Origin of the sequence: Paraburkholderia dipogonis, assembly GCF_042680985.1 — a bacterium.
Taxonomy (GTDB): Bacteria; Pseudomonadota; Gammaproteobacteria; order Burkholderiales; family Burkholderiaceae; genus Paraburkholderia; species Paraburkholderia phytofirmans.
Genome location: NZ_JBHUFR010000050.1, coordinates 115344 through 173014, shown reverse-complemented (window position 1 = coordinate 173014; position 57671 = coordinate 115344). Strand labels below are relative to the sequence as shown.

Genomic DNA, 57671 nt, shown 5'->3' with positions numbered 1-57671 from the left:
TCGCGCCGCCGCCGCCGCCGTTCGTGCCGCCGCCGGAAGTGCAGGTGCAAACGCCCCCGCAGCCGACCATCACGCATCAGGCCGCTCCGGTCGTGTCGGCGCCTGCCGTGGCGCCGCCCGCACCGCCGGCGCCGCCCGCGCCCACGAAGCCTGTGAGTACCGAAGTCGGTGTGGTGTGTCCGAACTCGGATCAGATCCGTTCGTCGATCCGCTACCCGAAGGAAGCGCAGGAAAACAACGTGACAGGTGATGTTCTCATTGAATTCGTTGTCGACCCGCAAGGCCATATTACGAATGAACGCGTTGCCAAATCCTCGGACGACTCCTCACTGGATCGTGCGGCGTTCAACGCAGTCAAGCAGTTCACGTGCGTTTCCCAAGGCCAACCTGTCCGTGTGCAAGTTCCGTTCTCCTTTAACTTGAACTGAATTCACTGGCTGTTCGGTACCGGTAGCGATTTATCAGTCTTAGTTTAGAAGTTGTACTAATGAACATGGAGCAGGCATGAAGAAGCGTACTCTCGCCGCACTGGCGGCAAGCATGTTGATCGCCGTGACCACGGTGGATTTTGTTGCGCCGCAAATGGCCCATGCGCAGGCTAGCGAAGCCACGGCGTCGGCTGCCGCCGCGCCGGCTACTGCCGCGCCGCAAACCGCGAGCGCAGCCGCGGACGAAGCGGTGCCACCGCCGGCACCGGCTACGTCGGAAACGGTCACCAACCCCTACGGCCTCAGCGCCCTCTGGAACAACGGCGACTTCGTCGCCCGCTTCGTGCTGATTCTGCTGGTGCTCATGTCGATGGGCAGCTGGTACATCATGATCACCAAGTTCGTCGAACAGTTCCGCGCGAACCGCCGCGCGAAGAGCGCCGACGAGCAGTTGTGGACTGCGCCGTCGCTGGTCGAAGGCGCGAAGCTGCTCGACGAAACGTCGCCGTTCCGCTTCATCGCCGAAACGGCTATCGAAGCGGGCGAGCATCACGACGAAGCGCTGCTCGAAGCCGTGGACCGCAACACGTGGATCGACACCTCGGTCGAGCGTGCGATCACCAACGTGTCGAATCGTCTGCAAGACGGTTTGGCTTTCCTCGGTACGGTGGGTTCGACGGCGCCGTTCGTCGGCCTGTTCGGTACGGTGTGGGGGATTTATCACGCGCTGACGGCCATCGGCATTGCCGGCCAGGCGTCGATCGACAAGGTTGCGGGTCCGGTGGGCGAGGCGCTGATCATGACGGCGATCGGCCTCGCGGTGGCGGTGCCCGCTGTGCTCGGCTACAACTTCCTGGTTCGTCGCAACAAGTCGGTGATGGAGCGGGTTCGCGCATTCGGCGCGCAACTGCATACCGTGTTGCTGGCCGGCAGCCGCCGCCCGGCGCGCGCGGTGGCTCGCGAAGCGTCGCTGGTTCAATAAGCGGAGTCCGTCATGGCAATGAGCGTTGGGCAGGACGACAACGACGAGGTCATCTCCAGTATCAACACCACGCCGCTCGTCGACGTGATGCTGGTTCTGCTGATCATCTTTCTGATCACGATTCCGGTTGTGACGCATACGGTGCCGGTGCAATTGCCGAAGGAGACGATCCAGCCGCTGCAGACCACGCCCAAAAGCATCGTCATCGCGGTGAACCGCGACGGCGACTTCTTCTGGAACGAGAAGCAGGTCGATGCGCCGACGCTGTTGGCACGCCTGAAGACCGTGTCGGTCATGACGCCGCAACCGGAAGTGCATGTTCGCGGCGACCAGAGCGCGCGCTATGAGTTCATCGGCCGGGTCATTACCGAGTGCGAGCGCGCCGGTATTGCCAAGGTTTCGTTTATCACTGAGCCGCCCGCGCGCGGCGGCTGATTTTGCGATCGACAGGAGCCGAAAATGGGAATGAACGTATCGTCGGGCGGCGGCAGCGAACCGGATGTGATGGTCGACATCAACACCACGCCGCTGATCGACGTGATGCTGGTGTTGCTAATCATGCTGATCATCACGATCCCGATTCAGACGCACGCCATCAAGATGAATCTGCCGATCGGCAATCCACCGCCGCCGATCACGCAGCCTGAAGTAGTGCAGATCGATATCGACTTCGACGGCACCACGACCTGGAACGGCCAGCCGGTGCCGAACCGCGCGGCGCTCGAATCCAGGCTCGCGCAAGTGGCCGCCGAACCGGTTCAAGCCGAAATCCATCTGCGGCCGAACAAGCTGGTGCCGTACAAGGATGTCGCGGAGGTCATGGCGTCCGCGCAACGACTGGGCGCGACCAAGATCGGCCTGATCGGCAATGAGCAGTACATGCAATAGGGAAGGGCAATGCAAACGATTCATCACCGGTTCAAGCGCGCCGTTATCGCGGCCGCTCTCGTGCTGCCGCTCGCCGCTCATGCCGCCGACACATTGCGGCCGGACGTGGCGAAGCCGCTGAATGCCGCACAGGATCTGTATCGCGCGCACAAGTACAAGGACGCGCTGACGAAGATCGATCAGGCGTCGGCTGTGCCCGGCAAGACGCCGTACGAGAGCACCATGATCGAGCAGATGCGTGGCGCGGCAGCGGCGGCGGCGGGTGAAACCGGCGTAGCTGCTCAGGCCTACGAAACGTTGCTGAGTTCGGGCAAGTTGAGCGGCGCTGACGAGCAACGCACGTCGGCGGCATTGGCCGGCATCTACTTCCAGCAGAAGAGCTATGCGCAGGCGGCGAAGGTTGCGCAGCGTTATCTGAAGTCGGGTGGCAGCGATCCGGACATGCGCACGCTGCTGGTGCAGTCTTACTATCTGTCGAACGATTGCGTGAGCGTGGTGAGCCTGCTCAAGCCGGGCATCGACGCGCAGGTGCGTGGCGGTCACGCACCTGACGAATCGCAACTGCAATTGCTCGGCACGTGTGCGCAACGCGTCAAGGACGATGCCACGTATCGCAGCACGCTCGAGAAGCTGGTTGCCTATCATCCGAAGCAGTCGTACTGGGACGATCTGTTCTCGGCGATCCGCAACAAGCCGGGCTATTCGTCGAAGCTCGATATCGACACGTATCGCTTGCGTCGCGCGACCGGCTCGCTGTCGACCGCCGACGACTACATGGAAATGACCCAGCTGGCGATCGTGTCGGGCACCACCGCGGAAGGCAAGCAGGTCATCGATCAGGGCTTTACGTCGGGCGTTCTGGGACGCGACGCGCAGGCGGATCGCGAGAAACGCCTGCAGGCGCTCGCGGCCAAACGCGCACAAGCGCCCGCCGATCCGGCGAACCCCGTTGCCCCTGTCGATGTGGGTTTCAACCAGGTTTTCGCGGGGCAGGCGAAACAGGGTCTCGCGGCGATGGATGCCGCGATCACCAAGGGCGGACTCGACCATCCGGACCAGGCGCAACTGCATCTTGGTGAGGCGTACTACATCGCGGGCGACAAGGCTCGCGCGCTGCAAACCTTCCGTGCGGTGAAAGGCACCGACGGTTCAGCCGATCTCGCGCGTTTGTGGGTGCTGGTGGCGTCGAAATAAGAGCACTCCGCTTCCTTCGGGTTCTCTCAGGTGAGGCGCGTCCCCTCGCGGCGGACGCGAGGGAGTGCGCTCGTCCCAATGAATGCGGGTCCGTCCTTCATGTGGATATGCGGACGCGGTGGCAGCTATCAAAAAGGATATTGGGAATAGGCAAAGTCTTCTGGACAACAAATTGATGTGGTTGTCCACGTCGAACTATGAGCACGGATATCACGGACGTTTTAGGGAGAATGTTACGCTCGACGAAACATAATTTGCATATATCAAACTATTTTTGACTACGGGATTCTGTCTTGCTATGGTCTTGCCACTCAATAACAAGGCACATGTTGCAATCTCTATAGGAAGCAAAATCCGCGCGCTGCGCCAACGGCTCAGTCGCACGCTGGATGAAGTGGCAACGACCGCAGGCATTTCCAAGCCGTTTTTGTCGCAGGTGGAACGGGGTCATGCAACACCTTCGATCACATCGCTGGTCGGTATTGCGAGAGCCTTGGGTGTCACGGTGCAGTACTTCGTCGACACGCCGACCGAAGACAAGTCGGTGCGTAGAGGAAGCGAGTTGAAGTACTTCGGATTTGACGGAACCGCCAATCTGTTTGGCAGGCTGACGAACCTGTCGGTCGGCGGCAAGCTGGAAGTGATCCTCGTCAGGATGCCGGTGGGACAGAACCCGTCGGAAGTCACAACGCATGCCGGTGAAGAATTCTTGTATGTGATGAGCGGCCAGATCTCGCTCACGCTGGAAGGCACCACGTTCGTATTGCAGGCAGGCGACACCGCGCATTACGAGTCTACCGTGCCGCACTCCTGGTCCAATACCGCGCGTGAAGAGGCGGTGGTCGTGTGGGTCGGGACGCCAAGACTGTTTTAGTGCCGCAGGCTGTGCTTTAGAAGAAGGCACTCGCTCGATATTTTTAAGGATTACTTAGGTGTATACCCGCGATTAAAGAGACCGGACCAGCAGATGGCGGAGCCTGCTCACATGGCAGTAGAAATGGCATCGATTGGAAAGCGCTGCGCATTCCGATTGCAATAAATTAGTAGTCCGACGCTGACTTATTTGAAGTTGCTTTAACGGAACGCGGCGCAAGATCGCCGTATATCGAGTAGAGCGGTTCACGAGACCACTCTTCACATACTGCTGTGGCCTTACTGACGAGCGAGAAGGGGAAAAATGAAACAAAGGGCATTGGCGCTGGCCATTAGAAGAATAGTCTGGGCTGAACTGGCGTTATCGGCCGTGATCGCCGTACCGGCGTTTGCACAAAGCCAGCCGGCCACCACCGGCACCGCGGCAGGCGCGACGACGGCGGAAAGCACCCCGGCAACGGGCACGGCTGCCACACCGTCCGCGGATGGCAACACCGCGACGCCGACGGGAAAAGGGGTCCAGCAACTCAAGAAATTCGAGGTGACCGGGTCGCTGATCCGCACGTCGGACAAGGTCGGCAACACGGAAGTTCAGACCATCACGACCAAGGACATCCAGCAAAGCGGTTATACGACCGTGGCCGACTTCCTGCGCGGCACCTCCGCCAACTCGGGGAGCAGCTGGGGCCAAACTACGATGAATAGCTCCGCGCAAGGCGGCGGCGGTATTGCATTGCGCGGTCTGAGCGAGAAGTACACCCTGGTGCTGGTGGACGGGCAACGGGTGGCGAACTACGGCAAGGCGGTGAACTTCACCGACACGTTCTTCGACGTGAATTCGATCCCGCTCAACATGATCGACCACATCGACATCGTGAAGACCGGTGCGGTCTCGGTGTATGGTTCGGATGCCATTGCGGGCGTGGTCAACATCATCACCAAGAAAGACTTCCAGGGCTTGCAGATCGATGGCCAGCTCGGCAAGGCACAGCATCCGGGCGACGCGCAGGGCAATTTCAGCGTGCTCGGCGGTATCGGCGATCTGAATGGCGACCGCTTCAACGTGACGGCCGCCGCGAGCTATTACCGCGATACCGGCTCGTCGCTTGGCGATCGCGACATGACCGCGGGTCAGGACTTCAGTCAGTTCCCGGGTGGTCTCGCGGGCCCGCTCGGTCCGAACCAGCAATCGTACTGGACCACGGCTGACGGCACTAACACGGCACTCAGCCCCTGTCCTCCGGGCAGCGTGTCGGCGAACGGCGCATCCACGTGTAAATCGAATCCGGCCAGCACCACCTCGCTGGTGCCGGCCATCACGCGCCTGAACGCGAAAGTGCGCGGCACGTTCAAGATCAACGACGACGTGCAGGCTTACGCCGACTTCTGGGTGAGCCGCGACGAAACCGTGCAGAACGAAGGTCCGGCAGTGCTGAGCAGCCAGACCAACGCATTCAACCCGGCCACCGGTTCCGCGTTGCCGCTGTCGCGCACGGTCTCGGGCACCAACCCGTACAACCCTTTCGGCGTACCCACGCTGATCAACTATACGTTCCCGAATACCGTGTCGGCGGATACGGTGTCGACGTTCTGGCGTGCATTGACCGGTGTGAAAGGCTCGTTCACCACCGCCAGATTCGGCGATTGGGATTGGTCCGCGGATTACGGCCATTCGCAGAGCACGGTCGACACGACCTACGGCAATGCGCTGAATGTTGCGGGCCTCGAGAACATTCTGCAGAACGGCGTGTTCAACTTTTCGAATCCGTCGGCCACGCCGAACGGTTTGAACGGCGTCTTCCAGAACGACTATGAGCAGGCGATCTCGAAGCTCGACAGCGTCACGGCGAAGACCTCGACGAGCAACCTGTTCACTCTGCCGGGCGGTCCGGTCGGTGTCGGTTTCGGTACGGAATTCCGTCACGAAAGCAACATCATCAACTCGCGTACGTATAGCGCGCTCGGCATTACGGCGCCGGCCAACGTGCAAACGGTCGACGGTGAGCGCAATGTGGCCGCCGTCTACTATCAGGTGGATATTCCGATCATCCACAACCTGACGTTCACGCAGGCGGGCCGTTACGACCACTACAGCGATTTCGGTGGTGCGTTCTCGCCGAGCTTCGCGTTGCGCTTCCAGCCTGTGCGGGCTATCACGGCTTTCGCATCGTATAGCCGCGGCTTCCGTGCGCCGACGCTGGTCGAAAACTCGCAGGCAACCTATCTGGCTCACCAGAATCTGGTGGACCCGAACGACCCGAGCGGCACGCCGACCAAGCACTTCACGACGGAACAGGTCAACGGCAATCCGGCGCTGCAGCCTGAGCGCACCAAGAACTACAACATCGGCTTCCAGCTTTCGCCGGACTCGTCGACGGATATCGGTGCAGCGTTCTACAAGATCCACATTGACGGCGTGATCGGCACGGACGATCCGAACGCGGTGATGGATGCGAACAACCCGTCGAGCGTGATCCGCAATCCGGACGGCACGGTGGCCTACATCAAGGAACAGTTCGTCAACCTCGGTTCGCTCGACACCGACGGCTTCGACATGAACTTCCGCAAGTCGGTGGGCACGAAGTACGGCACGTTCACGCTGGCAGGCGATTGGGCCTATGTGTGGCACTTCAAGCTGAATAGCCCGGGTGCGCCGACGCAAGACTTCGCCGGCAATAACCTCGCGCTGTTGCAGCCGTTCGGTGCGTCCAATCCGCGCTGGAAGGGTAATACCAGCCTTTCCTGGGATTACCGCAAGCTGACCACCACGCTGACGTGGCAGTACACCGGCCCGTACACCAACGCGGTGGCGTCCGAGTTCGGCGACGGCGGTACGCTGTCGGTGGCGTCGTATAGCCAGTTCAATCTGATGGCCACGTATCGTGGCTTCAAGAACTGGACGATCTATGGCGGCATCAACAACATCTTCGATCGCAAGCCGCCGTTCGACGTTGAGTGGCAGGCCACGCCGGATATCACGGGCTACGACCAGTCGCTTTACACCAACATCGGCCGCTTCTTCCAGGTCGGCGCGTCGTATCGCTTCTGAAGTCCTCGATGTTTGTGATGCACCCGCAGTCTGTCTAGTCGGTCGGCCGCTCCGGCTTCCATCATCGGTACCGGAGCGGCGCAATTTTGTTAGCGATGTACGTTGGAGCGTCCGCGCGCACAATGCTTGTTCAGGGCCATGGCGAGCGAACTCGGCGAGTTAGCCGCAGCGCGGCGTTAGTGGGGAAAGCTACGGGAGCGACGCCGTCAGGCCGTCACTCGCACCGATTCGATTTACCGCGCGCCGGCCAGAAGCCGGCGCGCGTTCTCACGCATTCCGAAGATGAGACTTGTGAAGTTTCGCTGGCCGCGCTGCGTGCGGACTGCAGCGGCAACGCCCGCCGCTGCGGCAAAGCGGCGGCCCGGCAACGTCGCGCGAATCGCGCTGTGCGCAGGGGCGTGTCTCGCATTGAGCGCGATCTGCGCGCAGGCGCGGCCCTCGATTGCTCAGTACGACGAGCCGAAATATCCCGCCGGCTTCACGCACTTTGACTACGCGGACCCCACCGCGCCGAGCGACGGCAAGCTCAGCTTCCAGAACTTCGACGAACTCCAGACTTACGATTCGCTGAATCCGTTTCTGGTACGCGGTGCGCCCGCGCCGGACATTCTGCATCTGATGTTCGATACGCTGATGCAGCGCAGCTGGGACGAACTCGCCTCCGAGTATCCGCTCATCGCCGACGATGTCGAAGTCGCGCCGGACCTCGGTTCGGCCACCTTCCACATCAATCGTGCCGCGCGCTTTTCAAACGGCGATCCGATCACCGCGGCCGACGTCAAATACTCATTCGACACCTTGACGAGCCCGAAGGCCTCGCCGCTTTTCAACGCGCAGTTTTCGGTCATCAAGAGCGCGACCGTGATCGACAAAAACACGATTCGCTTCGACTTCAAGCACGCCGAACGCGACGCACCGCTGATCGCCGGCGATTTGCCGATCTTCTCGCCGAAGTGGGGCATGCGCGCGGACGGCACGCGCCTACCGTTCGACCAGATCGCGAACGAGACTCCGGTCGCGAGCGGTCCGTACCTGATCGAGTCGCGCAAGAACGACAAGCAGATCACCTATCGCCGCAACCCCGATTACTGGGCCGCGAATTTGCCATCGCGGCGCGGCATGTTCCGTTTCGCGAGCATCACCTTCAAACTGTATCGCGACCATTACACGCAACTGGAAGCGTTCAAGGCGGGCGACGCCGACGCGCTTGTCGAATACAGCGCAACGCAATGGGCGCGTAAATACGTCGGCAAGAACTTCGACAACGGCCTATTGAAGAAAGGCGAATTCGCCGACGGCCCCGCGCAAATGCAAGGCATGCTGATGAACCTGCGCAAGCCGATGTTTCAGGACCCGCGCGTGCGCCGCGCGCTGACGATGGCCTTCGACTACGACTGGATGAACCGCATGATGTTCTACGGTCAATACCGGCGCACCAGCAGCTATTTCGCAGCGAGTCCGTTCGGCGCGACCGGCATGCCCGGCCCGAAAGAACTGGCCTTGCTTGAACCGTTGAGAGCGAGCGTGCCGCCGGAAGTATTCGGCCCGATGCTCAAGCAACCCACGACGATCGCCCCGGAGTCCTTGCGCGGCAACTTGCGCGTGGCGCGCGATCTGTTGGCGCAAGCCGGCTGGCACTATCGCGACGGCGCCTTGCGCGATGCCAACGGCACGCCGATGACCATCGAGATCATGGACGATCAGCCCGGCATGGACCGCCTGATCCTGCCGTATATGCAGGCGCTCGGCATGCTCGGCATTCAGGCGCATATGCGCGAGATCGACAGTGCGTTGTACCAGAAGCGGCTGGATAACTTCGAGTACGACATGACCACGTTCATCTATCCGCCGGTGACGATTCCCGGCGCGGAATTGACGCGCCGTTTCGGCAGCGCGGCAGCCTCTGAAATCGGATCGGAAAACTATTCGGGCATCCGCTCCAAAGCGGTCGACTCGCTGATTCACTCGGCACTCTCCGCCGACAATCTCGACGACCTGGAAGCGGCGACCCGCGCGCTGGATCGCGTGCTGATCTACTCGTTCTACCTCGTGCCGGAGTACTACGCACCGGGCGCGCGGATCGGCTACAAGTCGACGCTCGGTCATCCGGACAAAGTGCCGATGTCGTATCAATACGAAGACTGGGTGATCGACTACTGGTACACGAAAGGGTACATGAAAGCGCTGGCCGCCCAGACCGCATCTTCCACCGCGGCTACGGCCGCTACGGCTCACTGAGGCACAGCATGCTTGCCTACATTCTCAGACGCTTGTTGTTGATGGTGCCGACGTTGCTTGGCGTGGTCACGCTGACCTTTGTCGTCACACAGTTCGTGCCGGGTGGGCCGGTCGAACAGGTGATGACGCAACTCCGCCACGGCGCTGGCCGTGGCGGAGAGGCGGGGGCGGGCGGCGGCGGTTATCACGGCAGCCAGGGCGTCGATCCGCAGCAGATCGAGCAGATCAAGAAACAGTTCGGCTTCGACAAGCCGCCGCTCGAACGCTATCTGCTGATGCTCAAGCACTACGCGACGTTCGATCTCGGCCAGTCCTACTATCAGCACGACAGCGTGTGGGACGTCATCAAATCGAAGCTTCCGGTGTCGATCACGCTCGGCTTATGGACAGTGCTGCTCACGTATCTGATATCGGTGCCGTTGGGGATCGCGAAAGCGGTGCGCAACGGCTCGCGTTTCGATACCGTCACGAGCGTGCTGGTGCTCGCCGGCTATGCCATTCCCGGTTTCGTGCTGGGCGTATTGCTGCTGATGTTATTCGGCGGCGGCACGTTCTGGCAGGTGTTTCCGATGCGCGGCCTCACATCGGATAACTTCAACGATCTCAGCGCGTTCGGCAAAGTGCTCGACTATCTATGGCACATCGTGCTGCCGGTCACGGCTTCGGTTGTCGGCAACTTCGCGATCGTCACCATTCTGACCAAGAACACGTTCCTCGAGGAAATCGGCCGGCAGTATGTGCTGACCGCGCGCGCCAAGGGCGCGCCGCAGCGCGACGTATTGTGGAAACACGTGCTGCGCAATGCGGCTATTCCTCTGCTGACGGGTTTGCCAGCCGCCTTTGTCGGCGCGTTTCTGAACGGCAATCTGCTGATCGAAACGCTGTTCTCGCTCGACGGCATGGGCCAACTGTCGTACGACTCCGTGATTCGCCGTGACTATCCGGTCGTACTCGGTTCGCTGTTTCTGTTCACGCTGATTGCCCTCGTAACCAAACTCATTGCTGACGTCTGCTATGTCCTCGTCGACCCCCGCATCCAATTCAACCGCCTGGACCGCTGACGCGCCCGGCGCGGCGCACGCGGCGTCGCCGTCTCCGTGGCGGCGTACGTGGCTGCGTTTCAGGCAGCAGCGTCTGGGCTACTGGAGCCTCGTGATCTTCGTGTCGCTGTTCGCCATCAGCCTGCTCGGCGAGGTGTTGTCCAACGACCGTCCGCTGCTCGTTCGTTACGACGGGCACTACTACTTCCCGATCGTGAAGGACTATCCGGAGACGCTATTCGGCGGCGATTTTCCGGCGCGTGCCAATTACCTCGATCCGTACATCCGCTCGCGGCTCGAATCGAACGGCAACTTCGCGATTTATCCGCCGAATCATTTTCACTACGACACCATCGACTATTTCGCCGCGCATCCGTATCCGGCGCCGCCCACCGCGAGCAACTGGCTCGGCACGGATCAGTTCGGGCGCGACGTGCTGGCGCGGCTGTTGTACGGCTTCCGCCTGTCGGTACTGATGGCGCTGGCGCTCACGGTGTCCGGTGTCGTGGTCGGCGTGCTGACGGGCGCGGTGCAGGGCTTTTACGGAGGACGAACCGATCTGATCGGCCAGCGCCTGATCGAAATCTGGAGTTCGATGCCCGACCTGTATTTGCTGATCATCTTCGCATCGATCTTCGAGCCCACGTTGTGGCTGCTCTTCATTTTGTTGTCGATGTTCGGCTGGCTCGTGCTGTCCGACTACGTGCGCGCCGAATTCCTGCGCAACCGTTCGCTCGATTACGTCAAGGCGGCTCGCACCATGGGCCTCACTAACTGGCAGATCATGTGGCGTCATGTTTTGCCGAATAGTTTGACGCCGGTGATTACCTTCCTGCCGTTCCGCATGAGCGCCGCGATTCTCTCGCTGACCAGCCTGGACTTTCTCGGCCTTGGCGTGCCGCCGCCCACGCCCAGCCTCGGCGAACTGCTGCAGGAAGGCAAGAACAATCTCGACGCGTGGTGGATCTCCATGTCGGCGTTTGCCGCGCTGGTGATCACGTTGCTGTTGCTAACCTTCATGGGCGACGCATTACGCAATGCGCTCGACACGCGTTCGCGCGGCTCCGCTTTTGGCGGAGGTCCGCGATGACCACCACTCAGGCGCCGATGGCCCGGCCGTTGCTGGAAATCGACCGTTTCTCCGTGCGTTTCGGCGACAAGGTCGCCGTGCACGAACTCAGCCTTTCCATTGCACGCGGTGAGCGCGTGGCGCTGGTCGGCGAATCGGGTTCGGGCAAGAGCGTCACCGCGCTGTCCATTCTGCGGCTTGTCGAGCATGCCGAATTGAGCGGCCGCATGCTGCTCGATGGTGAAGACCTGCTGCAGAAAACCGAGCAGCAGATGCGTGGCCTGCGCGGCGCCGACGTCGCGATGGTGTTTCAGGAACCGATGACTGCGCTCAATCCGCTCTTCACGATCGGCAAGCAGATCGCCGAGAGCCTGCGTCTGCACGAAGGTTTGCGGCCGAACGCGGCGCGCGAGCGCGGTATCGAGTTGCTCAGACGCACCGGCATTCCCGAGCCGGAACGGCGGATCGACAGTTTTCCGCACCAATTGTCCGGCGGCCAGCGGCAGCGCGCGATGATCGCCATGGCGCTCGCATGCCGTCCGCGTTTGCTGCTCGCCGACGAACCGACCACAGCGCTCGACGTGACCGTGCGCCAGCAGATCGTCGACCTGTTGATTTCGCTGCAGGAACAGGAAGCGGCCGAACGCGGCATGGCCGTGCTGTTGATCACGCACGACCTGAATCTGGTGAAGCGTTTTGCGCGGCGCGTCGCGGTCATGGAGAAGGGCGTGCTGGTCGAAACCAATACGACCGAGGCGCTATTCGCGAGTCCGCAGCATCCATACACGCGGCGGCTGCTCGACAGCGATCCGCAACGCGCGCTCGAGCCGGTCGAGGAGGGCGCGCGCCGGCTGCTCGAAGTACAAGGATTGGCCGTCGATTACCGCACGTCGGCGAAAGGCTGGCGGTCCATGTTCGGGCGCTCCACGTTTCGCGCGGTGCATGACGTCGATCTGAGCGTGCGGCGCGGTGAAACGCTCGGCATTGTCGGTGAATCGGGTTCGGGGAAATCGACCCTGGCGGCCACCGTGCTCGGCTTGCAACAACCGGCGGCGGGTCATATCCATATCGACGGCCTGCCGCTTTCCACGCTCAAGACGGCGAGTTCACGCCGCGCGCTGTATTCGCGCATGCAAGTCGTGTTTCAGGATCCGTTCGGCTCGCTGTCGCCACGCATGACGGTGGAGCAGATTATCGGCGAGGGTTTGGCCGTGCATCGGCCGGAAGTGGATGCGAAGGCACGGCGCGCGCGCGTCGGCAGCCTGCTCGAAGAGGTCGGCATGCCCGCCGACGCGATGCTGCGCTATCCGCATGAGTTCTCCGGCGGCCAGCGTCAACGTATTGCGATTGCGCGCGCGCTGGCCGTCCAGCCGGAATTGATCGTGCTCGATGAGCCGACCAGCGCGCTCGACGTGTCGATCCAGAAACAGGTGCTGAATCTGCTGACAAATCTGCAGAAAAAGTACAAGCTAAGCTATTTGTTCATTACGCACGATCTGGCGGTGATGCGAGCCATGGCGCATCGCGTGATCGTGATGAAGTCCGGACGCATCGTCGAAGCCGGCGACACACTCGCTGTGTTGCATGCGCCGACGCATCCTTATACCCAGTCGCTGCTGGCCTCGTCGCTCAATGTGCCGGAGTCGGGCGCCGGCACGACTCATACGGGACACGCCAATGATTGACGAACGTTGGGCACAGGCTGCCCAAACGCTGAAGAGCCGCGCGGCGTTCTGGTCGCTGCGCATTGTCGACGAACAGATCGACGACCACGAGATCCGCAACGACATTGCACAACCGCTGCGCACGGTGCGCGATCGCGGCGCGATGTTGATCGCGTGGGTGGGCGCCGGCGCGGGTTATGCCGCGACCGCGAATCTGTCGGCGGCCGGTTTGCAGGCGGCGCTCGATATGGCCACCGCACGCGCTGAGGCGAGCGCGGCCTTGTCGCTGATCGACCATCGCGAAGTCGCCCGTCCGGTCGCGAGCGGCCGCTACGTGTCGCCGAATGCGCAACGCGCGTTACCGAGCCGCGCCGAATGGCTCGAGCTTCTCAGCGCGGAATGCGCGGGCGCGAACCTCGACGCGAAGATTGTCGAACGTGTCGCGGCGGTGCAGATCACGCACACCGATCAGCTCTACATTACCGGTGATGGCGTGCGGATCGACCAGTGGTTCCGTTTCGTGATGCCGCAATTGAGCGTCGCCGCGCACGCAAACGGCGATACGCAAGTGCGCACGCTGGGCGGCAACTACGGCACGCTCGGCCAGGGCGGCATGGAAGTGCTGGCGCGCTTCGGCTTCGAAGGCTCGGGCGCGCGCGTCGCTAACGAAGCGCTGCAACTGCTGGCCGCGCCGAATTGCCCATCCGGCAAGCGCGATCTGTTGCTGATGCCCGACCAGATGATGCTGCAGATTCACGAATCGATCGGTCATCCGCTCGAACTGGATCGCATTCTCGGCGACGAACGCAACTTTGCGGGCTGGAGCTTCGTCAAGCAGGACATGTTCGGTTCGTATTGCTACGGCTCGGAATTGCTGAACGTCACCTTCGATCCGTCGCTGCGCGAAGAAGCGGCAGCCTACGCGTTCGACGACGACGGCACCGAAGCGCACAAGCAATATCTGATTCGCAACGGCGTGCTAGAACGTCCGCTCGGCGGCGCATTGTCACAGCAGCGTGCGCGCATGCCGGGTGTGGCGAATTCGCGCGCGTCGAACTGGAACCGGCCGCCGATCGACCGCATGGCGAATCTGAATATCGAGCCCGGCGAGAGTTCGCTGGAGGAGATGATCGGCAATATCGACCAAGGCATTCTGATGCGCACCAACACGTCCTGGTCGATCGACGACCATCGCAACAAATTCCAGTTCGGCTGCGAGTTCGGCCAGTTGATCGAAAACGGCAAGCTCACGCAGGTCGTCAAACAGCCGAATTACCGCGGTATCTCCGCGAATTTCTGGCGCAGCCTGAGCGCGGTGGGCAACGCGGCCACGCGCGAAGTGTATGGCACGTCCATGTGCGGCAAGGGCGAACCGGCGCAGATCATTCGCGTCGGCCATGCGTCGCCGGCTTGCGTGTTCAGCAACATCGACGTGTTCGGAGGCGCATGATGAGCCAGTTCATCTCTTCGCGCGCGGCTACCTCGGTGGATTGGGAGCGGCATTTCACTTTGCTCGCGGATGCGATCGAGCGCTTGCAGCAAGGCAGCGAAACCACGCTCAGTTCATTTGCCGGCGAGCAGTCCGACTTCATTCGTTTCAATTCCGGCAAGGTGCGGCAGACGGGCAGCGTGTCGCAAGGCAAGCTGACCTTGCGTCTGATCGACGGCGCACGTCAGGCCTATTCCACGCTGACTGTATGCGGCGATTTGCAGCAGGATCTCGATGAAGTGAGCGCCGCGCTCGCCACCTTGCGCGAAGGTCTGCGCGATGCGGCGGACGATCCGCATCTACTGTTCGATACGTCGAAATGGCAGCGCACCACGCAGCGCTCCGGCAAGCTGCCGAACCCCGATGGGCTCGCGCAGATCGTCGCGGAATGCGCGCAAGGACTCGACTTCGTGGGCTTCTATGCGGGCGGCACGATCGTGCGCGGCTTCGCATCGACGAGCGGCAGCCGCGGCTGGTATGAAGTGGACAACTTCAATTTCAGCTGGTCCTTGTACGACCCGAGCGGCCGTGCGATCAAAACCACCTACGCCGGCGACGACTGGAGCGATGCCGTGTTCGCCGGCAAAGTCAAGCAGGCCGCGACACGTCTTGCGGTGCTCGCGCGCACGCCGCGCACATTGGCGCCGGGGCGTTACCGTTCCTATCTCGCGCCCGCCGCGCTCGCGGAACTGCTCGGCGTCACCGCCTGGAGCGGCTTTTCCGCACGCGCTCAAGCGAGTTCGCGCAGCGAGCTGTACAAGTTACATGTGGGAGAAGTCGTAGTCGACCCGCGCGTGACGATCAGCGAAGATCTGAGTCTCGGCATCACGCCAGGCTTTAACGACGACGGCTATCTGCGTGACAGCGTGCCGTTGATCGAGGCCGGCCGCAGTGCCGAACGCCTGACCAACGCGCGCAGCGCACGCGAATACGGTTTGACGCCGAACGGCGCGCTGGCCAGCGAGTCACCGGCCGCGCTTTCGATGCAAGCGGGCGACCTGCCGGAAGACGAGGTGCTCGCAAAAATCGGCACTGGGCTCTACATCGGCAACCTCTGGTACGTGAACTTCTCGGACCGCATGAATTGCCGCCTTACCGGCATGACGCGCTTCGCGAGCTTCTGGGTCGAGAACGGAGAAATCGTCGCACCGCTCGAAGCCATGCGTTTCGACGACAGCCTGTACCGTTTGCTCGGCAGCGAACTCGAACAACTCGGCGCGCATGCTGAACTGTTATTGAGCGATTCGACGTGGGGCGAGCGCGCCACGGGCGGCATGCAATTGCCGGGCATTCTGGTGAGGTCATTCGAATTGACGTTATGAGCCTATGGATCAACACGAAAAAACAAAATCAAAACCTGAGAGCTTGCCTGAGGGCCTGACGCTGCGCGCGTTGCGCGTGGCCGACGCGGAACAATTTCACGCGATGCTGCAATTGCCCGTGGCGATGAACGGCAATCCGCAGATGCCGTTTCGGACCGTTGCCAGCACACGCGAGCACCTGGAAAGATTCGAGGCCCCTGGCATCGCGATCGCGGCGACGCTCGGCGACACGCTGGTCGGTCAGGCCAGCCTCAGCCCTTTCAAGGGACGCCGCGCGCATGCCGCCTCGCTCGGCATTGGCGTGCACGACGCATGGCAGCGGCGCGGCATCGGTCGTGCCTTGATGACCGAACTGCTCGATCTCGCCGACAACTGGCTCGGCCTGCGCCGCGTCGAGTTGCATGTCTACACCGATAACCACGCGGCACTCGCGCTCTACCGCAAGTTCGGCTTCGAAATCGAAGCGCATCAGCGCGGTGTCGTCTTGCGTCGCGGCGTGCTGATCGACTGTTACTTCATGGCGCGGCTCAGCGAGCCGGCGCCGTGGATATCGCCGCCTTCGGCCGCCCATCTCGCCGCGGAATAAGACCATGAAAGAAACAAGGTTGCCGGACGAAGCTGCACATTACAAATGTATTATGGTGCGCGCGCTCGAATCGTGGGACATGGATGCGTTCGCCGAGATCATGAGCTTGCCCGGTGTGCGGAGCGGCACGCTGTCGGTCGGCTATCGCAGTCCTGAGCAACTCGCGGCCTGGTACGAACGGCGCCTCAAAGGCGGCGTGAACGTGTGCGCGCTTATCGACGGACGTGTGGTCGGCCATGCCGGTCTCGAGGTCCATCTGTCGAGCCGCGCGCACAGCGCACACTTAGGGCTCGTCGTGCACGACGCGTATCATCGCCGCGGTGTCGGCGCCGCGCTTTTGCAAGGCTTGATCGATTGCGCGGACGCGTCGCTCGGTTTGCGCCGCATCGACCTCACGGTGTTTTCCGACAACGCGCCGGCCATCGCGCTGTATCGCAAGTTCGGCTTTGTCGAAGAAGGCCGTTCGCGCGGTTTCGCCATGCGTGACGGTGTGCTGGCCGACGTGCTGCATATGGCCCGCCTCGTCGACGCACCGCGCCTCCAGACAATCTGAACGGATTCATTGAGTGCCATTTTTCTTCATCGACCGCCCGGTCTTCGCATGGATCGTCGCGCTCGCCATTGTCGTGGCGGGCGCGCTGGCTATTCCGCAACTGCCGGTGGCGCAGTACCCGCGCCTCGCGCCGCCGCGCATCGTGATATCTGCCATGTATCCGGGGGCGTCGACTGAGGTCGTGGACGAGAGCGTCGGCAGCATCATCGAAGAGAGTCTCGATGGCGCCGACAATATGCTGTACTACCAAACGACCAGCGACAACCTGGGCGAACTCGAAATCGACGCGACCTTCGCGCCCGGCACCAATCCGGACCTCGCGCTGGTCGACATCCAAAACCGGCTCAAGCAGGTCGAGCCGCGTTTGCCGCAGCAGGTCGTCCAGCAGGGCATCAGCGTGTTCAAGGCGGCCAACACGTTCCTGATGCTCGTCGCGCTCACGTCCACCGACGGCACGCGCGACTCCGTGCAATTGAGCGACTATCTGAGCCGCTACGTACTGCGCGAGTTGAAGCGCGCGCCGGGTGTGGGCTCGGCTCAACTCTGGGACGCCGACGAAGCGCTGCGCATCTGGCTCGATCCCATGAAGCTGCGCGAATACGGCCTCGGCGCCGCCGAGGTGAACGCCGCCATCGCAGCACAGAACGCGACCGTGACGGCGGGCACGCTCGGCGACGCGCCGTTCGTGCCAGGCCAGCAATTGACAGCCTCGGTGAGCGTGAAGGGCCAGTTGATCTCGCCGGCCGAATTCGGCCAGATCGTGCTGAAGGCGCGGCCGGACGGCTCGGCTGTGCGCCTGCGCGACGTCGCGCGCGTCGAACTCGGGCGGGACAACTACTCGTACTATTCGCGCCTGAACGGCAAGGCTGCGGCGACGGTCGGGATTCAACTCGGGCCGCGCGGCAACGCGCTCGAAACGTCGAACGCGATTCGCGCGCGGCTCGCCGAGTTGGCGAAAGGATTGCCCTCGGGCGTCGCCATCGAAATCCCGTTCGACAACGCGCACTTCGTGAAGATCGCCATTCACGAGGTGCTCGTCACGCTCGCGGAAGCGGTGGTGCTGGTGTTCTTCGTGATGTGGCTGTTCCTGCGCGATCTGCGGTATACGCTGGTGCCCACCGTGGTGATTCCGGTCACGCTGATGGGCGCGTTTCTCGCCATGTATGCGTGCGGTCTGTCGATCAACGTGTTCACGATGTTCGGCCTCGTGCTTGCCATCGGCATTCTCGTCGACGACGCGATCGTGGTGGTGGAAAGCGTGCATCGCGTCATGGAAGACGAGGGCTTGCCGCCACGCGAGGCCACGCGCAAGGCGATGTCGCAAATCGGCGGCGCGATTGTCGGCGTGACGGCGGTGCTGACCGCGGTGTTCGTGCCGATGGCGTTTTTTCCCGGCGGCGTCGGCGGGATTTACCGGCAATTCGCGGTGGCGATGATCGCGTCGATGCTGGTGTCGTCGTTCATGGCCTTGTCGTTGACGCCCGCGTTGTGCGCGAATCTGCTGAAGGCGCACACGCAATCGGTGCGTCAACGCGATGCGCGCCGCGGCATTCTGGGTTTCGCGGCGCGTGCGGCGAGCCGCTTCACATCCGGCTTCGATCGCGCCGCGCGTGGTTATCGCGGCTTGACCGCGCGCACGTTGCGCCGCATTGGCCCGATGCTGGCCGTCTATGCGGTGCTGGTCGGCGCGTGCGGCGTGCTTTACTGGCAGATGCCCGGCGGTTTCCTGCCAAGCGAGGACGAAGGCCAGTTGCAGGTCATGGTGCAATTGCCCGCGGGCGCCACCCAGGCACGCACGCTGGCCGTGGTGCAACGCGCGGAGAAGATTCTCCATGCCGAGCCCGCCATCGCGAACGTCACGAGTGTGATCGGCTGGAGCTTTTCGGGCAGCGGTCAGAACGTGGCGATGGGATTCGTCGAACTCAAGGACTGGGGCAAGCGCGATATCGATGCACTGGCGCTGCGCGACCGGCTCAACGCAAAGTTCGACAAGATTCTGGACGGTAACGTCGAGGCGCAATTACCGCCTTCGGTGCCGGGGCTCGGACATTCCGACGGTTTCGTGTTCCGCCTCGAAGATCGCGGCGGAGTGGGGCTCGACGCGCTGAAGGCCGCGCGCGAGCAACTGTTCGCGCAAGCCAAGGCGAGTCCGGTGCTGGCCTCGGTGCATTCGGAAGATCTGCCGGACGCGCCGCGTGTCGAGCTTATCGTCGATCGCGCGAAGGCGTACGCGCTCGGTGTGTCGTTCGACCGCATCGCGGACGTACTGGGCAGCACCTTCGGCTCGACCTATATCGACGATTTCCCGGCCGGCGGCCGCATGCGCCGCGTGATGATCGCCGCCGACGCCGCCGCGCGCATGACAGAAGACGATCTGCTCGCGCTCTCCGTGCCCAACTCGACGGGCGGCATGGTGCCGCTCTCGGCCATCGCAACGCGTCAGTGGACGATCGGCCCGGTGATGCTGACGCGCTACAACGGCTATCCGTCGCTCGATGTGAGCGGCCACGCGGCGCCCGGCTACAGCTCCGGCGCGGCCATGGCGGAGCTTGAGCGGCTGGCGGCATCGTTGCCGGTCGGCGTGAGCTATGACTGGGTCGATGCGGCACGTGAGGAAACCGCGGCCGCGAAACTCACGCCGTTGTTGATCGGCCTCTCGTTGCTGGCGGTGTTCATGGCGCTGGCCGCGCTCTACGAAAGCTGGACCATTCCGCTTGCCGTGCTGATGGTCGTGCCGCTCGGCGTGATCGGCGCGGTTGCGGCGGTGCTGTTGCGTGGCATGCCTAACGATGTGTACTTCAAGGTCGGCATGATCACGGTGATCGGCCTCGCGGCGAAGAACGCGATTCTGATCGTGCAGTTCGCCCGCGATCTATACCAGCGCGGCATGCCGTTGACGCGTGCGGTGACCGAAGCCGCGGGCGCGCGCTTCCGGCCGATCGTGATGACCTCGGCGGCGTTTCTGCTGGGCGTCGTGCCGCTCGTGGTGTCGAGCGGCGCGGGTGCCGAAAGCCGCCGCTCGATCGGCACGGGCGTGTTCGGCGGCGTGCTGGCTGCCACGCTGTTCGGGCTGGTGTTCGCGCCGGTCGCGTTCCATGCGGTCGCATCGCTCACGCACGGAAGGCGGCGGTTGGCGGAACTGCATCGCAAGCGCGCGGAGCGGCGGACACGTGGGGCCGCGACCGCGATCGAACGCGAATCGTTCGACGAGTCGCCGACGGCCTGAGTGTGCAGATAGCTGTGCCGTGACCGGCGGCGTGCTGCGCTGCCCGGCACGGTCAGGCGCTCAGCAATGCGCACGGCAGGTCTTCAATCGTCCGACGTTTATCTCTATTGTGCACCGCACGCACGAATTGTTCATACGTATAAAACCGCCAATGTTTCAATATAGAAACATTTTTAGACGTTCGAAAAATGCGTTTAAAAATAACTAATGAAGACCGATTCGTTAAATGCACACCTATTGCATAGGGTGGCCAATAAATTCCCAATTTGCGAATAAACCGGCTATTGAATGGTCATTATCTGCGAGGTTTGCGATTCAAGTTTGAAACACTTTTGGATGCTGCTTTGCCATACGCAGGTCATAAACGGGAGGTGATCCGGCACACCAAGGCGGCTCCCATCAATGCCTGAAAAGCCGCTCTGGTAGCCATTCGGCGGCGAGATTCCGGAGTCGTCTATGTAGGCGTGACCGTGGCGCGCCGCTGTCCCATTGTTCTCATATCAAACGCAAGATAACGGTTTTCTTCATACATTCTGTTTCTCGCTAGTAATTTGTTTTTCAAATTTACTATAGCGATCCATTCCGTTACCATCACGCTTAATCCGTTAAGCGGCTTGCCGTGATTTGCGCCGGCAATAATCATTCCGCCCATACCGGCCGCTAACGGCGATCGGGGTCCACAATGTACGACAGCTTGGGGAAATATCATGCCGCACATGCACCTTGATACTGCGAGGATCACCTGGTTACATACGCCCACGCTGAACGTGCGCAGTGCAACGCGGCGAATTGGCGTGTTGCTGTTCGACGGCTTCTGGCTGCTCGGCCCAGGCACGGTGGTGGAAATGTTCCAGACCGCGAACGAACTCTCGGGTTCGCGTGCCGGTGAAGAGCAGCCTTACGAAGTGCAATTCCTTTCCATGGACGGCGGCAGCGTCGCCAGTTCTTCTTCCGCGCGCATCTGGACTGACCGTATCGACGCGCGCTTTGCCAGCGGTTTCGACGTGCTGTTCATCGCGGGCGGCTATGGCGCGCATGTGGCCGCGCGCGACGAGCGGGTGCTCGGCTGGCTGCGCTCGGTGCAATCGCGCACGCGTGCGATCGAAACGATCGGTGAAGGGCGGCTCGTGCTGGAAGCGGCCGGCCCGACGGATAGCGACGGACCGCAGGTGAACCGCTATCTCAGCAGCGTCACAGGCGAGTCCGCGCTCAATGCGTCGAACGACCGTAACGACTGCGCCCGCAGCGCGCTCATGTTTATCAAACGCGATCTCGGTGCCGAGCTTGCCCGCAGTGTCGCCGACCGTGTGATGCCCGGCATGGCCGCGACCTGGGTGCCGCTGCCGGCAGAAGGCGGCACGCTCAGCGTGGCCGAGAAGATCCGCGCTGCGGCGCGCTGGATGGAGGCCAATTGCGACCGTCCGGTTTCGGTGGCGGACGCCGCGCAGGTCGCGGCGATGAGCGAGCGCAATTTCCTGCGGCGTTTCAAGCATGAAATGCAGGTCACGCCGTCGGACTATCTGTTGCAGGTTCGCCTGCGCATTGCCTGCAACTTCCTCACCGAGACCGAACTGCCGGTCGACAAGATCGCCCGGCGCAGCGGTACGGGCAACGGCGATCGTCTCGCCAAGATTTTCCGCAAGCGCATGGCGCTGTCTCCAACCGAATATCGCGCGCGCAGCCGCGTGGCGAGCGAGGCATAACAATCATGCGGGCGCCCGAGCCGGCGGCGGGGCGCCTTACGACACGTGGACGCGTCAACCGTCGTGGTGGTCGCGTTTTCGCCGGTCAGGTTTCTTACGAGCGCAGCAGCAATGGGCAACAAGGTGATCGCGACGGCATTGCCGGAGGTGAAACTCATCGAGCCCGAGGTGTTTTGCGACGAGTTCGGCTTCTGCTTCGAGAGCTTTAGCGCGGACGAGTTTATCGACGACGTCTCGCAAGCTTTCCAATTGGTGCAGGACCGGCATTCGCGCGCGGTGCGTGGCGTGTTGCGCGGCTTGCACTATCAGGTGCAACGCCCTCAGGGCCGGCTCATGCGAGTCGTGGTGGGGGAAGTGTTCGCCGTCGCCGTCGACGTGCGGCTCAATTCGCCGAACTTCGGCAAGTGGTGCGGGGCGTATCTGAGCGCGGCCAATTACCGGCAGATCTGGGCGCCGCCGGGCTTCGCGCACGGTTTCGTGGTGCTGTCCAACTTCGCCGAGTGTCTGTGGAAAACCACCGAATACTGGTTTCCCGAACTGGAGCGCTGTATTCTGTGGCGCGATCCGGACATCGGCATCGAGTGGCCGATCGATTTCGAACCGACCCTTGGCGCGAAGGATGCCGCGGGCCGGCGTCTTTACGAAGCGGAGAACATCGCCTGAGCGAGGCGCACGGTCTTGCGCGCCGAGGTGCGCAAGACCGTGCCGCGGATTTTCAGCGCGCCACCATCACGGCGCCGACGCTTGCGGTCACCACCAGCAGCGTGCCCATGATTTGCAAGATCCCCATCGGCTGATGCAGTACGACGAAGCCGGCCAATGCGCCGATCGCCGGTTCGACGCTCATCAGGATTCCGAATGAGGCGGCCGGCATGTGCCGCAACGCTACCATTTCCAGCGCGTACGGCAGCAGCGGGACCAGCAGCGCGAGGCCCGCCGTCGCCGCGACCTGGCCCGCCGCGAGATGCAGACCGCTTTGCGCCAATCCGAATGGCGTGGCCACGAGCGCCGCCGCGATTAGCGAGACCGACAGTCCCTCGAGTCCCGCGAACAGGGTGCCGGTCTTCTTCATCAACACGATATAGGTGCCCCATCCGAGCGCCGCGCCGCAGGCGAGCAGCACGCCGAGCGGTTCACCGATCCAGCCGGCCCGATCGCGCGAGAGCAGGATCACGCCGGCGGTCGCCAGCACGGGCCAGAGCAATGCGCGGGCGCGACGCACTGCGAAGGTCGCCACGGCGAGCGGTCCGAGAAAGTCGATGGCGACGGCGAGTCCCAACGGAATGCGCTGAAGCGCCGCGAAAAAGCACAGTGTCATGCCCGCCATCGCGGCGCCGAGCACACCCGCTGCAGTCCAGTGAGCGCGCGAGTAGCTCAGAAGGCGCGGACGCACCAGCAAGGCGAGCACCAATGCAGCCCAGCACAGGCGCAGCCAGGTGGTGCTGAGTGAACCGTACGTGGCCATCGTCGGCGCGGACAGTGCGGCGCCGAACTGCACGCTCGACATCGACAGCACGCACAGCAACGCCGCCCCGGCCGTGCCGCAGGCGGGTTTCACGCTGGTTTGCGCCGGATTTAGCGCGGGTTGGAGAGTGGTGTCCTGCATGGTCGTCTGGTGAGTGGGCGTTCGATCGGAATTCGTCATCGCTATCTTATCGGTGCTGACGGTATTAAGATAAGTTGATATTTCTTATGCCAACTTCAAGAACCTTTATGACCCGAGATCTCGACAGCAGCCTGCTGCGCGCCTTTGTCACCGTGGCGGAGACGGGCGCGGTGGGCGTGGCGGCGACGCGCCTCGCGCGCACCCAGGCGGCGGTGAGCATGCAATTGCGCCGGCTCGAAGAGGAACTCGGGCAGCGTTTGCTCGACCGCTCGCCGCGCGGCGTGCAGCTCACCGAAGCGGGACATCTGCTACTGCCCTATGCCCACACGATACTCGGCGCGGGCGCCGATGCGCGCCGCGCGTTGAGCGCGGGGCAGGTGTCCGGCACCGTGCGGCTCGGCATGCTGGAGGACATTGCGGTCGGCCGGTTGCCGCGGGCGTTGCGGCGCTTTTCGATCGCTTATCCGCAAGTGGCGCTGGAGATCGTCGTCGACGGCAGTGCGGCGTTGTCGAACCGGCTCGCGGATGGCAGCCTCGACGTAGTGGTCGGCGACCCCGCGCTGGTCGACGCCGCACCGCATCTCACGTGGAAGCAGCCGCTCTTCTGGGTCGGCGCGCGCGGCTTCAGCCGCGACGCGCAGGCGGCGTTGCCGGTGGTGGCTTTCGGCGACGCGTGCCTGTGGCAGCAGCAGGTGTTGACGGCGTTGCGCCGCGCGGGGATTGCGTGGCGCATCGTGTGCACCAGCACCAGTCTGCCGGCCGTGCAATCCGCGGTTGAGGCGGGGCTCGGCGTGTCGGTGCTGCTCGACGGCAACATCCGTTCGGAGTCGATGCGCGTGCTCGGCCAGGCCGAGGGTTTGCCCGATGCGCCCACCGCGGACTTCGGTCTCTTCATGCGCGAGGTTTCAGGCGCGCAGGCGGCCGCCGTGCAAACCTTGCAAACGTTCCTCTGCGAGGAACTGCACCTCGGTCTGCGCGAAGGCGAGCCGCAGCTTGCGCCGGCCTTGGCCTAGTGCGCCGGCAGTCGCTCCCATGTGAGTTTTTACGACATTTTTTCTTGAGACGCGTCCACGCGAAATCTACACTTCGGGCATCTTGATACCGCCAGGTGCTCAACGTGAAGCGACGTGCAACGAAGCAACAACCCGTTCGTATCGATTATGCGTGTCACGGCGTGGGCCGTGTCGAATTGCGCCGCTTCGATCCGGCGCGCGATTCGTTCGTTGCACTGACGGCGTTGCTGCATCGGGCCTTCACGCCGCTCGGCGCGATGGGCCTCAATTGCACGTGCGTGGATCAGACCGTCGAGACCACACGCCTGCGCGCCACGCGCGGCGATTGCTATGTCGCGGTGTGCGACGGGCGCATCGTCGGTACGATGACCCTTTACGCGACGGATCGTGATTCGGCGTGTGAGCTATACCGGCGCGACGACATCGCCAGCTTGCGCCAGTTCGCGGTCGAGCCGGCGTGGCAGGCGCGCGGTATCGGTACGTTGCTGATTGCGTTCGCCGACCATTGGGCCGCGACGCGCGGTTATGCGGAACTGGCACTCGATACGCCGCAACCGGCCGCGCATCTGATCGCGTTTTATCGTGGGCAGGGGTTTCGTATCGTTGATTTCGTGCGCTTCGACGGCAAGCGCTATGACAGCGCGATCTTGAGCAAGCCGCCGGTGGCGACGCGTAAGCTCGCGAACTGGTTGCATCGGCTGAGTGTGCGTGCGCCTATTGCGCGCGCGGCGTGAGGACGAATGAGGCGGCAATGAGGCGGCAACGGTGCGATAACGAAGACAGAGAAGTGCTGCAGTGCAATGCGTGGCAGAGAACGTCTTGATGCAGGTCTAGCCTGAAGTGAAATCCCCGGCGCGGGTCAGCAACAATTGCAATACGGTACGGCAAGTATTGCAACAGGGTGCCGGTTTTCGCGCCGGGGCAGGAGTGATTCAACCTAAAACAATCGACGCGTTCATCAGCGTCGCATCACGCCCATCAGCAAGGTGACGAGGAAGATCACCACGAAGATGAAGAACAGGACCTTGGCGATTTCAGTCGCGCCTGCGGCAATGCCGCCAAAGCCGAATACCGCGGCGATGATCGCGATGATGAAGAAGATTGCAGCGTATCGAAGCATGGGGCCTCCCACCGATGGATTGCTGGATTAAATGGAAAACGGCGACTCGTTGTGGGCACTGCGTGCTTTGACGGGTTTTTTGCCGGCGAGCGGAATAGAGCAATAGGTGTGCCCAGACCTTGGCGCACCAAGGGGAGCCCCTGATCGGCCCGCTGCTTTTCTGCTGTTACCATCGCGGATCGTCGATTTCCGCACAGCCCGCCATGCAAGCCAATCCGCTCAGCGAGATTTCCCTGATCCGCAAGCTGAAGCTCAATCAGCTCATGATCTTCGAACGCGTACTGGAAACGCGCTCGGTGGTGCGCGCAGCCAACGAGATGCGCCTCACGCAGCCGGCCGTCACCAAGGTCATCCATGAACTCGAATCCTGCTTCGACGGCGCGTTGTTCGCGCGCTCGAATCGCGGCGTCGTGCCCACGGAACTAGGGCTGCTGCTCGGACGGCGCGTCAAATCGTTGATGGCCGAGCTGCGCTATATGACCGACGAACTCAACGATTTCAGGCTTGGCACCAGCGGACATGTGATCGTCGGCACGCTCATCTCGGCATCGGCGCGGCTGTTGCCTGCTGCGATTGCCATGCTGAAGGCGCGCACACCGAATGTCCTCGTGACCGTGCGCGAAGGCACCACGGCGCATCTGTTCCCGGCGCTCGCCACCGGCGACCTCGATATCGTCGTGGGACGGCTGCCAGAACGCGAGTTGCCGATTGCCAGTGCTTTTCCGCTGACGCACGAGGCGCTCTTCGACGAATCGCTGTGCGTGGTGGTCGGCAAGGGCTATGGCCCGGCGCCGGCGGGCGTGACGCATCTGGCGGAGCTGGTCGGCTCGCCGTGGATTCTGCCTACCCCTGACTCGCCCGCGCGGCTCTCGGCGGAACACCTGTTTCGCGCGGCGGGTTTGCCACTTCCCACGGATATCGTCGAGTCGCTCTCGCTGCTGACGAACATCGGCTTGCTGCTCGATACGCCGAGGATCGCGCTGATGCCGCGCGTCGCCGCGCAGCAGTTCGCCGAGGCGGGCTTGCTGCGCATTCTCGATTTGCCCGAGAGCGGCGCGTTCGGCACCGTCGGTTTTTCGGTGCGTTCGCACAAGGAGCAGAGCGCGGCGTGTCAGACGTTTGTCGAATGTCTGCGTGAGGCCGTCAAGGTCGCCACGCCTGAACTCGATGTGCCCGCATGAGGCGCTCTGGTATTCCGCTTTAGCATATCCAGCGCTCAATCTTTGATTACCGCCGCGTGAGGCCCCAACCGTAGACTCCTGCCAATACTTCAATCGAGCAGGAGACGTTGTGACCTTCACCCCGGCCGCCGCGCAGCGCGCTCAACCGTTACTTCGCCATTACGTCGACGGCGAATTCATCGCGACTGCGACCACGTTCCCCAATCTCAGCCCGGTCGACGGCAGCGTGCTCGCCCACGTTTGCGAGGCCGACGCCGCCACGGTCGACGCCGCCGTGCGCGCCGCAGCCGCCGCGCAGCGCGCCGGCTGGCGCAATACCACGCCGGCGCAACGCGCCGACTGGCTGCACAAGATCGCCGACGGCATTCAGGCGCGCTTCGACGAGTTCGTCGCCGCCGAAGTCGCCGATACCGGCCGTCCGCTCGAGCAGGCCCGCAAACTCGATATCGCGCGCGGCATCGCCAACTTCCGCACGTTTGGCGATCTGATCCGCACCGCGAATAGCGAGTTCTTCGAAACGCACGCCGCCGACGGCAGCGAGCTGATCAACTACGTGACGCGCAAGCCGCTCGGCGTGATCGGCATCATCTCGCCGTGGAATCTGCCCTTGCTGCTGTTCACGTGGAAGGTCGCGCCGGCGCTCGCCATGGGCAATTGCGTGGTCGCCAAACCTTCGGAAGAGACGCCTGGTTCGGCCACGCTGCTGGCCGAAGTCATGCACGACATCGGCTTGCCGCCCGGTGTGTTCAATCTTGTGCACGGTCACGGTCCGAATGCGGCCGGCGAGTTTCTCACGCGTCATCCGGACATCAGCGCGATTACATTCACCGGCGAATCGCGCACCGGCAGCACGATCATGAAGACCGTCGCCGATGGCGTAAAGGAAATCTCGTTCGAACTCGGCGGCAAGAATGCGGCGGTCGTATTCGCCGATGCGGACTTCGACGCGGCGGTGGCGGGGGTTCTGAAGTCGAGCTTCACGAATGCGGGGCAGGTGTGTCTGTGCAGCGAACGTGTGTATGTGGAGCGGCCGATCTTCGAGCGCTTCGTCGCCGCGTTGAAAGAGAAGACCGAAGCATTGCGCGTGGGCGCGCCGCACGATCCCGCGACGACGATGGGGCCGCTCATCTCGCGCGGACATCGCGAGAAGGTGCTGTCGTATTTCCGTCTCGCGGTCGAAGAGGGCGCCACTGTCGTGACAGGCGGCCACGTTCCGCAATTCGGCGACGAGCGCGACCAGGGGGCATTCGTGATGCCGACCATCTGGACCGGCCTCGCCGACGACGCCCGCTGCGTCAAGGAAGAAATCTTCGGACCTGTATGCCACATTGCGCCGTTCGATACGGAGGACGAAGTGATCGGCCGCGTGAACGACAGTGCTTACGGTCTGGCCGCGAGCATCTGGACCACGCAGCTCGCGCGCGGGCACCGGGTGGCGCGGCAGATCGAAACCGGCATCGTGTGGGTCAATGCGTGGTTCGTGCGCGATCTGCGCACGCCGTTCGGCGGCGCGAAGCTCTCGGGCATCGGCCGCGAAGGGGGACGTCACTCGCTCGACTTCTATTCGGAGCTGACCAACATTTGCGTGAGGATCGCATGAGCGGATTAGACCTGAACGCCGTGCGGCACGTCGCCGACGCGCTGTGGCGCGCGCAGCAAACCGGCGTGCCCGTCGCACCGGTTCGCAACGCGATCGCGGAACTCGGCGGCGATGCGCTCGACGCGGCCTACGCGGTGCAGCGCGTGAATACCGAGCGCCAGTTGGCCGCCGGCCGCCGCCTGGTGGGCCGCAAGATCGGCCTCACGTCGAAAGCCGTGCAGATGCAACTCGGCGTCGATCAGCCGGACTTCGGCATGCTGTTCGACGACATGTCGATTGCCGACGGCGAGGAGATCGCGCTGTCGCGCACGCAACAGCCCAAAGTGGAGGCGGAGATCGCGCTGGTGCTCGCGCGCGATTTGCCGCACGAACGTCACACGATCGCCGATCTGATCGGCGCGACGGCTTACGCGTTGCCCGCCATCGAAATCGTCGGCAGCCGCATCGCCAATTGGGATATCCGCCTGACCGACACGGTGGCCGATAACGCATCCAGTGGCCTCTTCGTGCTCGGCAACCGGCCCGTCAGGCTCGACGCGTTCGACATCGTCCACTGCGGCATGGCGATGGAGCGTCGCGGCGATCAGGTGAGCGTGGGCGTGGGCGCGGCATGCCTGGGCAATCCGCTGTACGCGGCAGTGTGGCTTGCCGACACGATGACGCGTGTCGGCGCGCCGCTCAAAGCGGGCGACATCGTGCTCACGGGCGCGCTCGGGCCGATGGCGGCCGTACAGGCAGGCGACGTCTTCACCGCCCATATCGAAGGACTCGGCTCCGTGAGCGCGAGCTTCGCTCATCACTCTGAATCCACGTCGTGAACGGGAGCGCCATGTACGACAAACAGGACAAGCAGGCCGTGGCCATCATCGGCTCCGGCAATATCGGCACCGATTTGATGATCAAGGTGTTGCGCAACGCAAAGCACCTCGAAATGGGCGCGATGGTCGGCATCGACCCGGCTTCGGACGGTCTCGCGCGCGCCAAACGGCTCGGTGTGGCGACGACCGCACACGGTATCGAAGGCCTCGTCGCCATGCCGAATTTCGGCGCGGTCCGCATCGCGTTCGATGCAACCTCGGCGGGCGCGCATCATCGGCATGCCGCGGTGCTGCGCGAACACGGCGTGACCGTGATCGATCTGACGCCGGCCGCGATCGGGCCGTTCGTCGTTCCGGTCGTGAATCTGTTCGCGCATCTCGACGCGCCGAACCTGAACATGGTGACGTGCGGCGGCCAGGCGACGATCCCGATCGTGCACGCGGTCTCGCGCATCGCGCCGGTACGGTACGCGGAAATCGTCGCCTCGATCGCGAGCCGTTCGGCGGGGCCGGGCACGCGCGCCAATATCGACGAGTTCACCGAAACGACCTCGAAGGCGATCGAAACCGTAGGCGGCGCGGCGCGCGGCAAGGCCATCATCGTGTTGAACCCGGCCGAGCCGCCGTTGATGATGCGCGACACCGTCTACTGTCTGACCGAAGAAGATGCGGACACCGACGAAATCGAAAGCTCCATTCACGCGATGGTCTCGGCTGTTGCCAGTTATGTGCCGGGCTACCGGTTGAAGCAAGCGGTGCAGTTCGACCGCTACACGGCCGCGAATCCGCTCGCATTGCATGCAAACGAGCGCCGCGCGGGTTTGAAAGTGAGCGTGTTTCTCGAAGTGGAAGGCGCCGCGCACTACCTGCCTTCGTATGCGGGAAATCTGGACATCATGACATCGGCCGCGCTGGCCGCCGCCGAGCAGATCGCGGCGAGCCGCGTGGCGGCATGAGAGGAACGACGCAATGACCGATAGCAACAAAAAAATCTACGTGTCCGACGTGACGCTGCGCGACGGCATGCATGCGATCCGCCATCAGTACTCTTTGCAAAGCGCGGTTGCGATAGCGCAGGCGCTGGATGAAGCGGGCGTCGACAGTATCGAAGTGGCGCATGGCGACGGCCTCGCGGGCTCCAGCTTTAACTACGGATTCGGCGCGCACACCGACCTCGAATGGATCGAAGCCGTTGCGGCGACGGTGAAGCGTGCGGAAGTGGCGACGCTGTTGCTGCCCGGCATCGGCACCGTCCACGATCTGCGCGCGGCCTACGACGCCGGCGCGCGTGTCGTGCGGATCGCCACGCATTGCACGGAAGCGGATATCTCGAAGCAGCATATCGAGTACGCGCGCTCGCTCGGCATGGACACGGTCGGCTTTCTGATGATGTCGCATATGACGTCGCCCGAGGCATTGGCGAAGCAGGCCAAGCTGATGGAGAGCTACGGCGCGCAATGCGTGTATGTGGTCGATTCGGGCGGCGCGCTGAGCATGCGCGACGTCGCCGAGCGGTTCGACGCGTTCAAGGCCGTGCTCGATCCGGCCACGCAGACCGGCATGCATGCGCATCACAATCTCTCGCTGGGCGTGGCAAATTCCATCGTCGCGCTCGAACACGGCTGCGACCGTGTCGATGCGTCGCTCACCGGCATGGGCGCGGGCGCGGGCAACGCGCCGCTCGAAGTATTTATCGCCGCAGTGGATCGCATGAAGTTGAAGCACGGTTGCGACGTGAAGCAACTGATCGATGCTGCGGAAGACATCGTGCGCCCGTTGCAGGAACGCCCGGTGCGCGTGGATCGCGAAACGCTCGCGCTCGGTTACGCCGGCGTGTATTCGAGCTTTTTGCGCCACACTGAAGCGGCCGCGGCGAAATACGGTCTGTCCGCGTTCGACATCATGGTCGAGTTGGGCGAGCGCCGCATGGTGGGCGGGCAGGAAGACATGATCGTCGATGTCGCGCTGGATATGCTCAAGGCACGCGAGCTGGCGAATCAGGAGGCCGCATGATCGACCTCGACGGCATCGCCGCGCGTCTGGACGACGCGGCCCGCCACGCCGAGCCGATTGCGCAGATCACCGCGGCCGCGCCGTTTTCACTCGACGACGCCTACGTGATCCAGCGCGCGTCGATCGAGCGGCGCATTCATCGCGGCGAGAGCATGGTCGGCGTGAAGCTCGGCTTTACGAGCCGCGCGAAGATGATACAGATGGGTGTCGATAGCCTGATCTGGGGCTGGCTGACCGACGCGATGCTCGACGAAGACGGCGGGCGCGTCGCGCTCGATCGCTTCATTCATCCGCGCGTGGAGCCCGAAGTCTGCTTTCTGACGAGCCGCGAGATCGATCGTCCGTTGACGCTGCTCGAAGCCTCGCGTTATCTGGAAGCGGTGGCCCCGGCAATGGAGATCATCGATTCGCGCTACCGCGATTTCAGGTTCACGCTCGAAGACGTGGTTGCCGATAACTGTTCGTCGGCGGGCCTCGTGGTTGGACCGTGGACGCGGGAGTTCGACGGCTTGCGCAATGCGGGCGTGACGATGCGCATCGACGGCCGGCTGGTTCAGGCCGGCTCGACCGCTGCGATTCTCGGCGACCCGTTGCGTTCGATCGTGCAGGCTTCGCGCCTGCTTACGCAAAGCGGGCTGGCGTTGCCGGCCGGTTCGCTGATCATGGCGGGCGCCGCGACCGCCGCTCATCCGTTATCCGCGAATGCGCACGTGCATTGCGCCGTTAACGGGCTCGGCAGCACTGAATTCACTACCTATCGACTCTCATGACCAGCGACTCGACCATTCAAGGGCGCATCGTGCCCGGCAAAGCCAAACCGCGCGGCCGTTTTCCTCATGTGACGCGGGCGGGCGACTTCCTGTTCGTCTCCGGCACGAGCTCGCGCCGTCCCGACAATTCCATTGCGGGCGCGTCCGCCGACGAACTCGGCACCGTGCAGCTCGACATCTGCGAGCAAACGCGCGTGGTGATCGAGAACATTCGCGATATTCTGCAGAGTGAGGGCGCGGACCTGTCCAACCTCGTCGAGATCTCGTCGTTCCTCGTCAACATGAACGACTTCGGCGGCTACAACGCCGTGTATGGCGAGTACTTCGACGAAACGGGTCCGACGCGCACCACGGTCGCGGTGCATCAGCTGCCGCATCCGCATCTGTTGGTCGAGATGAAGGCGATTGCGTACGCGCCGCAAAAATAGACACGCGCACAAACGACAAAGAGGCAGCCATGCTCACATACGGCAAACCGTTCAATTTCCAGCGCTGGATCGACGATCACGCCCATCTGCTGAAGCCGCCCGTCGGCAATCAGCAGGTGTGGCAGGACAGCGATTTCATCGTCACGGTGGTGGGTGGCCCGAATCATCGCACCGATTATCACGACGATCCGCTCGAGGAATTTTTCTATCAGCTGCGCGGCAATGCCTATCTGCATCTGTGGATAGACGGCAAGCGTGAACGCGTCGATCTGAAAGAAGGCGACGTGTTTCTGCTGCCGCCGCACGTGCGCCATTCGCCGCAGCGGCCCGAGGCCGGCAGCGTATGCCTCGTGATCGAACGGCAACGCCCGGCGGGCATCGTGGATGGCTTCGAATGGTACTGCGATGCTTGCGGGCATCTCGTGTATCGCGTCGAAGTGCAGTTGAAGAGCATCGTTAGCGATTTGCCGCCGCTGTTCAACGCGTTTTACGCGTCGGAGGAAAAACGACGTTGCGGGCATTGCGGCCATGTCCACCCGGGCAAGGCTGTCTAAACCAACAGAATAACAATGACACTTCGAATCGACATGCATTCCCACTTCTTTCCGCCGATCGCGCGGGAAGAGGCCGCACGTCTCGACGCGCAACGCGCGCCGTGGCTGCAGATCGACGCGGACGGCGAACGCGGCATGATCATGACCGGCGAGAAGCCTTTTCGCCCGGTGTATCGCGCGCTGTGGGATCCGGCGGCGCGGATTGCCGAAATGGACGCGCTCGGCGTCGACATTCAATTGATGTGCGCGACGCCCGTGATGTTCGGCTATGGCTATGAAGCGGTCGCCGCGCACGATTGGGCCGCGCGCATGAACGACCACGCGTTGGAGCTCTGCGCGCACGCTCCGCAGCGTTTGATGGCGCTCGCCCAGGTGCCGCTGCAGGATGTCGAACTGGCTTGCCTTGAAGCGACGCGCGCGCATCGCGCCGGCCATCGCGGCGTGCAGATCGGCAATCATCTCGGCCCGCGCGATCTCGACGACGAACATCTCGTGACCTTCCTCACGCACTGCGCGAACGAAGGCATTCCGGTGCTCGTGCATCCGTGGGACATGATGACCGACGGCCGCATGAAGAAATGGATGCTGCCGTGGCTCGTCGCGATGCCGGCGGAAACGCAACTGAGCATGGTGTCGCTGATCCTGTCGGGCGCGTTCGAGCGGATTCCGAAGTCGCTCAAGTTGTGCTTCGCGCATGGCGGCGGCAGCTTTGCGTTTCTGCTCGGCCGTGTGCAGAACGCGTGGGAGCAGCGCGACATCGTGCGTGAAGATTGTCCCAATCCGCCGGTGTCGTACCTCGAGCGCTTTCACGTGGATAGCGCCGTGTTCGACGAAGGCGCGTTGCGCCTGCTCGTCGAAACGATGGGCGAGGACCATGTGCTGCTCGGTTCCGACTATCCGTTCCCGCTCGGCGAACAGAAGATCGGTGACCTCGTCGCTCATCATCCGCAACTGAGCGAGACGGCCAAGGCCAAGATCCTCGGCGCTAACGCACAGCGATTCTTCGATCTGCCGGTGGACATCGCGCACGCTCTTTAATAGACGAACTCAGGCGGCGCTTCAGAGCGTTTGTCATTGCAATGAGAAATAACAGGAAACTAGCCAGATGATTACCCGGGAACACTGCGCCGCGCTCGACTCTGCCGACACCTTGGCCCATTGCCGCGCGCGCTTCGATCTGCCCGCGGACACGATTTACCTCGACGGCAACTCGCTGGGCGCGATGCCCGTCAATGTGCCCGCGCGCATCGAACAGGCGTTGAAGCAGGAATGGGCGCACGGCCTGATCCGTTCATGGAACGACGCCGACTGGTATCCGGCGCCGCAGCGCACCGGCAACAAGATCGCCGGGCTGATCGGCGCGGGACAGGACGAAGTAATCGTCGCCGATTCAACGTCTGTGAATCTGTTCAAGGTGCTGGTGGCGGCCACGCGCATGCGCCCCGGCCGCAATGTGATTCTGGCCGAACGCACCAACTTTCCGACTGACGTGTATATCGCGTCGAGCGTCGCGGAGATGACCGGGTGCGAACTGCGCTGCGTCGATCCCGATGAGATCATGGCGGCTATCGACGACAGTGTGGCAATCGTGTCGCTCACGCACGTCAATTACAAAACCGGCAAACGCTACGACATGGAAGCGGTTACGCGTCAGGCGCACGAGGCCGGTGCGTTGATCGTGTGGGACCTGTGTCATTCGGCGGGCGCCATGCCCGTGAATCTGAATCGTTGCGATGCCGACTTCGCGGTCGGATGCGGCTACAAGTATCTGAACGGCGGCCCTGGCGCGCCGGCTTTCGTGTTCGTCGCGTCGCGCCATATCGAGGCCGTGCGTCAACCGTTGACCGGCTGGCACGGGCATTCCAAACCGTTCGAATTCACGCATGACTATGCGCCGCATCCGGGCATCGATCGGATGTTGACGGGCACCGCGCCGCAACTCGGCGTGATCGCACTGGAGAGCGCGCTGGAGGCTTTCGACGGTGTCGATCTCGACGTGCTGCGCGACAAGAGCGTGGCGCTCGGCAACCTGTTTATCGAATTGACCGATCAGGAGCTGACGGGCCTGGGTTGCACGCTGGCTTCGCCGCGCGACGCCGACAAGCGGGGCAGTCAGGTCTCTCTCGGCCACGCGCAAGGCTACGCGATCATGCAGGCGCTGATCGCACGCAACGTGATCGGCGACTTTCGTGCGCCGGATATTTTGCGCTTCGGTTTCGCACCGCTCTATGTGCGCTACGTGGATATCTGGGACACGATCGCGCAACTCAAGGACATCATCGCAACCAATGCATGGAATACCGACGAGTTCAAGGTGCGCAAGTCGGTCACGTGACGCGTTTGCAGGGTCGATAGTGAAGCATATGCCGCGCTTCGAATAGCGAAGCCGCACGACAGCGCGGCACCGGCGCTTGTGTCCACACGCAAGCGCATCCAGGAGGAGACACAAGATGACGCAAGAGCAGCGAGGCTTCGACACGATTGTCGAACGTGAGAAGGGATTGCAGCGTGGATTGTCGACCGGGCAGTTGTCGATGATCGCGATTGGCGGCGCGATCGGTACCGGGCTTTTTCTCGGCAGCGGGTTTGCGATCGGGTTTGCCGGGCCGAGCGTGCTGGTCAGTTATGCGATCGGCGCGCTGATCGCATTGCTGCTGATGGGATGTCTCGCGGAGATGACCGTCGCGCATCCCACTTCGGGTTCGTTCGGCGCGTATGCCGAGCACTATATCGCGCCGTGGGCGGGCTTTCTGGTGCGCTACGCGTATTGGTCGTCGATCGTATTCGCGGTCGGCACCGAGGTGACGGCGATTGCCGTCTATATGAAGTACTGGTTTCCCGCCGTGCCGGGCTGGTACTGGATCGTCGGATTTTCAGCGGCGCTGATCGGTATCAATTCGGTCAGCGTGAAAGTGTTCGGCGCGGTGGAGTATGTGTTTTCTATGCTGAAGATCGTCGCGATCGTCGGCTTCATTCTGCTCGGTGCTTATGTGGTGTTCGGTGCGCCGGCGGATTCGACGATCGGCTTTGCCAATTACACGTCGCACGGCGGCTTCTTTCCGAAGGGCGTCTGGGGTATGTGGGTCGCGGTGATCGTGTCGATCTTCAGTTATCTGAGCATCGAGATGATCGCGGTCGCGGCGGGCGAGGCGCGTGATCCACAGAAGGCGATCACGCGAGCTTTTCGCGCGACGATGTTCCGCCTGGTGTTCTTCTATCTGCTGACCTTGGCGCTCATGCTGGCGATCGTGCCGTGGAATGCGGCCGGAACTGACGAGAGTCCGTTCGTGCGGGTGATGGCCGCGACTCATGTGCCGGGTGCGGCCGGCGTCATCAACTTTGTGATTCTGGTGGCGGCGTTGTCGGCGATGAACAGCCAGCTCTATATCACGACGCGGATGATGTTCAGCTTGTCGCGGGCCGGCTATGCACCGCGAAAGTTGGGCGCGTTGAACGGTAGAGGCGTGCCGGTCGCCGCACTGTGGTTATCGACGATCGGGATCGCGCTGGCTACCGCGTTGAATGTGGTTTATCCGGACGCTTCGTTTGTGTTGATGATGTCGGTTTCCATGTTCGGGGCGATGTTTACCTGGCTGATGATCTTCGTGACGCATTTCTTCTTTCGTCATCGGCATCAGGGCACGCCGTTGGCGTTCCGGATGTGGGGTTATCCGGGAACGTCCGCGTTGGGAGCCGGGTTGATGGTGAGCGCGCTGGTTACGACGTGGTTCACCAGGGAGTTCCGAATGACGCTCGTGATTGGCGTGCCGTTTATTGTTTGCTTACTGGTCGTTTATTTCGTCTGGTATCGCAAGCGGGCGGTTGAGGGCGCGGCGGCCGAGCTTGTATGAACGCTTGAAAACTCCGGCGTGAGTCCGTCCGGGTGCTTGTCAGGCAGATCAAAATATTCCCGCATTCAATGCAGATCGTGTGTCTTGTGCGCGCCCCCGGCGCGCATTTTTTCGTTTGAGCATTGTTGCCGTGCAATCAGGCAAGACTGATTTGCTTATGGACGCGTATTCGGGCCGAATACGGCGTTTCTGGCGGGCACTCAAATGGCGGGTGCGGTCATCGGCATATGCGGTACTGTTCCGTCAGTCGCGTTTCAGATGATCGCACAGCGCCAGGCGAAAGCACTGGTCACGGTCTACCGAACCCCCAAAACCCACTTTGCAAACCGCTCAGCCTCATCGGCAGAAATTGCATTAGGCGGCATCTGCGCCCCGGTATTCCACTTCTCCGAGCTGCCTTCGAGCATGCTCTTCTTCAACTTGGCGACAGCATCGGAATCCCCGCGATACCGCTGGGAGATAGCGCGAAAAGACGGACCGACCTTGGTCGTATCCATGGAATGACAAGCGCGGCAAGTCTGCTCGCTGGCGGAAACAGACCCACCTGTAGTGATACCACCGTCGGGCGCCGCCGCAAAAGCACTTCCGCAAATCAAACATAACCAGGCAGCACTCAGAATACGTAAATTCATATCCACACCCCATAACAACCACAAAAACCAGAAACGCAAAAAACCCCACCGACGAAAACCGCCGGCAGGGCAAAGCGCTCACCAAAGAAACGCATCAAGAGAGAAACATGCAGAACTAACTCACCGAGCTGGCCAGGGCTTGGCCGGCGCACCGATCACGGGCTTGCCGAGCAGCGGCGTGGACAACGCATAGGCCCCGTTCTCCGTGAAAGCCCAGATGATGTTCCGGTCGTACTCCGTATAAATCGCCAGCACACCCTTGCCCAATGTATAACTCGGCAACTCGCTCTCATCAGCGAGCGCCGGCACGAAATACCCGGCAATAGTCGGTTTGGCCGGATCGCGCACATCGAAAATCTGCACACCGGCGTTATAGAATGAATAGGGAATCACACCTTGCCGCCAGCCACCCGGCTGTCCTGTCGCGTTCGACCGCTTCGGACCGAAGTTGCCGCCGCGCTGGCAGAAACTCGTGAACGGCGCGCCTTCGGGCGGCGTCGGCTGCGGCAGCTTCGCCGCGACCTTCAGATGCGAAGGGTCGCGTGCGTCCACGACAAAGATGTCTTTGTACGGCTCGTAGCAGTCACGGTTCATCGGGTAGCCACTCGTCAGCACGTAACCAGTGCGGTCGTATTGGCTGACATCGGCGTTGTCGTATTCGGTGCCCGCTAAACTCGGCGCCGTGTTCACGTTGCCGAGCACTTTCGGTTTGGCGGGATTCGACAGATCGAAGGAATAGAGCCCGAGTCCGCCCATCGCGCCGAAGCCGATCTTGCCGCCTTGCTCCAGCGGCTTCGGCAGGAAGATAGGAATACGCGAACCCATCCACGAAGTACGATTGCCCGCGCGGGGATTCGTCATATACGCCTGTTCGTGCGCCTCATTGCCGAGAATCTGTCCCGGCACGGAAATCTGCGAGACGAACTTCGGATCGGCCGGATCGGACATATCCCACACCTGATAGCCCGGCGAATACAGATAGTTCGGGTACTCGGTCAAACCATAGCTGTCGTCCGGCGCGGCGGACAGAATCATGTACTTGCCACCGTAGTATTCCGGCGCATCGAGCGAACCCGAACCCTGTTGCTGACCGATTGGCGCATCGGGATGCTTGTAGTCGGTCGTGCGCGTCGCGATCAACTTCCATTGGCTCGGCAGCGGGCCGTCCATTTCGAAGACCTTGAAACCCTTGAGCGAGTTGTAGTGACGCTGAGCCTCGACCTTGTCCGGTTGTTCGCTCTTGTCGGTCATCAAACCATAGCGGCCAATTTCGAACGAAGCAACCAGCACCGGCTTGCCGAGCTTCCTGCTCCACACGATGGTGGCGCCGCCCAGGTAGTCATGCACATTGTTCGGATCGAAGTGTTCGGTCGGTCCTTTGGGCCCCCACGTGCCGCCCTGCGAAAACACCACTTTGCCATTGGCCGGATCGGTGACGTCCATGATGCGCAGATAGTCGCGGTCATGAATGTAGAGATAACGGTGTCCATCGAAGTCGGCGATATTGTTCCAGGCGTGGAAGGGCGAATCGACGAGCGGATAGAAGGCCAACACCTTCACGTCCTTGGCATAGCTTTTCTTGTCCCACGTGGTCATCTCGCCGGGGAAGTGCTGGCCTTGATGCACCTCGGGCGTCGCCTTCGGCCATACGAACTGCCCGGTTGCCGGATCCATGCCGTAATCGACGCCGGGCTTGAGCGGAGCGGGGCGGCGATCGGGCGTCAAACGCAGCCATGCGGCCAGATAGGGGTCCTTGACATTCGGCGTGCCGGGCGCCGCCTGTGTGCCCGACGCCGGCGTCGCCGCGGCCGCCGTCGCGCCAGAAGCCGCATCCGCAGTTGCAGCCGGTTGAGCAGCTTCGCCGCTTGCGCACGCCGCGGCCGACATGAACGCCAGTATTGCGCCTGTAGCGAGAGATGATTTCAGATTGCTTGTGCGAAGCATGAGCTTCCTCCTTTTTATATTAGAACGCGTGGCGAATACCGAACTGGAAGCCGCTCGGATTCTGTCCACCGTTCGGATAAACCTGGAACGTCACCGGATAAGGCACGGGTACGTCGTGCTGATGTTTGACATGCGCGAACGTGGCATACAGGTCGGTCCGTTTCGACAAACCGTAGATGTAGCCGATCACGCCGCCGGTGGCGCTGGAAATGCTGGTGTTGTTGTCGTCGTGGCGATGCACCACGCTCAGGTACACGCGGTTGCGTCCGTCGATATTCCAGCGCGCGCCGATCTGCGCATCCCAACCCTGCGAATTGAATGCGACGTAGGGCGGATACGCGTAATAGCCGTTGTACGTGTGATAGATCAGCGTCGGCTCGAAGCCGCCGAACTTGTAGACGGCGGAGAAATAGTTGTCGCGCGACGAGTGGATCTGCGAGGACCTGAAGATATCCCGCGTGTACTGCAACTCGCTGACGGCGCCGATAAAGATCGGCCCGTGCCGGTAGTCGATGCTGGTGCTGAGGAAGCGTCCCGCGCGCGTGCTGTCGCCCACACCGGTGGTCGCCATGATCCGGCCGGTGAAGCCGTAGAAAGTCGGCGTCTTGTACTGGATCGCGTTGTCCACGCGGTACGACGCGTAAAAGAACTCCATGTTGTTGACCATACTGAAGTCCGCTGCCCAGCTCGGATCGGCGTAACCCGCGATCCAGTACGAGGGCGTGAACTGGCGGCCCATCGTGATTTCACCCCAGCTGCCTTTCAGGCCGACAAACGACTGGCGAAATTGCGCGGACTGCACGCCGGTGTTCGCGGAGAACATCGGCTCGATGGTGAACACGGCCTTGTTGCCGCCGCCCAGGTCTTCGACACCGCTCAGGTTGAAGCGCGAGTTGTTCAGGCCGCCGCTCGACATGCGCGTCACGTTGCCGCCGGAACCGGAAGAGATCAGATGTTCGAGGTTCAGGTCAACATAGCCGGACAGCCAGACGCTCGACTGAGCATGTGCCCCGGCGCATGCGAGCATCAAGGCGCCTGACACGAGAGTCTTCTTTTTCATTCCATCTCCAAACTAATCGTCGTTATTTTCGTGTTGTGAAGAGTGCTGTCGGCGCGCTCGACAGCCACGGTTACGGCCTTTTGTTCGTGTATACACAAACTGGTAAAAATTATACCCACGGCAAAATTTGGATTCCGAGCTTTATTTTTTTATACAAAACAACGTTTTGGTTATAGCGGGTTGACCCGAATGGCATCGCGCGTCAAAACCGATGCCGGATTCCGGCCGCATAAGTCATCGCGGTGCCGTAGCCGGAAAGCCGGTCGTAGACGGTGAGCAGGTATAGGTCGGTGCGTTTTGACAAGAAATAGTCGAGACCCGCGGAGCTCGTATTGCGGCCTGTGACGATGTTTTTCGGCGCGCTGCGTCGCGTGTACGCCCATTCGGCGAGGGCGGTGAGCTGCGAGGTCAGCGGCACGGACAAGCCGGCTTCGACGGTGTGCGCGCCGACGTCGGTCGAGTCGGTGCGCAGTCCTTGCAGTGCGCCATACAGCTTGAAAAGCGAAAAGTCGTACGCGGCGCCGACGATGTACGCGTTCTGTGTCGGCGCCGCGACACCCGCGACGAGACGAGTGCGTTGTACCGTCGCGACAGCGGTGAGCGAACCGCCGGCGTAGAGCGCGGAGAACGCGGCGTTGTAAATCCCGTTCGCGCCCGCGACGCCGCCGGGCGCATACACGGCCGTGGCGGTCAGGCCATTCAGAGTCGGGCTGGTGTACTGAATGCCGTTGTTCCAGACGGTGTCGCCCGCAATCGCGCCGCCGTAGGGCGCGGTGAACGTCTGCATGACGAGCGGCGAAAACAGGATCGACGCCTGGAACGGATTGGCGACCTGCTCGGCGAGGTAGAGCAGATTGGTGTGCCGGCCGAACGTCACGCGCCCGAACGGCCCGGCGATGCCGACATACGAGTTGCGTCCCCAGAAGGGATCGGCGGCGGTGCGGCCGAGGCCGCCATTGGTCGGTTGAAAGAAGCTTTCGAGCACGGCGATCGCGTGATAACCGGCACCCAGCTCTTCGTTGATGCGGATGCCCCAGTACGGCGCCGTGAGCCCGGGGCTCTGTTCGGCGAGTGCGGCGGGCGGCCCGTTGCTGCGTTTGCTGCTGGCGATATCCAGCCCGACGAGGCCATACAGCGTGACGGACGTCTGCGCCTGCACGGCGCGTGAAGCGATGCACCATGCAGCGGCGCAAACGAGCGCGAGCGCGCCCAACGATCGAACGTTCATAGCGAGTCCCGGTGAGCGGTTTGGAATAACGAAAACAGCAAAGACAGCGGGTCGGCGGCGCGGTGCTGCGGACCGCCAAGCCGCCACGTGTCAAACGGTGCGCACTGCGAATTCGACGGAGGCGTGCATGAAGTGCTGGGCCAGGCTGGCGATCAATGCGTCGCGTTGCGCGATCAGCGAGGCGGGCGAGCGTCCCGCGATGTGCGGTGTGACGAGCACATCGGGATGGTCGAGCAACGCGCGCGGCACCTCCGGTTCGTGCTCGATCACGTCAAGCCCCGCGCCGGCAATCGCGCGCTCCGCCAGCGCGGCGAGCAATGCCTGCGTGTCGAGCACCGAACCGCGCGAAACATTCACCACGTAGCCGTGTGGCCCGAGCGCGTACAAGACCTCACGATCGACCAGATGCTTCGTCGCCGGACCGCCGTTGCAGGCGATCACGAGAAAGTCGCTGGCGGCGGCGAGTTCCGTGAGCCGGCCGTAGTAGCGGCCGGGCGCGTCGGCATGCGGCCCGCGCGCGTGATAGCCGAGCGTCATGTCGAAACCCCGCGCGCGTGCCGCGATCAATCTGCCGATGCGGCCCATCCCGACTATCCCGAGCCGTGCGCCCGTCAGCGTGGCACGCTCGCCGCGCGACGTGCGCCAGTTGCCGGCGCGCACCGCGTCGGTGAGCGGCGCATAGCCGCGCGCGAGTGCGAGCAGCAGTCCGATGGCGTGATCGGCGACAGTCGCCGCATTCGCGCCGGGCGCATGCGTGACCATGATGCCGCGTCGCGCGGCCGCGGCGACATCGACGTTCTCGTAGCCCGCGCCGAACGCGCTGACGATCTCGAGCGCCGGCAGCGCAGCCATCCGCGCTTCGGACAAACCGGTCGAGCCGTTGGTCACGACCGCGCTCACCGTCGTCAGGTCGATGCCGGCAGGCCACATTTCAGGCCAGCCATCCGGCAGGTAATGCAGCGTGTAAGCGCGCCGCAGCGCATCGAGTGTCGCGTCGGGCAGCGGGATCAGCGCGAGCACATGGGTGGCGCTCATGCGGCCGCTCACGGTTGCGGATCGGCCGATTGCGCGGCCGGTGCCACTTCCTTCACAGCGCCTTTCCAGCCGTTTTCGGTGATGTCGAACACGGTGCCGTCGGGCATGCGGTATTTCACTTCGTAGAACACGTTCAGGTCTTTCTCGTGGCGTCCCGTCAGATAGGTGCCGCCCGCCGCGACCACGCGCGCGGCGGTGGCTTCCACGTTATCCACCCACATGCCGAAGTGAATCACCCCGCGCACATTCTTCAGGCCAGCGTAGCCGGGCACGGTCTCGTCCTTGAAGTTGAGCAGCGCCACGTTCATCGTGCCGTCTGTCATGTAGATGCCGCGCATCGCGTTGCCCGCGCGGCGCATGCCGAATGCCTGCTCGAAGAATTGCGCGGCCGCTTCCGGATCTTCGACCGAAAGCGCGATATGACGGAGCTTGTCCATGTGATGTCCTTGCGTTGTCCTGAAGGTGATTCGCCCGCGGGCGAGGAGAGGGTTGTCGTGACTGTGAATCAAGAGTGTCCGCAACTTCACCAGGTATACTACGTACAATAAATGTATACACAAAATTGATTAGATATACCAGAATGGTCTTCATGCGCTGGCCGAAGCGGCCGGACTGAATCGCTGCAATGCATGAGGACCACCGATGCACACTTTGCGGGAACCGTTGGGCAGTCTCTCCGCCGCGCTCAGGCAGCGCTTTGCGCAGATCGGGCCGGTGTGGGGGCGCGACATCAACCGCCATCGCGATCTGGTGATCGACGCGTATACGCCGTTGGTGGCGGCGGCGCGCGATGGCGGCGAATCGTTCGAGGTCGCGCGCGAACTGGCTTACGGCAGCCACGAGCGGCAGCGTCTGGACGTGTTCGCGTCTGAAGAAACGCGGCGCAAGGGCAATGCCGATGTGGTGCTGTTCGTCCACGGCGGTGCATTTCTGCGCGGCAGCAAGAGCTTCAACGGACTCATCTACGACAACGTGTCGCGCTGGTTTGCCCGGCAAGGCTGCGTCGCACTGAATGTGGAATACCGGCTTGCGCCGGACGCGCCGTATCCCGCGGGCGCGGATGATGTGGCCGCCGCGCTGACCTGGGCGCAGAGACACGTTGACGAATTCGGCGGCAATCCGCAAAGAATCTTTCTGGTCGGCCACTCGGCCGGCGGCGCGCATGTCGCCACGTATCTGTGCGACCCGCTCTTCAGCGAATTGCGCGGCAGCATGCCGCGCGTCGCGGGCGCCGTGCTGATCAGCGCGCGGCTCGTCGCCGACGTGCACGCCGACAATCCCAACGCCGCCGGCGTGCGCGCCTATTTCGGCGCCGACCAGACACGCTACGCCGCACGTTCGCCGCTGACTCACGCGGCGCATTTCGACACGCCACTGATGGTGGTCGTCGCCGAATACGAAAACCCTTATCTGGATGCCTACGGCGCGGCGTTCTTCGAGCGCGTGCTGACGGCACGCCGCAGTGCCGGCGAAGCAGCCGCGCAACGCACACCACGTTTCGTGCAGATGCTGCGGCACAACCATACCTCGGTGGTCGCGCATTTCGATTCGGGCGAGACGCTGTTAGGCGACGCGATGCTCGATTTTTTCGGCGCGTGAGCGCGCAGATTCAGGCGCTTTCGTTCGCATCCCATATCAAGGAGTCTCACATGGTCGCCCATAGGCCCTCCGCTTTTGCGACACCTCGTGTGTTCGCGCCAGTCATCACGCCGTTCACCAAAGACTTGCGCATCGACGCGCCGCGTTTCGTTGCGTTCTGCCGCTGGCTGGTCGGGCAGGGCGCGGGTCTCGCGCTATTCGGCACCAACAGCGAGGCCAACTCGCTGGGTCTGACCGAGCGTCACGCATTGCTGGATGACGTGATCGAGGCCGGCATCGATCCCGCGCACATGTTGCCGGGCACGGGCTCGTGCGCGCTGCCTGAGGCGATCGCGTTGACGCGTCATGCGTGCGAGGCCGGCTGCGCGGGCGCGCTGATGCTGCCGCCGTTCTTCTACAAGGGCGTCAGCGACGACGGTCTGTTCGCGTACTACTCCGACGTGATCCAGGCAATCGGTTCGGATCAGTTGCGCGTGCTGCTGTATCACATCCCGCAGTTCACCGGCGTGCCGATCACGCACACGCTGATCGAACGGCTGATCACGGCGTATCCGCGCACAGTGGTGGGCGTCAAGGACAGTTCGGGCGACTGGGCCAACACCGAGGCGATGCTGCGCAAGTTTCCTGGCTTCGCGGTGTTTCCCGCGTCCGAGGCGTTACTCGGTAAGGCGCTGCCGCTCGGCGCCGCCGGCTGCATTTCAGCGACCGCGAATATTCAGCCGCAGGCGATCGCGAGTCTGCTTGACGCGACGACATTGGAAGAACGGGCAGTGTGGGAAGGCAAAGTGACGACGGTGCGGCTGGCCGTAGAGGCGCAACCGATGATCCCGGCGTTGAAGCATATCGTCGCGCACTTCGCGAACGACGAGTCGTGGACCCGCGTGCGTCCGCCGCTGACGCCGATGAACCCCGCGCAATCAGGCGCGCTCCTGCAGCAGCTTCAGGCGTTGGATTTTTCGATGCCCGCGATGGCAACGCTTGCGACGGTGGCCGCGTGAACACGCAGCGCCTACCGGCGCGTGTCGCGACGCCGGCAAGCGCCGCGACCTCAGGCGTTCTCGCGCTCCGTGCGCTGGCGCTTGAGCCGGCCGAGCACGACGATCGACAGCCGCGCGGTGTGGTCGCGCATGGCGTTGTACGCGCGTTCCGGTTCGGAGTCGAGGATGGCGGACACGATCTCGCGATGCTCGTCGGTGGCCGCTTCGAAGCGCGAGGGCGAAGCCGGCTGCGCGGCGCGAAAGCCCGCCAGACGCTGACGCTGCACCGCCATGATCTGCGCCAGCGACTTGCTTTGCGCACCCTTGCAAATCAGTTCGTGGAATTCGCGATTGAGTGCGAAGTACTCCGTCTCGTCGCCGCGCGCGATCGCGGCGTTCATTTCGGTCTGCAGTTCTTCGAGCTGCTTCTTCTCGACGAGACTCATGCGCTGCGCGCTCAAACGGCAGCACAGCGCTTCGAGTTCGCACATGGCCTCGAGCATATCGGCGAGTTCGTCGATGCTGAACTGCGCGACCACCACGCCTTTGCGCGGTGTCAGCTCGACCAGGCCGCGCGCGGCCAGCTCGCGCAGCGCTTCGCGGATCGGTGTGCGCGACGCGTTGAAGCGTTCGGCGAGCGCTGCTTCTTCGAGCTTCTGGCCCGGTTCGAGCGCGCCGTCGATGATCTCGTCGCACAGCAGGCGGTAAATCTTGGAGGAGAGCGTGGTCATCGTGATGGTCGTGGGTTGAGCGAAACCGTGGGCAGGCGGCCCTCATTATGCGCCAGCGGCCCGACCGCCTCAATCGCCACCGCGCATATCCGGCCTTTGCAAGCTCATGCAGTGTACGCGTGAACGTGTTTACGCCCCGATAAGTGTATACGAGGATTCTAATAAAAATACACCGATGACTGAATGTATACGACTATGAATGTATCCGAATATGTCAGTCCGGTTATTGAGTCCTCGACAGTCGAAAATTCACCCCTACAGAAAGCGAGGCAAGACGTGACCTGGTTTGGTATCGCAACCTACGAATTGAATGGCCGCAACGGCATGGGCCTGGCTGTCGGCGGCAAGCTTTACGACGCGCACGCCGCATTGAGCCGGATCGCCCCGGAGGCGCCGCTCGCGGATGTCGGCACGTTGATCGCCGGCTGGGAGACGGACGGCGCCGCCGCTGTCGAACGGCTTGAACGGGCGGCGTGCGCGATCGAGGCGGGTACGCTGGAGATCGCCGCGCTGCAAGGGCATGCGCTATGCGTGCCGTTCCAGCCGCGGCGTATTTTCGCGGCCGCTTCGAACTATTACGAGCACGCTCGGGAGATGGGCACGGAACTCGCGCCGCGCGAGGAGAGCACGCCGTACATGTTCATGAAGGCCGAGACGAGCGTCGTGCCTACGCTTGCCGAGGTCGTGATTCCGCCGCACGCCGAGCGGGTCGACTGGGAAGTGGAACTGGCCGTGGTGATCGGCAAACCCGGCCGTCACATCGCCCAGCAGGATGCTTACGACTACATTGCCGGCTACACGATTCTGAACGACGTCAGCGCGCGCGACCTGAATCGCCGCACCGACTATCCGTTCAAACACGACTGGTTTCGCGGCAAGAGTTTCGATACCTTTGGTCCGCTCGGGCCGTGGTTCGTGCCGCGTGCGTGCATCGCCGAGCCGCAGAATCTGCGCATGCGTCTTTCGGTGAACGGCGAAATGATGCAGGACGGCAATACGTCCGGGATGATCTTCAACATCGCCGAGCAGATCGAATATTTATCGACGATTCTCACGCTGCAGCCCGGCGATCTGATCGCCACGGGCACGCCGACCGGCGTCGGCATGGGACGCGGCGTCTATCTGAAGGCGGGCGACGTGATGGTCGCTTCCATCGACGGCATCGGTTCGATCGAGAATCCATTGGTCGCGGGCTGAGCGCCATCCATTGACTCTACTCATTGACGGGGACACGACATGTTGCAGTGGATACGACGCGCAGTGGCGCGGAGAGTGTCGGGACTCACACGGCGCACGGCGTTGAGCGCTGCTGTGCTGGCCGCAGTGACGCTCTTCACCGGCGTCCACGCGGCCGCTCAAACAACGGATAAGGCCGCCGCGCAGGTTGCGGACAAGGTGCGCGTCAATCTGGCGTGGCTTCCACAGGGCAGCACGGGCGGCATTCTGCTCGCTCAGGCCAAGGGCTACTATCGCGAGGCAGGGCTCGATGTCAGCGTGATGCGCGGCTACGGCGGCCAACGCACCGTCAATGAAGTGGATGGCGGTCTGTTCGAGTTCGGCTACGGCGACCCCGTGAGCGTGATGCTGAATCGCGCGCACGGCGGCCATGCCGTGATGGTCGGCGCGATCAACACGCGCTGGCCCGGTGCGATGTGTTATCTGGAACGGCCCGGTTTCAAGGTGAGTTCGCTGAAGGATCTCGCCGGCATGACGCTGGGTGGCGGCGGCGCGTCGCCGGTGCAGAACATCATGCCGGCCTGGCTGAAGCAGAACGGCATGGCGCCCGATGCGATCAAGACGGTGCGGCTCGATCCGGCGGTGATCAACACCGCGTTATTGCAGAAGCGCATCGACCTATCAGAGTGCTGGGAAGGCGCTAGCCTGCCGGTGCAGGCCGCGCTGGCGAAGCGGGCAGGGCAGCAACTCGGCAAGGTGTACTACCGCGATTTCGGTCTGGACATGATGGGCAACGGTATCGTCACGACGGACAGTTTCGTGGCCCAGCATCCGGACGTGGTCAAGCGCTTCGTGGCCGCCACCTATCGCGGCTATGCGCTGATGCGCGAGCATCCGCAGGAAGCCGCCGACGCGATCGCGGCGCAATATCCCGTGCTCGACAAGACGATCCTGCTGCAGCAGATCGTCGAGACCAACGGCCTGATCACCGACGACCCCGCGCAACACAAGACCGGCTGGTTGCGCCCGGCACGCATGGACGCCACCGCGGCATTCGTGTCGCACGCGTTCAACACCGGCGCGAAGGTGAAGGCGGCCGACCTTTATACGAACCGGTTTGTGGAATGACGCGCGCTTTAAACCGCATTCAGACCGCAGCCCGCGCATGACAAAGGAGACAGGTAATGAACAGTTTGCGTCCCAAGCGGCTTGGACACATGGTGCTGATGGTGCGAGACATCCAGAAGTCCGCGCGCTTTTACACGGAAGTGCTGGGCCTCAAAGTATCCGACTGGATCGGCGATCAGATGGTGTTTCTGCGCGCCGGCAGCGATCACCACGACCTCGCGCTCGCGCAACTGCCGAAAGATTCCGCCGACTTCAACGACCTGCCGCGTTATTCGCGTCCGGGACTCGAACACTTCTCGTATCTGATCGACAGCTATGAGGAAATGGAGCGCTCGGTCAAGGTTTTGCAGGAGCATGGCGTGGAGATCGTACGCGGCATCGGCCGGCATGGTCCGGGTAATAACCTGTTCCTCGTGTTCAAGGATCCGGACGGCAATAACGTCGAGGTGTACTGCGAGATGACGCAGATCGGCGAACGCGACGAACATGAGCCGCAGGTGTGGGAACGCACCATCGAATCGTTCGATCAGTATCGATTCGAGCGTTTCGTGGTTCCACCGCCGCCACATCTGGCCGCGCAGAAGTCGGCGCAATCAGCGCAAGGCGGCGCGCCAACTACCGCTGACGAAGCGAAGAAATCCGATCCTTCCGCCCAGACATAATTCGGAACCCTTATGAAGCGATTGATCGAAACCGTCTCGTTCTGGGTTGTGATCGGCCTGGTCTGGGAGTTCGGCGTGCGCTGGACGGGCACGCGTGACTACGTGTTGCCGGCGCTCTCGCAGGTGTTCGCCGCCGGTTGGGAGATGCGCGGCCAGTTGCTCGCGGATACGCTCGCAACGGCCTGGGAGGTGTTCGCCGGTTTCGCGCTGGCGCTGGTCGGCGGCCTCGCGATCGGCCTGCTCGCGAGTATGTCGAGCATCGCGCGGCGCACCTTGTTCCCGCTCGTCACCGCCTTGCAGAGCATGCCGAAGATCGCGCTCGCGCCCTTGCTGATCGTATGGTTCGGCTATGGATTCGCCTCGAAACTGGCCGCGGCCGTGCTGTTCGCGTTCTTCCCGATCGTGATCGCGACAATGGGCGGTCTGGCCGGCGTGCCGCGCAATCTGGACGAGCATTTCCGCGCGCTCGGCGCGTCGCCGGCCAGGACGTTCTGGCATTTGCGCTTGCCTGCGGCGTTGCCCGCGCTGATCGACGGCTTGAAGATCGCCATGCCGCTCGCGGTGATCGGCGCGATTGTCGGCGAGTTCATCGGTTCGGAGTCCGGCCTCGGGCACCTGATCGTCTTCGCGGCCTCGAACGCGCAGACCGCGCTTTCGTTCGCGGCGATCCTGATGGTGACGGCGCTGGCCATGCTGTTTTACTGGGCCGTCGAACTGGTTTCGCGCGGCGTATGGTGGAGAGGAGTGACGGTCTGATGGCACTGGTCGACAAGTTGCGTATCGTGCAGCGCGCCGCGGCAAACGGCGCGGCGATTCATCCAATGAACAAGGACGAGACAGCGCCCGCGCTGATCTCGGTCGAGCAGGTGGGCAAGCGTTTTGCCGCGCGCGGCGGCGCGCAAGCGTTCAGCGCGCTCGAAAGCGTCTCGATGCAGATTCGCGAGAGCGAATTCGTTTCGATTCTCGGACCGAGCGGTTGCGGCAAGAGCACCTTGCTGCGCATGGTCGCGGGCCTCATACCCTGCGACGAGGGCCGTATTCTTCTCGGCGCCGAACCGATCGGCGCGCCGGTGCCGGACATCGGTGTGGTGTTTCAGACCAGCAATCTGCTGCCGTGGCTGAGCGTCGGCGCCAATATCCGGCTCGGCGCGAAATTGCGCAATCTGCCGCGCGCGCAAGTGGATCAGCGGCTTCCCGCCTTGCTCGAAACCTTGGGTCTGACGGCGTTCGCCGATCGCTATCCGCATGAGTTGTCGGGCGGCATGCGGCAGCGCGCCGCGATCGGGCAGATTCTGCTGCTCGAGCCACGCGTGATGCTGATGGATGAACCCTTCGGCGCGCTGGACGCGCTCACGCGCGACCGGCTGAATGTCGAGTTGCTGAGAATCTGGCAGCAGAGCACGCTCACCGTGTTGCTGGTCACGCATAGCATCCACGAGGCAGTGTTTCTGTCGGACCGGGTGCTGGTGATGTCCGAACGCCCCGGCCGCGTGATTCACGACGTCAAGATCGATCTGCCGCGGCCGAGACAACCCGATCAGGTGAAAAGCGATCCGCTATATGGCGAGTACGTTTCGCAGTTGTCGAAGCTGATGGGTGTGTTTTAGTCGCGCTCGCCGGCACGTGGCGGCTGCGTCGTTCACAAGATGCAGCGGCCGGCGTCGCCGGCCACTGCAAAGATCATGTCGATATCGATATGAATCGGCTCATCAACGCGCGGCGGCGTCCGTGACTTCATCGTTCCAGTAGGGCGGCAGCGCCTTATACGGATTGCCGCCGGCGAGCGATGTGACATACACGCCGCCCGCGCCATGTGCCTTCGCGTATTGCACGACACCCGGCAACTGCGCGGCGGTCGCGCCGTACACCATGTGCACGAAGCGGCTCTTCGGATAGGCGGCCTGCCAGCTCATCGGCTGGTATTTCGCGTAACTCTTCGCGGTACTTTCGAATACGACGAACTGGTCCGCCGTCGGCAAGCTCGCGTAAAGCTCGGGAATGTTGGTGCCCGGATTGGCCGTCACCGAGTAGGTGGCGTTCAGTCCTTTGATGTAGTTGTAGATCGACTGATAGAACTGAATGTGCGACATCTGGCTGTCGGACGTCATTTCGTCGATGAAGAAGCCGTCTACCTTATACATCGCGACGTAGGCGTTGATGTCGGTCACGACCGCGGAAAGCGAGCGCTTGCCGTACGAGGTGGAGATATAGCCCAGCACCTTGCCGCCGGCGGCGCGAAGCTTGGCGGCGGCCGCCGCGTAGTTGGGATCTTCCTTGGCGCCAGGGCCGCTGTTGGGATTCAGGATGGCCGTGGTCGGCACCTTGCGCGCCGAGGTCACGAGACTGTTCCAGTTCGCGACGCTGCTGGTGGCATTGAAGTAGGAAGGTACGACGAGACTCGTGGTAGTTGTGGTCGCCGCGAAGGCTGTGCCGTTCAGGCATCCCACAACCAGCAGGCCCGCGATCAACCCGGCCCGTTTCAGACTTCTACCCGTGCGGCCCAAAAGACGGACTGTTTCCGCCGATTCCGAAGCCACAAACGCAACTGCACCCATTCCCCGATTGTCTTGCATGTAGCCTCCTGACGCGGTGTGGTCACCGCTGTCGATTGGCCCGCCGTGGATACGGCGGGCAACTGGCAAACTCCCGCGAAGGAGTCCCTGTAGCTTTGCGTCGCCGGATCGCTCCGGGTTTGCCCAAACTGCGCTTACGGCATCTCCCGAATTTTCTTTAGGGGGCCGATTTATTTATTCGCAGCGTTTGAATCGAATGCCCGTGAAGCATATCGGAAAATTAGTTTCTGTCTATGCGTTTCGGTACTTATTGCTGGGTGCGGTGCCCGAGCCGAGACGGGGAGCAGTCAAATGCGCGTGTTAGACATGCCTTAAAAAGATTTGGTGATTTCGACGAAGTACCGCAGCGCACATGTGATTTAATGATCAGAAGAATTAAGCGCCGCGAGCATCATCGGGACTCTGTGAGGTGATTTTCCAACACACCGTCGATTTGCTTGACGAATTGATTGCAGGCAATGCCGCCATTACTGTTCGGCTTTCAGGGACGCGCAATCGTTTGCCTTTGAATTCAAGCGGATGCATTTGCTGTTATTTAACTATTGGGATTCACGCAACGCCATAAGCGAGCTTGAGACACCCCATGTCATGTGATATCTTCCACGGCCTTACCAGTAACCAAACAAAAAGTCGGTATTGCATCCGCCGCAACGTTGCTTTTGCGCGATGTAAATAATGCCGACGGGCCGGCTCGAAAATCCGCAAGCGGAAACTTTCTCCCCCTTAGGGAGAACGCCGCTCGCGTTCAGACTGAACGGGGAAAAGATTTTGGCGATGAAGAAGCGGACCCGGGCATGCGCCGGCGGGGACACTTGCGGGGTTGTCGAACGCGCGGGCGAGAGATTTCTTACGCGAACCTTGATTGCGGTAGTGCTTGGCGCGGCGGGTATTGCACCGCTTGCAACACACGCGGCGACTCAAGCAGCGACTCTGGCTGAAGCCGCACCGTTGCAACCCGCTGCGGCGGCACATCACTCCGCCGTGTCCGAACCCAACCTCGCTTTCTTCTATGCAGCCAATCCGCCCGTCGGCGAATTGCAAGCATTCGACGCCGTCGTGGTCGACCCCGCCACGGGTTTCGAGCCGGCGGCTCATCCGCTGGCGCATACCACATGGATCGCGCGCACTAGCGGCGCCGAGTCCGCCGGTTCGGCCGAGGCGTTCCTCTCCGGTCAGATCGAGCCGCTGTGGCAACGCGGCTATCGCGGCTTCCTGCTCGACACGCCCGCTGCTGTGGCCGCAGCGAGCCGCATTCATCAAGCTCATCCGGATGCGCGCCTCGTAGCGGGCGGCGCCGACGTCATGCGCAACGCGCTGCCGGTGGCGAAGTCGCTCTACGCGGTAGTCGGCGATTCGCTGGTGCGCGGTATCGACGACAGCGGCCAGCTTCTGGACGTCCCCGAAGCATTGCGCGCACAGCGTATTGCGGATGCACGCGCGTTCACGCAGCAAACCGGCGTGCCGGTGGTGTCCGTGGAATATTGCGCGCGCAACGACCGGCAATGCGCGCGCGACACCGCCGCGCGCGTCGTGTCGGCCGGCATGCTGCCTTATGTGACGAGCAAGGCACTCGACGTGGTCGGCATCGGCAAGATCGAGGTGCTGCCGCGCAAGATTCTCGTCGTGCAGGACCGCGACACCAAAGATCCGCTCGACCTGAGCGCCGGCGTGCGCGATCTGGCCACGCCGCTCAACTATATGGGTTACGACGTCGAGTACGCCGACTTTTCGTCGCGTCTGCCCGACGCCATTACGCCGGACCGGTACGCGGGCGTCGTCGCGTGGATCCAGCGCGGCGCGGTGCCGGACCCGGAGGCGTGGCAACGCTGGGTCGCGGCTCGCATGGCGGATCACGTGCCTGTCGCCTTCCTCGGCGCGTTCGGCTTCGACGCGGCCGGTTCGGCAGGCGCGGCGCTCGATCTGCAAGCCGTGGGCGGCACGCTGGCCGCGCCGGTCACGGTCGTCAAGAGCGACCCGATGGTCGGCTTCGAAATCAGCCCGAAGCCCGAACCGCGCGATCTGCAAGGCGTGCGCGTAGGCTCGCGCAGCCAGCCGCTGCTGCGTGTTTCGGCCAACGGCGTGCTGCTCGATCAGGTTGCGCTCACACCGTGGGGCGGCTATGCGCTCAGCCCGTACACCGTGGCGTCGCTCGACAGCATCGAGCAGGAACGCTGGGCGATCCAGCCCATGGCGTTCATGAAAGCCGCACTGCATTTGCAGGACATGCCGTCGCCGAGCGTCACGACTGAAAACGGCCGGCGTCTGTTCATGTCCCACGTGGACGGCGACGGTTTCGCCTCGCGCGCCGAATTCCCCGGTCCCGACTATTCCGGCGAAGCGCTATACGAGCAGATCTTCACCCGCTATCAGGTGCCGATGACGCTTTCGGTGATCGAAGGTGAAGTGGGTCCAAAGGGTCTGCACCCGGATATCTCGCCGCGTCTCGAAGAGATCGCCCGCAAGATGTTCGCGCTGCCGAATGTCGAGATTGGCACGCACACCTACTCGCATCCGTTCCAGTGGGAGCAGGTGGACAGCAAGACCGGCGCACAGGTGGATCGCGGAGGCGGCGACGCGGCGTTCTCGCTGAACATTCCGGGGTATCACTTCAATATCGACCGCGAGATCACCGGTTCGATCGACTACATCAATACGCGCCTCGCGCCGCCCGGAAAGAAGACCGTGCTGCTGCAATGGTCGGGCGACTGCCGCCCGCCTGGTTTCGTCGTGCGCAAGGTGTACGAAGCCGGCGTCTACAACTTCAACGGCGGCGACACGGTCATCACCCGATCAGCCAATAGCTGGACCAATATCGCGCCGATCGGCGTGGACAAGGGGCCGGGCGCTTATCAGGTGTATGCGCCGAATCAGGACGAGAACGTCTACACGAACGACTGGCAAGGCCCGTTCTACGGCTTCCAGCGCGTGCTCGAAACTTTCTCGATGACCGACAAGCCGCTGCGCTTCAAGCCGATCGACATCTACTACCACATGTATAGCGGCACCAAGGTGGCCTCGCTGCGCGCGCTCGACCAGATCTTCTCGACGGTGCTCAAGCAGCCGGTCATGCCGGTCTACGTGAGCGAGTACATCCGCAAGGTGCTCGACTGGCACACGTTCGCGGTGGCGAAAGAGGTGGGCCCGCAGGCGAACGACTGGATCGTGCGCGGCAACGGCGAGGTGCGCGAATTGCACTGGCCGCGGGCGGCCAGGCCGTCGCTGGCCGATGCTTCCGGCGTGACGGGTTTCGCGAACGGTCCGGACGGCACGTATATCCATATCGACGGCGGCAGCGCGCGCTTTGCGATTGGCAACGCCACGGACGCGGCGCCGTATATCGGCGAAGCCAACGGTTTCGTGCGCAATTTCCAGCGCACGGCGCAGGGCGTGCGTTTCGAGTTCGCCGGTCACTATCAGCCGTTCGTCAAACTGGCCAACGCGCAACAGTGCAAGGTCAGCGTCAATAAACAGCCGGTAGCCACGCGCCGCGACGGCGAATTCCTGCGTTTCGATACGCCGGTCGACGTCGGACAGAAATTGAACTATCAGTCAATCGAGGTCGCTTGTGGTCGATAACCGCCCTCGCATCGCGCCCACGTGGCTCGTCCTGCTGCTCGCGGGCGTCGTGTTGATCACGCTCTATCTCGTGCATCCGCGCGGCGGTCTGCGCAGCCGGATGACCTCGACCGACGCGCCGAGCGATCTCAGCATCGCGTATCTGGAAGCATGGCTGCGCGTGCAGCCCGACAACTCGGAAATCCTTTCGGTGCTCGGCACGCAATACGTGCGTCTGGGCCGCAACGAGGACGCGCGCCGTATCGCCGCCCGCATGGAGGCGATGCCGGACGAGCACCTGCGCCGCGCGGCGCAATTGCTGCGTCTGAGCGTCGACACGCGCGAGACGTTCGCGCTGCCCGCTAACGATCCGGGCCGCGAGGCCGCGCTTGAGCGTTTGCGCACGCAGCTCACGAATGCGGCTGCGCTGACGTGGTCGAATGCCGATCTGCAGATGCTGGCTGAGGCGGCGGCGTCGGTGAATGCGCAGCAGCTCGCCGGACAACTCTACGCGCGCCTCGCGGTACAGGACGCCGCGCAGCAAACGCGCTGGAATCGCGAAGTCGTGCGCTACGCCATGTATGGCGGCGACTATCGCGGCGCGGCGAACGGCTGGTTCCGTTTGCAAGCCAGCGCGGCAACGGTCGATGCGAGACGTCAGTGCTTTATCGAAGGCATCAAGGCCTTGCAGTCGGGCAATCTGCTCGACGAAGCGCTCGCTGCCGCCGATCAACACGGCGCCGAATTCAGGCACGATCACGAAACGCTCGTGGTGCTGCTGAATCTGGCGCGCGCGGCGCATCGTCCGGATCTCGTGGACCGTTACGCGAAGGCGCTGGCAGGTTACGCGCAGGCTCGGCCGGAAGAAGACGGCGCGCTGCGCCTCGTCGACTTTATCCGCGAGCGTGCAAGTGAAGCGGGCACGCGAGGGCAGTACGCCTATATGGATGGTCCGCAAGTGCGGGCTGGTCTTGCCATGCGCGCGAGTAGCCTTGGTTCGCGCGAGGTGCATGTCGTGCGCGTCGCGGCGTCCAGCGCTGCGCCGGCGTCGGTGAAACCCGCTGCCGTGGCGCCCGTCGCAACGGCATCAGGCGCCGCGGCTGCGTCGGCCGCCGCGTCGAACTCCGCCGCTGCCAACGACGTACCGGGCCTCCTCTATCAGTCGTTCCTCGAATCGAGCGATCTGCCCAACGCTCAGCGCGTGGCGGCGGAGCAGGTCGGCAAGAACCCGGGTTCGCCGGTCTGGACTAAGCGCCTCGCTCAGGTTGCCGAATGGAATCACGCGTCGCCGCTCGCCTTGCAGATGTGGCTCGCCTACGCGCAAGCCACGCACGATCCCGAAGGCTGGAAAAACGTGATGCGCCTCGCGCCGATGCTCAACGACGACAACGCCTATCTGGCCGCGTTGATCCAGGCATCGAATGCTTCGCCCGGCGACCTGAAGCTGGTCGACTCCGTAGTCGCGGCTTACGAACGCCTCGGCCGTCCTGACGACGCGCTGGCATTCCTGCGCGGCCGCCAGCGCAATTCGCCGGCGGAAGCGATCGACGCGCGTCTGGGTCAGCTCGCCGAGCGCTCGGGTCACGACGACGAAGCGCTGACTTATTACCGCAAGCTGAACCAGCTTTATCCGTCGAACACGCAATACGCGCTGCGCACGGCAAGCCTCCTGTATCGTCACGGCGACTACAAGGGCGCGCTCGACACGCTGCTCGCCGCGCGCCGCGGCGCCAGGAATGACGATGTGCTGTTCTGGCGCAACGCCGCCCAGCTCGCGCGCCTGCTGCAGCGTGACGATATCGCGAATGACGCCTACAAGCATCTGCTGGCAAGCGGCCAGGCGGCGCCTGAGGACCTGAGCGCGATGACGTACTTCTACGACGCGTATCCGATCGACGCAGCGCGCACGTCCGAGCTGCAGTTCCGCCGTGACCATTCGCAACGCGCGCTGCAAAGCGCGATTCACTATTACACCGACGCCGAGCAATACGAGCGCGTCGATGAATTGCTGAAGAGCCTCACACCCGAGCAACTGGCCGCGGGCGAAGCCGACCCGGCATTCCTGCGCGTGCGGGCCGAGTACTATCGCCAGATCGATCGTCCGCTCGACGCG

Annotated in this window: 50 protein-coding genes and 1 riboswitch (2 of these 51 cut by a window edge); of the genes, 40 read left to right on the top strand and 10 right to left on the bottom strand. The window is 62.8% G+C overall.

The window, feature by feature from the left end; genetic code table 11:
• The 18 genes from ACFSNN_RS41245 to rfbC all read left to right on the top strand — a co-directional run.
• Positions 1-428 carry the 3' portion of an energy transducer TonB gene (locus ACFSNN_RS41245; protein ID WP_208949520.1) on the top strand. Its footprint begins 238 nt before the window's first position, so only the last 428 of its 666 coding nucleotides appear in the window; its start codon lies beyond the left edge, outside the window; it ends in the stop codon at positions 426-428.
• 76 nt (positions 429-504) lie between these two features.
• Positions 505-1410, top strand: coding sequence for a MotA/TolQ/ExbB proton channel family protein (locus ACFSNN_RS41240; protein ID WP_134456557.1), 906 nt, complete (start codon positions 505-507; stop codon positions 1408-1410).
• Positions 1411-1422: 12 nt separating this feature from the next.
• A complete protein-coding gene (locus ACFSNN_RS41235; protein ID WP_012432473.1) occupies positions 1423-1845 on the top strand; it encodes an ExbD/TolR family protein in 423 nt (140 codons plus the stop codon).
• Between the two features lie 24 nt (positions 1846-1869).
• Positions 1870-2298 (top strand): ExbD/TolR family protein, encoded by a 429-nt coding sequence (locus ACFSNN_RS41230; protein ID WP_134456555.1) that lies wholly within the window; start codon positions 1870-1872, stop codon positions 2296-2298.
• A 9-nt stretch (positions 2299-2307) separates the two neighbouring features.
• On the top strand, positions 2308-3492 hold the full coding sequence (locus ACFSNN_RS41225) for a tetratricopeptide repeat protein (protein ID WP_134456553.1): 1185 nt from the start codon (positions 2308-2310) through the stop codon (positions 3490-3492).
• A 298-nt stretch (positions 3493-3790) separates the two neighbouring features.
• Positions 3791-4366, top strand: coding sequence for a helix-turn-helix domain-containing protein (locus tag ACFSNN_RS41220; protein WP_012432476.1), 576 nt, complete (start codon positions 3791-3793; stop codon positions 4364-4366).
• Positions 4367-4669: 303 nt separating this feature from the next.
• Positions 4670-7414 (top strand): TonB-dependent receptor plug domain-containing protein, encoded by a 2745-nt coding sequence (locus ACFSNN_RS41215; protein ID WP_134456551.1) that lies wholly within the window; start codon positions 4670-4672, stop codon positions 7412-7414.
• A 282-nt stretch (positions 7415-7696) separates the two neighbouring features.
• Positions 7697-9652, top strand: a complete 1956-nt coding sequence (locus ACFSNN_RS41210) for an extracellular solute-binding protein (protein ID WP_244322755.1) — start codon at positions 7697-7699, stop codon at positions 9650-9652.
• Between the two features lie 8 nt (positions 9653-9660).
• Positions 9661-10713 carry a microcin C ABC transporter permease YejB gene (locus ACFSNN_RS41205; RefSeq protein WP_134456549.1) on the top strand — a complete coding sequence of 351 codons (1053 nt, stop codon included), beginning with the start codon at positions 9661-9663 and terminating at the stop codon, positions 10711-10713.
• Complete coding sequence (locus ACFSNN_RS41200; protein ID WP_134456547.1) at positions 10667-11782, top strand: ABC transporter permease; 1116 nt, start codon at positions 10667-10669, stop codon at positions 11780-11782. The genes ACFSNN_RS41205 and ACFSNN_RS41200 overlap by 47 nt, the downstream gene beginning before the upstream one ends.
• Before the next feature lie 17 nt (positions 11783-11799).
• Positions 11800-13446 carry an ABC transporter ATP-binding protein gene (locus ACFSNN_RS41195; RefSeq protein WP_208949519.1) on the top strand — a complete coding sequence of 549 codons (1647 nt, stop codon included), beginning with the start codon at positions 11800-11802 and terminating at the stop codon, positions 13444-13446.
• Complete coding sequence (locus tag ACFSNN_RS41190) at positions 13439-14875, top strand: TldD/PmbA family protein (protein WP_134456543.1); 1437 nt, start codon at positions 13439-13441, stop codon at positions 14873-14875. The genes ACFSNN_RS41195 and ACFSNN_RS41190 overlap by 8 nt, the downstream gene beginning before the upstream one ends.
• Positions 14875-16236 (top strand): TldD/PmbA family protein, encoded by a 1362-nt coding sequence (locus ACFSNN_RS41185; RefSeq protein WP_134456542.1) that lies wholly within the window; start codon positions 14875-14877, stop codon positions 16234-16236. The genes ACFSNN_RS41190 and ACFSNN_RS41185 overlap by 1 nt, the downstream gene beginning before the upstream one ends.
• Positions 16237-16240: 4 nt before the next feature.
• Positions 16241-16822, top strand: a complete 582-nt coding sequence (locus tag ACFSNN_RS41180; protein ID WP_134456540.1) for a GNAT family N-acetyltransferase — start codon at positions 16241-16243, stop codon at positions 16820-16822.
• 4 nt (positions 16823-16826) lie between these two features.
• A complete protein-coding gene (locus tag ACFSNN_RS41175) occupies positions 16827-17375 on the top strand; it encodes a GNAT family N-acetyltransferase (RefSeq protein WP_134456538.1) in 549 nt (182 codons plus the stop codon).
• 13 nt (positions 17376-17388) lie between these two features.
• Positions 17389-20601: a multidrug efflux RND transporter permease subunit gene (locus ACFSNN_RS41170; protein WP_134456537.1), complete on the top strand. Its 3213-nt coding sequence runs from the start codon at positions 17389-17391 to the stop codon at positions 20599-20601.
• Between the two features lie 707 nt (positions 20602-21308).
• Entirely contained in the window at positions 21309-22304 is a 996-nt protein-coding gene (locus ACFSNN_RS41165; protein ID WP_106312152.1) for a GlxA family transcriptional regulator, read from the top strand.
• Positions 22305-22415: 111 nt separating this feature from the next.
• Positions 22416-22967 carry a dTDP-4-dehydrorhamnose 3,5-epimerase gene (rfbC, locus tag ACFSNN_RS41160; protein WP_012432489.1) on the top strand — a complete coding sequence of 184 codons (552 nt, stop codon included), beginning with the start codon at positions 22416-22418 and terminating at the stop codon, positions 22965-22967.
• A gap of 52 nt (positions 22968-23019) precedes the next feature.
• Here rfbC and ACFSNN_RS41155 read toward each other — a convergent pair whose 3' ends face one another.
• Positions 23020-23910: an EamA family transporter gene (locus tag ACFSNN_RS41155; protein WP_134458920.1), complete on the bottom strand. Its 891-nt coding sequence runs from the start codon at positions 23908-23910 to the stop codon at positions 23020-23022.
• Positions 23911-24017: 107 nt separating this feature from the next.
• On the opposite strand from ACFSNN_RS41155, the gene ACFSNN_RS41150 reads away from it, so the two are divergent.
• Positions 24018-24923 (top strand): LysR substrate-binding domain-containing protein, encoded by a 906-nt coding sequence (locus ACFSNN_RS41150; RefSeq protein ID WP_134456536.1) that lies wholly within the window; start codon positions 24018-24020, stop codon positions 24921-24923.
• A gap of 104 nt (positions 24924-25027) precedes the next feature.
• Positions 25028-25657 carry a GNAT family N-acetyltransferase gene (locus ACFSNN_RS41145; RefSeq protein ID WP_134456535.1) on the top strand — a complete coding sequence of 210 codons (630 nt, stop codon included), beginning with the start codon at positions 25028-25030 and terminating at the stop codon, positions 25655-25657.
• Between the two features lie 224 nt (positions 25658-25881).
• On the opposite strand, the gene ACFSNN_RS41140 is transcribed toward ACFSNN_RS41145, so the two are convergent.
• Positions 25882-26043 carry a DUF1328 domain-containing protein gene (locus ACFSNN_RS41140; protein ID WP_007182451.1) on the bottom strand — a complete coding sequence of 54 codons (162 nt, stop codon included), beginning with the start codon at positions 26041-26043 and terminating at the stop codon, positions 25882-25884.
• A 203-nt stretch (positions 26044-26246) separates the two neighbouring features.
• Between ACFSNN_RS41140 and ACFSNN_RS41135 the strand changes: the two genes are divergently transcribed.
• The 11 genes from ACFSNN_RS41135 (at position 26247) to ACFSNN_RS41085 (ending at position 37258) form a co-directional block, all read left to right on the top strand.
• A complete protein-coding gene (locus ACFSNN_RS41135) occupies positions 26247-27224 on the top strand; it encodes a LysR substrate-binding domain-containing protein (protein WP_134456534.1) in 978 nt (325 codons plus the stop codon).
• 109 nt (positions 27225-27333) lie between these two features.
• Positions 27334-28824 (top strand): 2-hydroxymuconic semialdehyde dehydrogenase, encoded by a 1491-nt coding sequence (locus tag ACFSNN_RS41130; protein ID WP_134456533.1) that lies wholly within the window; start codon positions 27334-27336, stop codon positions 28822-28824.
• Positions 28821-29642 carry a 2-keto-4-pentenoate hydratase gene (gene mhpD, locus ACFSNN_RS41125; protein ID WP_134456532.1) on the top strand — a complete coding sequence of 274 codons (822 nt, stop codon included), beginning with the start codon at positions 28821-28823 and terminating at the stop codon, positions 29640-29642. Before ACFSNN_RS41130 ends, mhpD begins: the two co-directional genes overlap by 4 nt.
• An 11-nt stretch (positions 29643-29653) precedes the next feature.
• Positions 29654-30598 (top strand): acetaldehyde dehydrogenase (acetylating), encoded by a 945-nt coding sequence (locus ACFSNN_RS41120; protein WP_134456531.1) that lies wholly within the window; start codon positions 29654-29656, stop codon positions 30596-30598.
• Positions 30599-30611: 13 nt separating this feature from the next.
• The gene (gene dmpG / locus ACFSNN_RS41115; RefSeq protein WP_134456530.1) at positions 30612-31655 is read left to right on the top strand and encodes a 4-hydroxy-2-oxovalerate aldolase; all 1044 of its coding nucleotides are present in this window, start codon (positions 30612-30614) and stop codon (positions 31653-31655) included.
• Positions 31652-32425, top strand: a complete 774-nt coding sequence (locus ACFSNN_RS41110; RefSeq protein WP_377689091.1) for a 2-keto-4-pentenoate hydratase — start codon at positions 31652-31654, stop codon at positions 32423-32425. The genes dmpG and ACFSNN_RS41110 overlap by 4 nt, the downstream gene beginning before the upstream one ends.
• Complete coding sequence (locus ACFSNN_RS41105; RefSeq protein WP_134456529.1) at positions 32422-32853, top strand: RidA family protein; 432 nt, start codon at positions 32422-32424, stop codon at positions 32851-32853. The genes ACFSNN_RS41110 and ACFSNN_RS41105 overlap by 4 nt, the downstream gene beginning before the upstream one ends.
• A gap of 29 nt (positions 32854-32882) precedes the next feature.
• Complete coding sequence (locus ACFSNN_RS41100; RefSeq protein ID WP_134456528.1) at positions 32883-33407, top strand: 3-hydroxyanthranilate 3,4-dioxygenase; 525 nt, start codon at positions 32883-32885, stop codon at positions 33405-33407.
• 15 nt (positions 33408-33422) lie between these two features.
• A complete protein-coding gene (locus ACFSNN_RS41095) occupies positions 33423-34445 on the top strand; it encodes an amidohydrolase family protein (RefSeq protein WP_134456527.1) in 1023 nt (340 codons plus the stop codon).
• A 67-nt stretch (positions 34446-34512) separates the two neighbouring features.
• Positions 34513-35742: a kynureninase gene (kynU, locus tag ACFSNN_RS41090; RefSeq protein ID WP_134456526.1), complete on the top strand. Its 1230-nt coding sequence runs from the start codon at positions 34513-34515 to the stop codon at positions 35740-35742.
• A gap of 115 nt (positions 35743-35857) precedes the next feature.
• Positions 35858-37258 (top strand): amino acid permease, encoded by a 1401-nt coding sequence (locus ACFSNN_RS41085; protein WP_134456525.1) that lies wholly within the window; start codon positions 35858-35860, stop codon positions 37256-37258.
• Positions 37259-37554: 296 nt separating this feature from the next.
• On the opposite strand, the gene ACFSNN_RS41080 is transcribed toward ACFSNN_RS41085, so the two are convergent.
• The 6 genes from ACFSNN_RS41080 to ACFSNN_RS41055 form a co-directional block, all read right to left on the bottom strand.
• Positions 37555-37890 (bottom strand): c-type cytochrome, encoded by a 336-nt coding sequence (locus ACFSNN_RS41080; protein ID WP_134456524.1) that lies wholly within the window; start codon positions 37888-37890, stop codon positions 37555-37557.
• A gap of 120 nt (positions 37891-38010) precedes the next feature.
• The gene (locus ACFSNN_RS41075; RefSeq protein ID WP_134456523.1) at positions 38011-39834 is read right to left on the bottom strand and encodes a hypothetical protein; all 1824 of its coding nucleotides are present in this window, start codon (positions 39832-39834) and stop codon (positions 38011-38013) included.
• Between the two features lie 19 nt (positions 39835-39853).
• Positions 39854-40894 carry a porin gene (locus ACFSNN_RS41070; RefSeq protein ID WP_134456522.1) on the bottom strand — a complete coding sequence of 347 codons (1041 nt, stop codon included), beginning with the start codon at positions 40892-40894 and terminating at the stop codon, positions 39854-39856.
• A gap of 202 nt (positions 40895-41096) precedes the next feature.
• Positions 41097-42122: a porin gene (locus ACFSNN_RS41065; RefSeq protein ID WP_134456521.1), complete on the bottom strand. Its 1026-nt coding sequence runs from the start codon at positions 42120-42122 to the stop codon at positions 41097-41099.
• A 90-nt stretch (positions 42123-42212) separates the two neighbouring features.
• A complete protein-coding gene (locus ACFSNN_RS41060) occupies positions 42213-43157 on the bottom strand; it encodes a 2-hydroxyacid dehydrogenase (protein WP_134456520.1) in 945 nt (314 codons plus the stop codon).
• Between the two features lie 8 nt (positions 43158-43165).
• Positions 43166-43594 (bottom strand): VOC family protein, encoded by a 429-nt coding sequence (locus ACFSNN_RS41055; RefSeq protein ID WP_134456519.1) that lies wholly within the window; start codon positions 43592-43594, stop codon positions 43166-43168.
• Between the two features lie 205 nt (positions 43595-43799).
• Between ACFSNN_RS41055 and ACFSNN_RS41050 the strand changes: the two genes are divergently transcribed.
• Positions 43800-44756, top strand: a complete 957-nt coding sequence (locus tag ACFSNN_RS41050; protein WP_134456518.1) for an alpha/beta hydrolase — start codon at positions 43800-43802, stop codon at positions 44754-44756.
• A 50-nt stretch (positions 44757-44806) separates the two neighbouring features.
• Positions 44807-45754, top strand: a complete 948-nt coding sequence (locus tag ACFSNN_RS41045) for a dihydrodipicolinate synthase family protein (RefSeq protein ID WP_134456517.1) — start codon at positions 44807-44809, stop codon at positions 45752-45754.
• 50 nt (positions 45755-45804) lie between these two features.
• On the opposite strand, the gene ACFSNN_RS41040 is transcribed toward ACFSNN_RS41045, so the two are convergent.
• Positions 45805-46464 (bottom strand): GntR family transcriptional regulator, encoded by a 660-nt coding sequence (locus ACFSNN_RS41040; protein WP_012432512.1) that lies wholly within the window; start codon positions 46462-46464, stop codon positions 45805-45807.
• A gap of 276 nt (positions 46465-46740) precedes the next feature.
• Between ACFSNN_RS41040 and ACFSNN_RS41035 the strand changes: the two genes are divergently transcribed.
• The 5 genes from ACFSNN_RS41035 to ACFSNN_RS41015 all read left to right on the top strand — a co-directional run bounded on the left by ACFSNN_RS41035 (position 46741) and on the right by ACFSNN_RS41015 (position 51037).
• On the top strand, positions 46741-47661 hold the full coding sequence (locus tag ACFSNN_RS41035; RefSeq protein WP_134456516.1) for a fumarylacetoacetate hydrolase family protein: 921 nt from the start codon (positions 46741-46743) through the stop codon (positions 47659-47661).
• Positions 47662-47736: 75 nt separating this feature from the next.
• A complete protein-coding gene (locus ACFSNN_RS41030; RefSeq protein WP_244322754.1) occupies positions 47737-48768 on the top strand; it encodes an ABC transporter substrate-binding protein in 1032 nt (343 codons plus the stop codon).
• Between the two features lie 56 nt (positions 48769-48824).
• On the top strand, positions 48825-49430 hold the full coding sequence (locus tag ACFSNN_RS41025; RefSeq protein WP_134456514.1) for a VOC family protein: 606 nt from the start codon (positions 48825-48827) through the stop codon (positions 49428-49430).
• Positions 49431-49442: 12 nt separating this feature from the next.
• A complete protein-coding gene (locus ACFSNN_RS41020) occupies positions 49443-50186 on the top strand; it encodes an ABC transporter permease (RefSeq protein WP_134456513.1) in 744 nt (247 codons plus the stop codon).
• Positions 50186-51037, top strand: coding sequence for an ABC transporter ATP-binding protein (locus ACFSNN_RS41015; protein ID WP_134456512.1), 852 nt, complete (start codon positions 50186-50188; stop codon positions 51035-51037). The genes ACFSNN_RS41020 and ACFSNN_RS41015 overlap by 1 nt, the downstream gene beginning before the upstream one ends.
• Positions 51038-51139: 102 nt before the next feature.
• Here ACFSNN_RS41015 and ACFSNN_RS41010 read toward each other — a convergent pair whose 3' ends face one another.
• Positions 51140-52003 carry a spherulation-specific family 4 protein gene (locus ACFSNN_RS41010; RefSeq protein WP_134456511.1) on the bottom strand — a complete coding sequence of 288 codons (864 nt, stop codon included), beginning with the start codon at positions 52001-52003 and terminating at the stop codon, positions 51140-51142.
• A gap of 54 nt (positions 52004-52057) precedes the next feature.
• Positions 52058-52137: riboswitch (cyclic di-GMP riboswitch) on the bottom strand.
• A 640-nt stretch (positions 52138-52777) separates the two neighbouring features.
• Between ACFSNN_RS41010 and ACFSNN_RS41005 the strand changes: the two genes are divergently transcribed.
• Both ACFSNN_RS41005 and ACFSNN_RS41000 read left to right on the top strand, forming a co-directional pair.
• Positions 52778-55579 carry a sugar ABC transporter gene (locus tag ACFSNN_RS41005; RefSeq protein WP_377689092.1) on the top strand — a complete coding sequence of 934 codons (2802 nt, stop codon included), beginning with the start codon at positions 52778-52780 and terminating at the stop codon, positions 55577-55579.
• Positions 55569-57671: the 5' portion of a tetratricopeptide repeat protein gene (locus ACFSNN_RS41000; protein WP_134456509.1), read on the top strand. 1893 nt of this gene lie beyond the right edge of the window; 2103 of the gene's 3996 nt are visible here — the first part of the coding sequence; the start codon lies at positions 55569-55571; the stop codon falls past the right edge of the window. Before ACFSNN_RS41005 ends, ACFSNN_RS41000 begins: the two co-directional genes overlap by 11 nt.

Coding starts and splice junctions, on each gene's coding strand:
- ACFSNN_RS41240 (WP_134456557.1), top strand. CDS start 505: ATGAAGAAGCGTACTCTCGCCGCACTGGCGGCAAGCATGTTGATCGCC.
- ACFSNN_RS41235 (WP_012432473.1), top strand. CDS start 1,423: ATGGCAATGAGCGTTGGGCAGGACGACAACGACGAGGTCATCTCCAGT.
- ACFSNN_RS41230 (WP_134456555.1), top strand. CDS start 1,870: ATGGGAATGAACGTATCGTCGGGCGGCGGCAGCGAACCGGATGTGATG.
- ACFSNN_RS41225 (WP_134456553.1), top strand. CDS start 2,308: ATGCAAACGATTCATCACCGGTTCAAGCGCGCCGTTATCGCGGCCGCT.
- ACFSNN_RS41220 (WP_012432476.1), top strand. CDS start 3,791: ATGGTCTTGCCACTCAATAACAAGGCACATGTTGCAATCTCTATAGGA.
- ACFSNN_RS41215 (WP_134456551.1), top strand. CDS start 4,670: ATGAAACAAAGGGCATTGGCGCTGGCCATTAGAAGAATAGTCTGGGCT.
- ACFSNN_RS41210 (WP_244322755.1), top strand. CDS start 7,697: ATGAGACTTGTGAAGTTTCGCTGGCCGCGCTGCGTGCGGACTGCAGCG.
- ACFSNN_RS41205 (WP_134456549.1), top strand. CDS start 9,661: ATGCTTGCCTACATTCTCAGACGCTTGTTGTTGATGGTGCCGACGTTG.
- ACFSNN_RS41200 (WP_134456547.1), top strand. CDS start 10,667: ATGTCCTCGTCGACCCCCGCATCCAATTCAACCGCCTGGACCGCTGAC.
- ACFSNN_RS41195 (WP_208949519.1), top strand. CDS start 11,800: ATGGCCCGGCCGTTGCTGGAAATCGACCGTTTCTCCGTGCGTTTCGGC.
- ACFSNN_RS41190 (WP_134456543.1), top strand. CDS start 13,439: ATGATTGACGAACGTTGGGCACAGGCTGCCCAAACGCTGAAGAGCCGC.
- ACFSNN_RS41185 (WP_134456542.1), top strand. CDS start 14,875: ATGAGCCAGTTCATCTCTTCGCGCGCGGCTACCTCGGTGGATTGGGAG.
- ACFSNN_RS41180 (WP_134456540.1), top strand. CDS start 16,241: ATGGATCAACACGAAAAAACAAAATCAAAACCTGAGAGCTTGCCTGAG.
- ACFSNN_RS41175 (WP_134456538.1), top strand. CDS start 16,827: ATGAAAGAAACAAGGTTGCCGGACGAAGCTGCACATTACAAATGTATT.
- ACFSNN_RS41165 (WP_106312152.1), top strand. CDS start 21,309: ATGCCGCACATGCACCTTGATACTGCGAGGATCACCTGGTTACATACG.
- rfbC (WP_012432489.1), top strand. CDS start 22,416: ATGGGCAACAAGGTGATCGCGACGGCATTGCCGGAGGTGAAACTCATC.
- ACFSNN_RS41155 (WP_134458920.1), bottom strand. CDS start 23,910: ATGCAGGACACCACTCTCCAACCCGCGCTAAATCCGGCGCAAACCAGC.
- ACFSNN_RS41150 (WP_134456536.1), top strand. CDS start 24,018: ATGACCCGAGATCTCGACAGCAGCCTGCTGCGCGCCTTTGTCACCGTG.
- ACFSNN_RS41140 (WP_007182451.1), bottom strand. CDS start 26,043: ATGCTTCGATACGCTGCAATCTTCTTCATCATCGCGATCATCGCCGCG.
- ACFSNN_RS41135 (WP_134456534.1), top strand. CDS start 26,247: ATGCAAGCCAATCCGCTCAGCGAGATTTCCCTGATCCGCAAGCTGAAG.
- mhpD (WP_134456532.1), top strand. CDS start 28,821: ATGAGCGGATTAGACCTGAACGCCGTGCGGCACGTCGCCGACGCGCTG.
- ACFSNN_RS41120 (WP_134456531.1), top strand. CDS start 29,654: ATGTACGACAAACAGGACAAGCAGGCCGTGGCCATCATCGGCTCCGGC.
- dmpG (WP_134456530.1), top strand. CDS start 30,612: ATGACCGATAGCAACAAAAAAATCTACGTGTCCGACGTGACGCTGCGC.
- ACFSNN_RS41110 (WP_377689091.1), top strand. CDS start 31,652: ATGATCGACCTCGACGGCATCGCCGCGCGTCTGGACGACGCGGCCCGC.
- ACFSNN_RS41105 (WP_134456529.1), top strand. CDS start 32,422: ATGACCAGCGACTCGACCATTCAAGGGCGCATCGTGCCCGGCAAAGCC.
- ACFSNN_RS41100 (WP_134456528.1), top strand. CDS start 32,883: ATGCTCACATACGGCAAACCGTTCAATTTCCAGCGCTGGATCGACGAT.
- ACFSNN_RS41095 (WP_134456527.1), top strand. CDS start 33,423: ATGACACTTCGAATCGACATGCATTCCCACTTCTTTCCGCCGATCGCG.
- kynU (WP_134456526.1), top strand. CDS start 34,513: ATGATTACCCGGGAACACTGCGCCGCGCTCGACTCTGCCGACACCTTG.
- ACFSNN_RS41085 (WP_134456525.1), top strand. CDS start 35,858: ATGACGCAAGAGCAGCGAGGCTTCGACACGATTGTCGAACGTGAGAAG.
- ACFSNN_RS41080 (WP_134456524.1), bottom strand. CDS start 37,890: ATGAATTTACGTATTCTGAGTGCTGCCTGGTTATGTTTGATTTGCGGA.
- ACFSNN_RS41075 (WP_134456523.1), bottom strand. CDS start 39,834: ATGCTTCGCACAAGCAATCTGAAATCATCTCTCGCTACAGGCGCAATA.
- ACFSNN_RS41070 (WP_134456522.1), bottom strand. CDS start 40,894: ATGAAAAAGAAGACTCTCGTGTCAGGCGCCTTGATGCTCGCATGCGCC.
- ACFSNN_RS41065 (WP_134456521.1), bottom strand. CDS start 42,122: ATGAACGTTCGATCGTTGGGCGCGCTCGCGCTCGTTTGCGCCGCTGCA.
- ACFSNN_RS41060 (WP_134456520.1), bottom strand. CDS start 43,157: ATGAGCGCCACCCATGTGCTCGCGCTGATCCCGCTGCCCGACGCGACA.
- ACFSNN_RS41055 (WP_134456519.1), bottom strand. CDS start 43,594: ATGGACAAGCTCCGTCATATCGCGCTTTCGGTCGAAGATCCGGAAGCG.
- ACFSNN_RS41050 (WP_134456518.1), top strand. CDS start 43,800: ATGCACACTTTGCGGGAACCGTTGGGCAGTCTCTCCGCCGCGCTCAGG.
- ACFSNN_RS41045 (WP_134456517.1), top strand. CDS start 44,807: ATGGTCGCCCATAGGCCCTCCGCTTTTGCGACACCTCGTGTGTTCGCG.
- ACFSNN_RS41040 (WP_012432512.1), bottom strand. CDS start 46,464: ATGACCACGCTCTCCTCCAAGATTTACCGCCTGCTGTGCGACGAGATC.
- ACFSNN_RS41025 (WP_134456514.1), top strand. CDS start 48,825: ATGAACAGTTTGCGTCCCAAGCGGCTTGGACACATGGTGCTGATGGTG.
- ACFSNN_RS41020 (WP_134456513.1), top strand. CDS start 49,443: ATGAAGCGATTGATCGAAACCGTCTCGTTCTGGGTTGTGATCGGCCTG.
- ACFSNN_RS41015 (WP_134456512.1), top strand. CDS start 50,186: ATGGCACTGGTCGACAAGTTGCGTATCGTGCAGCGCGCCGCGGCAAAC.
- ACFSNN_RS41010 (WP_134456511.1), bottom strand. CDS start 52,003: ATGCAAGACAATCGGGGAATGGGTGCAGTTGCGTTTGTGGCTTCGGAA.
- ACFSNN_RS41005 (WP_377689092.1), top strand. CDS start 52,778: ATGAAGAAGCGGACCCGGGCATGCGCCGGCGGGGACACTTGCGGGGTT.